50 protein-coding genes, 1 tRNA gene and 1 pseudogene (1 of these 52 only partly in view) are annotated in these 56,193 nt (G+C 72.9%); 30 read left to right on the top strand and 22 right to left on the bottom strand.

The annotated features are described in order from the left end of the window. The 10 genes from ACPOLA_RS15110 to ACPOLA_RS15065 form a co-directional block, all read left to right on the top strand. On the top strand, nucleotides 1–1,283 hold the 3' portion of the coding sequence (locus ACPOLA_RS15110) for a serine/threonine-protein kinase (protein ID WP_435771263.1). 178 nt of this gene lie to the left of the window's left edge; only the last 1,283 of its 1,461 coding nucleotides appear in the window; the start codon falls outside the window, past its left edge; its stop codon occupies nucleotides 1,281–1,283. Continuing rightward, nucleotides 1,280–7,426, top strand: a complete 6,147-nt coding sequence (locus tag ACPOLA_RS15105) for an Ig-like domain-containing protein (RefSeq protein WP_435771262.1) — start codon at nucleotides 1,280–1,282, stop codon at nucleotides 7,424–7,426. The genes ACPOLA_RS15110 and ACPOLA_RS15105 overlap by 4 nt, the downstream gene beginning before the upstream one ends. A 14-nt stretch (nucleotides 7,427–7,440) precedes the next feature. Next, complete coding sequence (locus ACPOLA_RS15100) at nucleotides 7,441–8,412, top strand: AAA family ATPase (RefSeq protein WP_435771261.1); 972 nt, start codon at nucleotides 7,441–7,443, stop codon at nucleotides 8,410–8,412. Next, nucleotides 8,409–9,692 (top strand): DUF58 domain-containing protein, encoded by a 1,284-nt coding sequence (locus ACPOLA_RS15095; protein ID WP_435771260.1) that lies wholly within the window; start codon nucleotides 8,409–8,411, stop codon nucleotides 9,690–9,692. Before ACPOLA_RS15100 ends, ACPOLA_RS15095 begins: the two co-directional genes overlap by 4 nt. Next, nucleotides 9,689–12,067 carry a transglutaminase domain-containing protein gene (locus tag ACPOLA_RS15090; protein WP_435771259.1) on the top strand — a complete coding sequence of 793 codons (2,379 nt, stop codon included), beginning with the start codon at nucleotides 9,689–9,691 and terminating at the stop codon, nucleotides 12,065–12,067. Before ACPOLA_RS15095 ends, ACPOLA_RS15090 begins: the two co-directional genes overlap by 4 nt. Nucleotides 12,068–12,138: 71 nt before the next feature. Next, entirely contained in the window at nucleotides 12,139–12,951 is an 813-nt protein-coding gene (locus ACPOLA_RS15085; RefSeq protein ID WP_435771258.1) for an alpha/beta fold hydrolase, read from the top strand. Beyond that, nucleotides 12,948–13,733, top strand: a complete 786-nt coding sequence (locus ACPOLA_RS15080) for a lysophospholipid acyltransferase family protein (protein ID WP_435771257.1) — start codon at nucleotides 12,948–12,950, stop codon at nucleotides 13,731–13,733. The genes ACPOLA_RS15085 and ACPOLA_RS15080 overlap by 4 nt, the downstream gene beginning before the upstream one ends. Before the next feature lie 5 nt (nucleotides 13,734–13,738). Continuing rightward, nucleotides 13,739–15,406 (top strand): AMP-binding protein, encoded by a 1,668-nt coding sequence (locus tag ACPOLA_RS15075; RefSeq protein WP_435771256.1) that lies wholly within the window; start codon nucleotides 13,739–13,741, stop codon nucleotides 15,404–15,406. Continuing rightward, nucleotides 15,403–16,884, top strand: coding sequence for a WS/DGAT/MGAT family O-acyltransferase (locus ACPOLA_RS15070; RefSeq protein WP_435771255.1), 1,482 nt, complete (start codon nucleotides 15,403–15,405; stop codon nucleotides 16,882–16,884). Before ACPOLA_RS15075 ends, ACPOLA_RS15070 begins: the two co-directional genes overlap by 4 nt. Beyond that, nucleotides 16,881–17,852, top strand: coding sequence for an alpha/beta fold hydrolase (locus ACPOLA_RS15065; protein WP_435771254.1), 972 nt, complete (start codon nucleotides 16,881–16,883; stop codon nucleotides 17,850–17,852). Before ACPOLA_RS15070 ends, ACPOLA_RS15065 begins: the two co-directional genes overlap by 4 nt. A gap of 18 nt (nucleotides 17,853–17,870) precedes the next feature. On the opposite strand, the gene ACPOLA_RS15060 is transcribed toward ACPOLA_RS15065, so the two are convergent. Together ACPOLA_RS15060 and ACPOLA_RS15055 are read right to left on the bottom strand one after the other, a co-directional pair. Next, on the bottom strand, nucleotides 17,871–18,305 hold the full coding sequence (locus tag ACPOLA_RS15060; protein WP_435771253.1) for a CBS domain-containing protein: 435 nt from the start codon (nucleotides 18,303–18,305) through the stop codon (nucleotides 17,871–17,873). A gap of 10 nt (nucleotides 18,306–18,315) precedes the next feature. Then, nucleotides 18,316–19,206, bottom strand: a complete 891-nt coding sequence (locus tag ACPOLA_RS15055) for an inositol monophosphatase family protein (RefSeq protein WP_435771252.1) — start codon at nucleotides 19,204–19,206, stop codon at nucleotides 18,316–18,318. A 133-nt stretch (nucleotides 19,207–19,339) separates the two neighbouring features. Between ACPOLA_RS15055 and ACPOLA_RS15050 the strand changes: the two genes are divergently transcribed. After that, entirely contained in the window at nucleotides 19,340–19,801 is a 462-nt protein-coding gene (locus ACPOLA_RS15050; RefSeq protein ID WP_435771251.1) for a DUF2231 domain-containing protein, read from the top strand. Between the two features lie 234 nt (nucleotides 19,802–20,035). On the opposite strand, the gene rsgA is transcribed toward ACPOLA_RS15050, so the two are convergent. From rsgA to ACPOLA_RS15035, 3 genes are all read right to left on the bottom strand, one after another. Then, nucleotides 20,036–21,040, bottom strand: coding sequence for a ribosome small subunit-dependent GTPase A (rsgA, locus tag ACPOLA_RS15045; protein ID WP_435771250.1), 1,005 nt, complete (start codon nucleotides 21,038–21,040; stop codon nucleotides 20,036–20,038). A 6-nt stretch (nucleotides 21,041–21,046) separates the two neighbouring features. Continuing rightward, a complete protein-coding gene (gene aroA / locus ACPOLA_RS15040; protein WP_435771249.1) occupies nucleotides 21,047–22,366 on the bottom strand; it encodes a 3-phosphoshikimate 1-carboxyvinyltransferase in 1,320 nt (439 codons plus the stop codon). A 97-nt stretch (nucleotides 22,367–22,463) separates the two neighbouring features. After that, the gene (locus tag ACPOLA_RS15035; protein WP_435771248.1) at nucleotides 22,464–22,997 is read right to left on the bottom strand and encodes a DoxX family membrane protein; all 534 of its coding nucleotides are present in this window, start codon (nucleotides 22,995–22,997) and stop codon (nucleotides 22,464–22,466) included. Nucleotides 22,998–23,047: 50 nt separating this feature from the next. Here ACPOLA_RS15035 and ACPOLA_RS15030 point away from each other — a divergent pair, with 50 nt between their 5' ends. From ACPOLA_RS15030 to ACPOLA_RS15010, 5 genes are read left to right on the top strand one after another with little or no spacing between them, the layout of a single operon-like run. After that, a complete protein-coding gene (locus ACPOLA_RS15030; protein ID WP_435771247.1) occupies nucleotides 23,048–23,887 on the top strand; it encodes an SOS response-associated peptidase in 840 nt (279 codons plus the stop codon). After that, complete coding sequence (locus tag ACPOLA_RS15025) at nucleotides 23,884–24,543, top strand: alpha/beta hydrolase family protein (RefSeq protein WP_435771246.1); 660 nt, start codon at nucleotides 23,884–23,886, stop codon at nucleotides 24,541–24,543. The genes ACPOLA_RS15030 and ACPOLA_RS15025 overlap by 4 nt, the downstream gene beginning before the upstream one ends. 14 nt (nucleotides 24,544–24,557) lie before the next feature. Beyond that, a complete protein-coding gene (locus ACPOLA_RS15020) occupies nucleotides 24,558–25,283 on the top strand; it encodes a sigma-70 family RNA polymerase sigma factor (protein WP_435771245.1) in 726 nt (241 codons plus the stop codon). After that, a complete protein-coding gene (gene rsrA / locus ACPOLA_RS15015) occupies nucleotides 25,283–25,564 on the top strand; it encodes a mycothiol system anti-sigma-R factor (protein WP_435771244.1) in 282 nt (93 codons plus the stop codon). Before ACPOLA_RS15020 ends, rsrA begins: the two co-directional genes overlap by 1 nt. 37 nt (nucleotides 25,565–25,601) lie before the next feature. After that, a complete protein-coding gene (locus ACPOLA_RS15010) occupies nucleotides 25,602–26,432 on the top strand; it encodes an SDR family NAD(P)-dependent oxidoreductase (protein WP_435771243.1) in 831 nt (276 codons plus the stop codon). 66 nt (nucleotides 26,433–26,498) lie between these two features. Here ACPOLA_RS15010 and ACPOLA_RS15005 read toward each other — a convergent pair whose 3' ends face one another. From ACPOLA_RS15005 to ACPOLA_RS14990, 4 genes are all read right to left on the bottom strand, one after another. Further along, a complete protein-coding gene (locus tag ACPOLA_RS15005; protein ID WP_370249596.1) occupies nucleotides 26,499–26,573 on the bottom strand; it encodes a 50S ribosomal protein bL37 in 75 nt (24 codons plus the stop codon). Between the two features lie 86 nt (nucleotides 26,574–26,659). After that, nucleotides 26,660–27,043, bottom strand: coding sequence for a thioesterase family protein (locus ACPOLA_RS15000; protein WP_435771242.1), 384 nt, complete (start codon nucleotides 27,041–27,043; stop codon nucleotides 26,660–26,662). An 8-nt stretch (nucleotides 27,044–27,051) separates the two neighbouring features. Then, a complete protein-coding gene (locus tag ACPOLA_RS14995; protein WP_435771241.1) occupies nucleotides 27,052–28,749 on the bottom strand; it encodes an acetolactate synthase in 1,698 nt (565 codons plus the stop codon). Nucleotides 28,750–28,854: 105 nt separating this feature from the next. Then, nucleotides 28,855–29,700 carry a DUF2785 domain-containing protein gene (locus tag ACPOLA_RS14990; RefSeq protein ID WP_435771240.1) on the bottom strand — a complete coding sequence of 282 codons (846 nt, stop codon included), beginning with the start codon at nucleotides 29,698–29,700 and terminating at the stop codon, nucleotides 28,855–28,857. A gap of 128 nt (nucleotides 29,701–29,828) precedes the next feature. Here ACPOLA_RS14990 and ACPOLA_RS14985 point away from each other — a divergent pair, with 128 nt between their 5' ends. Continuing rightward, nucleotides 29,829–31,307: a sensor histidine kinase gene (locus ACPOLA_RS14985; RefSeq protein ID WP_435771239.1), complete on the top strand. Its 1,479-nt coding sequence runs from the start codon at nucleotides 29,829–29,831 to the stop codon at nucleotides 31,305–31,307. 24 nt (nucleotides 31,308–31,331) lie between these two features. Here ACPOLA_RS14985 and ACPOLA_RS14980 read toward each other — a convergent pair whose 3' ends face one another. Next, on the bottom strand, nucleotides 31,332–31,586 hold the full coding sequence (locus ACPOLA_RS14980; protein WP_435771238.1) for a WhiB family transcriptional regulator: 255 nt from the start codon (nucleotides 31,584–31,586) through the stop codon (nucleotides 31,332–31,334). 231 nt (nucleotides 31,587–31,817) lie between these two features. On the opposite strand from ACPOLA_RS14980, the gene ACPOLA_RS14975 reads away from it, so the two are divergent. After that, on the top strand, nucleotides 31,818–32,228 hold the full coding sequence (locus ACPOLA_RS14975; RefSeq protein ID WP_435771237.1) for a hypothetical protein: 411 nt from the start codon (nucleotides 31,818–31,820) through the stop codon (nucleotides 32,226–32,228). Here the strand turns inward: ACPOLA_RS14975 and ACPOLA_RS14970 are convergent. The 4 genes from ACPOLA_RS14970 to sodN form a co-directional block, all read right to left on the bottom strand. Beyond that, on the bottom strand, nucleotides 32,204–33,010 hold the full coding sequence (locus ACPOLA_RS14970; RefSeq protein WP_435771236.1) for an RNA polymerase sigma factor SigF: 807 nt from the start codon (nucleotides 33,008–33,010) through the stop codon (nucleotides 32,204–32,206). The genes ACPOLA_RS14975 and ACPOLA_RS14970 overlap by 25 nt on opposite strands. Beyond that, on the bottom strand, nucleotides 33,007–33,438 hold the full coding sequence (locus ACPOLA_RS14965) for an ATP-binding protein (RefSeq protein WP_435771235.1): 432 nt from the start codon (nucleotides 33,436–33,438) through the stop codon (nucleotides 33,007–33,009). The genes ACPOLA_RS14970 and ACPOLA_RS14965 overlap by 4 nt, the downstream gene beginning before the upstream one ends. A 111-nt stretch (nucleotides 33,439–33,549) precedes the next feature. Further along, a complete protein-coding gene (locus ACPOLA_RS14960) occupies nucleotides 33,550–34,287 on the bottom strand; it encodes a hypothetical protein (RefSeq protein WP_435771234.1) in 738 nt (245 codons plus the stop codon). 225 nt (nucleotides 34,288–34,512) lie between these two features. Then, nucleotides 34,513–34,926 (bottom strand): superoxide dismutase, Ni, encoded by a 414-nt coding sequence (gene sodN / locus ACPOLA_RS14955; protein WP_435771233.1) that lies wholly within the window; start codon nucleotides 34,924–34,926, stop codon nucleotides 34,513–34,515. 70 nt (nucleotides 34,927–34,996) lie between these two features. On the opposite strand from sodN, the gene sodX reads away from it, so the two are divergent. The 4 genes from sodX (at nucleotide 34,997) to ACPOLA_RS14935 (ending at nucleotide 39,332) form a co-directional block, all read left to right on the top strand. Next, entirely contained in the window at nucleotides 34,997–35,344 is a 348-nt protein-coding gene (gene sodX, locus ACPOLA_RS14950; protein ID WP_435771232.1) for a nickel-type superoxide dismutase maturation protease, read from the top strand. Between the two features lie 49 nt (nucleotides 35,345–35,393). Continuing rightward, nucleotides 35,394–36,590 (top strand): NAD(P)-dependent malic enzyme, encoded by a 1,197-nt coding sequence (locus tag ACPOLA_RS14945; protein ID WP_435771231.1) that lies wholly within the window; start codon nucleotides 35,394–35,396, stop codon nucleotides 36,588–36,590. Nucleotides 36,591–36,658: 68 nt separating this feature from the next. Next, nucleotides 36,659–37,627, top strand: a complete 969-nt coding sequence (locus ACPOLA_RS14940) for a zinc-binding dehydrogenase (protein WP_435771230.1) — start codon at nucleotides 36,659–36,661, stop codon at nucleotides 37,625–37,627. Between the two features lie 232 nt (nucleotides 37,628–37,859). Further along, nucleotides 37,860–39,332: an MDR family MFS transporter gene (locus ACPOLA_RS14935; RefSeq protein WP_435771229.1), complete on the top strand. Its 1,473-nt coding sequence runs from the start codon at nucleotides 37,860–37,862 to the stop codon at nucleotides 39,330–39,332. Nucleotides 39,333–39,369: 37 nt separating this feature from the next. On the opposite strand, the gene ACPOLA_RS14930 is transcribed toward ACPOLA_RS14935, so the two are convergent. After that, entirely contained in the window at nucleotides 39,370–39,993 is a 624-nt protein-coding gene (locus ACPOLA_RS14930) for a TetR family transcriptional regulator (RefSeq protein ID WP_435771228.1), read from the bottom strand. A 130-nt stretch (nucleotides 39,994–40,123) separates the two neighbouring features. On the opposite strand from ACPOLA_RS14930, the gene ACPOLA_RS14925 reads away from it, so the two are divergent. The 3 genes from ACPOLA_RS14925 (at nucleotide 40,124) to ACPOLA_RS14915 (ending at nucleotide 42,865) form a co-directional block, all read left to right on the top strand. After that, nucleotides 40,124–41,287, top strand: a complete 1,164-nt coding sequence (locus ACPOLA_RS14925; protein WP_435771227.1) for a flavin reductase family protein — start codon at nucleotides 40,124–40,126, stop codon at nucleotides 41,285–41,287. Nucleotides 41,288–41,353: 66 nt separating this feature from the next. Beyond that, complete coding sequence (locus ACPOLA_RS14920) at nucleotides 41,354–42,523, top strand: fatty acid desaturase family protein (protein ID WP_435771226.1); 1,170 nt, start codon at nucleotides 41,354–41,356, stop codon at nucleotides 42,521–42,523. Between the two features lie 24 nt (nucleotides 42,524–42,547). Continuing rightward, nucleotides 42,548–42,865, top strand: coding sequence for a hypothetical protein (locus ACPOLA_RS14915; protein ID WP_435771225.1), 318 nt, complete (start codon nucleotides 42,548–42,550; stop codon nucleotides 42,863–42,865). 25 nt (nucleotides 42,866–42,890) lie between these two features. On the opposite strand, the gene ACPOLA_RS14910 is transcribed toward ACPOLA_RS14915, so the two are convergent. Together ACPOLA_RS14910 and ACPOLA_RS14905 are read right to left on the bottom strand one after the other, a co-directional pair. Beyond that, nucleotides 42,891–43,541, bottom strand: coding sequence for an acetoacetate decarboxylase family protein (locus ACPOLA_RS14910; RefSeq protein ID WP_435771224.1), 651 nt, complete (start codon nucleotides 43,539–43,541; stop codon nucleotides 42,891–42,893). 10 nt (nucleotides 43,542–43,551) lie between these two features. Next, nucleotides 43,552–44,214, bottom strand: coding sequence for a TetR/AcrR family transcriptional regulator (locus tag ACPOLA_RS14905; protein WP_435771223.1), 663 nt, complete (start codon nucleotides 44,212–44,214; stop codon nucleotides 43,552–43,554). An 81-nt stretch (nucleotides 44,215–44,295) separates the two neighbouring features. On the opposite strand from ACPOLA_RS14905, the gene ACPOLA_RS14900 reads away from it, so the two are divergent. Continuing rightward, nucleotides 44,296–46,500: an MMPL family transporter gene (locus tag ACPOLA_RS14900; RefSeq protein ID WP_435771222.1), complete on the top strand. Its 2,205-nt coding sequence runs from the start codon at nucleotides 44,296–44,298 to the stop codon at nucleotides 46,498–46,500. 35 nt (nucleotides 46,501–46,535) lie between these two features. On the opposite strand, the gene ACPOLA_RS14895 is transcribed toward ACPOLA_RS14900, so the two are convergent. Together ACPOLA_RS14895 and ACPOLA_RS14890 are read right to left on the bottom strand one after the other, a co-directional pair. Beyond that, nucleotides 46,536–46,712 carry a DUF6104 family protein gene (locus tag ACPOLA_RS14895; RefSeq protein WP_435771221.1) on the bottom strand — a complete coding sequence of 59 codons (177 nt, stop codon included), beginning with the start codon at nucleotides 46,710–46,712 and terminating at the stop codon, nucleotides 46,536–46,538. Between the two features lie 53 nt (nucleotides 46,713–46,765). Then, entirely contained in the window at nucleotides 46,766–50,491 is a 3,726-nt protein-coding gene (locus tag ACPOLA_RS14890; protein ID WP_435771279.1) for a multifunctional oxoglutarate decarboxylase/oxoglutarate dehydrogenase thiamine pyrophosphate-binding subunit/dihydrolipoyllysine-residue succinyltransferase subunit, read from the bottom strand. Between the two features lie 259 nt (nucleotides 50,492–50,750). Between ACPOLA_RS14890 and ACPOLA_RS14885 the strand changes: the two genes are divergently transcribed. Then, nucleotides 50,751–51,371: a hypothetical protein gene (locus ACPOLA_RS14885; RefSeq protein WP_435771220.1), complete on the top strand. Its 621-nt coding sequence runs from the start codon at nucleotides 50,751–50,753 to the stop codon at nucleotides 51,369–51,371. Further along, nucleotides 51,368–52,270: an LCP family protein gene (locus ACPOLA_RS14880; RefSeq protein ID WP_435771219.1), complete on the top strand. Its 903-nt coding sequence runs from the start codon at nucleotides 51,368–51,370 to the stop codon at nucleotides 52,268–52,270. The genes ACPOLA_RS14885 and ACPOLA_RS14880 overlap by 4 nt, the downstream gene beginning before the upstream one ends. Here ACPOLA_RS14880 and rnhA read toward each other — a convergent pair. Together rnhA and ACPOLA_RS14870 are read right to left on the bottom strand one after the other, a co-directional pair. Further along, entirely contained in the window at nucleotides 52,257–52,799 is a 543-nt protein-coding gene (gene rnhA, locus ACPOLA_RS14875; protein ID WP_435771218.1) for a ribonuclease HI, read from the bottom strand. The genes ACPOLA_RS14880 and rnhA overlap by 14 nt on opposite strands. A 40-nt stretch (nucleotides 52,800–52,839) precedes the next feature. Further along, nucleotides 52,840–52,912 (bottom strand) — tRNA-Arg (locus ACPOLA_RS14870). A gap of 85 nt (nucleotides 52,913–52,997) precedes the next feature. Between ACPOLA_RS14870 and argS the strand changes: the two genes are divergently transcribed. Both argS and lysA read left to right on the top strand, forming a co-directional pair. Further along, a complete protein-coding gene (gene argS, locus ACPOLA_RS14865; RefSeq protein ID WP_435771217.1) occupies nucleotides 52,998–54,665 on the top strand; it encodes an arginine--tRNA ligase in 1,668 nt (555 codons plus the stop codon). A 10-nt stretch (nucleotides 54,666–54,675) separates the two neighbouring features. After that, nucleotides 54,676–56,070, top strand: a complete 1,395-nt coding sequence (lysA, locus tag ACPOLA_RS14860; protein WP_435771216.1) for a diaminopimelate decarboxylase — start codon at nucleotides 54,676–54,678, stop codon at nucleotides 56,068–56,070. Here lysA and ACPOLA_RS14855 read toward each other — a convergent pair. Beyond that, nucleotides 56,067–56,193: pseudogene (locus ACPOLA_RS14855) on the bottom strand (IS481 family transposase); the annotation flags it as partial. The gene lysA and the pseudogene ACPOLA_RS14855 sit on opposite strands and share 4 nt — an antisense overlap.

Below are 56,193 nucleotides of genomic sequence, written 5' to 3'. Positions count from 1 at the left end.
CCCAGCTGTCCAACCATCCCTCGATCGTGCCGATCTACCAGGCCGGCGTCAGCTCCGACGGGCGGGCGTTCCTGGTCATGGAGTTCTGCCCGCCGCCCCACGTGGCCCAGCGCTACCGGCACCGGCCGCTCCCCGTCGCGGAGGTGCTGGACATCGGGGTCCGGATCGCCAGCGCGGTCGAGACCGCGCACCGGGCCGGCGTGCTGCACCGCGACATCAAGCCGCACAACATCCTCACCAGCACCTTCGGGGTGCCGCTCCTCACCGACTTCGGGATCGCCTCGGTGGTCAGCGACGCGGGCGCCGGCGGGCAGGGCCTGTCCATCCCGTGGTCACCGCCCGAGGCGCTCGCCAGCGACAGCCACGACGTGCGCAGCGACGTCTACTCGCTGGCGGCGACCCTCTACTCCCTGCTGCTGGGACACTCTCCGTGCGAGCGACGCGACGCCCCCAACGACAACGCGACGCTGATGTCGCGGATCGAGCGGGGCGAGCTGACACCCCTGCGCCGTCCCGACGTGCCGGCATCGCTGGTGTCGGTGCTGCGCCGCGCCCTGTCGGTGCCGGTGGACAAGCGGCCGAGCTCCGCGATGGCACTCGGTCGGCAGCTGCAGGACGTGCAGATCGAGCTGCGGCAGTCGCCGACCAGGCTGGAGGTGATGGACGCGTCGCCGTCGGCCCTCGGCGAGGAGCAGCCCAACGACGCGCGCACCCTGATCCGGCCCGTCTCGGTGGTGATCCCCGCCGGCGACCTCGGGCCGGTGGCGCTGCGGGCACCGGCTGCGGGCGAGGCCGACCCGCCGGCCGCGACGCCCGCCGGCTCCGCCGGCCGCACACCACAGCGTGCCGAGCCGCGCGGACCGGGGCGGCTGGGCCGCGTGCTGGCCGGGACCGCCCTCGTCGCGCTGGTCGCCGCCGTGGCGCTGGCCCTGCTCCTCGGCGACGACGGCGGCGAGGGGCCCGGTGCCGGACCGGTGCGGGGCGAGGGGCCCGCGGACCCGGTGGAGCTGATCGACATCCCGGCGGCCCCGGTCGTGACGTCGTCCGGCGGCGGCACTCGCTGGACGTTCCGGTGGAAGCAGGACCAGCCCCGGGAGGGCGACGAGTTCAAGGTCGTGCTCACCGGTGACGGCGCACAGCAGCAGGCGCCGGAGTACACCACCGCCCGGCGCAAGGCGGTGACGGTCGCGCGCGGCCGCACCGTCTGCGTCCGCGTCTCCCTGTCCCGCCAGGGCGCGCCGCCGTCCGCGCCGTCCGAGCAGGTCTGCGTGGTGGGCCAGTGACGGCGGCGCGGCGCCGGACGGCCTCCTGGACCGCGCTGGCGGTGCTGATGGGCACCCTCGTCGTGCTGGCGCTCCGCCACGACGGCAAGCCGTTCACCGAGGTGGAGCTCAACGACGGCGGCGTGTGGGTCACCAACCGGGAGGACGGCCTCGTCGCCCGGCTCAACCCCCAGATCAAGGAGCTGGACCTCGGCGTCGACTCCGGCAGCGCCGAGTTCGACATCTTCCAGCGCGCCACGAGCCTCTACCTCGACGACGCGTCCTCGGATCGCGCCGTCAAGGCGGTCGACATCCCGCGCGCGGCGGTGCTCGACCCCACCGCGCTCCCCACCGGTGCGCGGGTGTCCCACGGTGGCGACACGTTCGCCATCGTCGACGCCGTCTCCGGGAAGGCGTGGGTACGACGCGCCGACCGCCTCGACGGGTTCTCGCCGAAGACCACGCAGCCGGACGCGACGGAGGCCCTGGCCGCGGCGGTGGGCACCGACGGCCGGGCCTACGTGCTGGGCCGGCGGGGCACGGTCACGCCGTACACCTTCGACGCCGACGGCATCGCCGTCGCCGGCGACGCTCTCGACCTCGGTGACGACCTCGGCACGGACCCGGCCATGGTCGCGCTCACCGTGGTCGGCGAGACGCCGGTCCTCTTCGACCGCACGACCGGCGAGCTCGCCCGCCCCGGAGCGGACCCGGTCGTCGTCGACGCGGCCGACCCCTCCGCCGTCCAGCTCCAGGTGCCGTCCGACGGGGGCGAGGAGGTCTACGTCGCCACCTTCGACGGGCTGTACCGGACGCCTCTGGGCGGTGGCGACCTCGCCAAGGTCAGCCGCGGGCCGGTCGGGGGTGCACCCGCCGCCCCGGTCGCGATGACCGACAGCCGGTGCGTGTACGCCGCGTGGGCGGATCCCGGCTCGCCCCACAACTACCTGCGCGACTGCGCCGACGACTCCTTCGACGACACCGCCCCGATCCCCGCGATGCAGCCCGGGGCGGAGCTGCAGTTCCGGGTCAACCGCGACGTCGTGGTGCTCAACGACACCTTCACCGGCGACACCTGGCTCGTCCAGGACCCCGGCAAGGCGAAGGTCGACAACTGGCCCTCGGTGGACCCGCGCAACGAGAACCGCTCCAAGCTCAAGGAGGTCACCGAGGAGGTCCCCGACCAGGAGAACCGCCCGCCCGAGCCCGAGGACGACGAGCTGGGCGCCCGGCCCGGCCGCTCCACGGTGCTTCCCGTCGTGGCCCTCAACGACCACGACCCCGACGGCGACATCCTCAGCATCTCCAAGACGCAGCACGTCAGCGGTCCCGAGCTCGAGGTGAAGATCGTCGGCGGCGGCACCCAGCTGCAGGTCAGCGTCCCGGCCGACGCCCGGGGCACCTCGAGGTTCCGCTACTACGTCACCGACGGGCGCGTCAACGAGGAGCGCTGGGCGGAGGTGTCGCTGCAGATCCGGGAGGACTCGCAGCACGCGAAGCCGCAGCTGATGCCCGAGCGGGAGCCGCGGCTCGCGGTCGCCCGCGGCGCCACCGCCAGCCACTACCTGCTCGCCGACTTCTACGACTTCGACGGGGACGACCTCACCCTGACCGACGCCACCGCCCGCGGCGGGGAGGTGGAGTTCCGTCCCGACGGGACCATCACCTTCAGCGACACCGGAGCCGGCGGCGGGGTCACCGAGATCCAGTACACCATCGAGGACGGCCACGACCGGCTCGTCGGCAAGCTCCCCGTGCAGGTGCTGGGCGACACCGCTCCGCCGGAGCTGGTGCCCGACCTCGCCTCCGGGGTCGCCGGAACCGCGATCGTGGTCCAGCCGCTCACCAACGACCGGAACCCCGAGGGCCGCGAGCTGACCCTCAAGAGCGTCAAGGTGATCGGCAACGACGCCGGCACCGAGGTCACCCGGGACCTGGAGTCCGGCACGTTCACCTTCCGCTCCGACAAGGCGAGGAGCTACTACCTCTCCTACAGCGCCCACAACTCCTCCGCCACCCGCTCCTCCGTCGTCCGGCTGGACATCGAGTCGCCGCCGAAGGACAACCGGCCTCCCGTGGCCGTGGGCGACAAGGCCGTGATCTCCCCGGGCGGCACGGCCCAGGTCGACCTGCTGCTCAACGACCTCGACCCCGACGGCGACGTCCTCGTCGTCAAGCGGATCGGCCGTCCCTCGATCCCGGGTGTCAAGGTCTCGGTCGTCGACAAGCGCCTCGCCGTGATCAGCTCCGCGGCCGACTTCGCCGGCCAGCAGGCGACCGTCGACTACGTCGTCTCCGACGGGCGCAGCTCGGTGGTGGGACACCTGGTGGTCGCCCAGCGCCAGTCGACGCAGGTCAACCGGCGTCCGGTCGCCAACAAGGACCAGGTGACGGTGCGTGCCGGGTCGGTGACGTCGGTCCCGGTCCTCGCCAACGACTCCGACCCCGACGGCGGCAAGCCGCGGCTGTTCCAGTCCGACCTGATCAACGAGCAGGAGCTCGACGTCTGGGTCGCGGGCGACTCCCTGCGCCTGCGCGCGCCGGAGAGGCCGGGGAGCTACTCGGTGATCTACGGCGTCCGGGACACCGACGGGTTCAAGGCCACCGCCGAGGTGGCCATCTTCGTCGTGGCCGACTCGGCGAAGAACAACCACGCCCCGGTGCCCCAGCCGATCATCGAGCGCGTCATCAGCGGGCGCCCGAAGGTGATCCCGGTCGACACGACGGGCGCCGACCCCGACGGCGACGCGGTGGCCTTCCGCGGCGTCCTCACCGCGCCGTCGTTCGGCCGGATCGTGGACACCGGCGTGGACTGGATCCGCTACGAGGCCTTCGACGGCAGGACCGGCACCGACTTCTTCCAGATCCTCGTGCAGGACAAGTACGGCGCCACGGGCGTCGCCGAGGTGCGGCTGGGCGTGGTGCCGCAGGAGGAGGAGAACCAGCGACCCGTCGCGCTCGACGACAGCGTGCTGGTCCAGCCGGGGCGGACCATCTCCTACAACGTGCTGACCAACGACGTCGATCCCGACGACGACCCGCTCCGCATCGAGGGACTCAACTCCACCGTCGACACCCGTCACGAGAACGGGTTCGTCGAGGTGGCCGTCGGCGAGGCCCCGGAGGAGGGTGTCGCCGCCACCAACATCGGCTACACCATCCGCGACGGGGCCGGTGCGGAGGACAACGCCGTGCTGAAGGTGTCCGCCAGCCGCAGTGCGCCCTTCTACGCGCCGATCGCGCACGACGACGTCGCGGAGCTCGGCGACATCATCGGCCGGGAGCCCGGCGCCGAGGTCGAGGTGGAGGTGCTCGGCAACGACGTCGACTTCGACGGCGCCAAGGCCGACCTCCGGGTCGTCGACTGCGACGCCGGCAGCAAGGCCGACTGCGAGGTCGTCGGCGGCTCGACGGTGCAGGTCGAGCTGACCGCCGAGGACCAGGTGGTGCTGTACCGCCTCGACGACGCCGACGAGGAGTCGCCGGCCACCTTCGGCGTCGTCTTCGTCACCGGCACCGACAACGTGCCGCCGCAGCTGACGACCGACGCCGACCGGATCCCGGTCGAGACGGTCGCCGGCGAGCCGGTCGTCCTCGATCTCGCGGAGCTCGTCGTCACCCGGGCCGGCCGCGAGCCGCGGATCGTGCCGGACTCCACACCCACGGCGGTGAACGGCGTCGTCCGCCCGGTCGAGGACGCGCCGACGTCGCTCGAGTTCACGCCCACCCGCGGCCACGTCGGCACCGCATCGGTCACCGTCGAGGTGACCGACGGACGGAGCGCGGCGGAGGACGCGGCGCTGAGCTCGCTGCTGACCATCCCGGTCGACGTCGAGCCGGCGGGCAACGTGGCTCCCACCATGCGCGACGCGGCGGTCGAGGTGACGACCTCGGGCGATCCCGCGGAGGTCGACCTGGCCGGCCTGACCCGGGACGCGAACGACGGCGACCTGGCCGCGATGACCTACCGCGTCGCGGCCGCGGCGGACGGCCTCGAGGCGGACATCGACGCGGGGACGAGCATCCTGGCCGTCGAGGCGGCCAGTGGCGCCGAGGACGGCCAGACCCTCGAGGTCGACGTCGTCGCCGACGACGGGAAGGGGGGCCGGGCCGAGGGCACGGTCACCGTCGAGGTGGTCGACAGCGACCGACCGCTGCTCCAGGTCCCGGTCATCAACGTCACCGCCGAGCGCGACCGGCGGATGGAGGTCGACGTCGCGGACCACGCCGTCAACCCGTATCCCGGCGAGCCGATCGAGGTCCGCGACCCCCGGGTGGAGGGCGGCGGACGGCTCACCGGCCTCGAGGCGGACGGGTCCACCGTCGCCTTCACACCGACCTCGTCGGGGACGTCGACGATCAAGCTGACCGTGGCCGACGCGTCGGGCGACCGCAGCCGGGAGGTGGTCGGCCGGATCAACGTCACCGTGGTGGCCGAGCCGGACGCGCCGTCGCGGCCGACGGTGTCGTCGGTCGAGGCGTCCTCGGCCGTGCTGTCGTGGCGCGAGCCGGCGGACAACGGCGCCGCCATCACCGGCTACGAGGTGTCCGGCTCCGACGGCTTCGAGCAGACCTGCCAGGCGACCACCTGCCGGCTGCTGGACCTCACCCCGGGCCGGACCTACACCTTCACCGTGCGCGCGGTGAACGCCGAGGGTCGCAGCGAGCCGAGCCCGCCCTCGGAGCCGGTCGAGCCCAACAAGGCACCCGACCTGATGGCGCCGCCCACGATCGTGGTCGCGGCCAAGCCCACCGGCACCAGCATGGACCGCAGGCTCACCGTGCGCTGGACGCCACCGGCCAACGAGGGCTCCGAGATCACGGCGTACGAGATCAAGGAGGCGGGCAGCGCCAAGACCTGGCAGGCGCCCGGCAACGCGACGTCGATGACGATCCCGGGGCTGACCAACGGCACGCCGTACGCCTTCGAGATCCGCGCGGTCAACGAGGTCGAGCCGCGGCGGCAGTTCTCCGGCGCCTCCCGGGCCGTGGCTCCGTTCGGCGTCCCCCTGCGGTCCGGCGTCGCTCCGCGCCTCACGGCCAGCGAGGCCGACAGCTACACCCAGCGCCCCTGGGTGCGGATCGAGTGGCCGAGGTGGACGGAGTCGCAGAGCAACGGCAACCCGGTGTCCGGCTACACCATCACCTGCGACGGGTGCGCGCGCTCCACCTACGTCGTGGACGGCTCCACCACGTCGAAGACCTTCGACGAGACCGACGGGATCCAGAAGGGGCGGACCGTCACCTTCACCGTCGCCGCGACCAACGACGCGGGCACCAGCGACCGCAGTCCGAGCGCGTCCGGCCGGCCGTGGACCAGGGCGGGACCGGTCCGCAACCTGCGCGAGGTGGGGGAGTCCCCGGCCGACCGCACCGCGCGCATCGCCTGGGACCCGCCCGCGGACGACGGCGGCCTCCCCGTCCGCCACTACGTGCTCGAGTCCAGCACCGGCTGGCGCACCACGGTGGGGTCGGCACCCGGCGACCGGGGCGCCGCGATCACCTTCCCCAGCAACGGCACCCACGCGATCAGCGTGTGGGCGGTCACCTACAACGGCGACCGTGCGATCACCGGCGACTCCGCGCCGTTGGGCGACATCCAGACGTGGGGGAGGCCCGACCCGCCGAGGACGGGGGACACCAGCAGCAACAGCTTCTACAACATCCACCTCCAGCTCTACGCCGGCGCCGGGAACGGCATGGACGTCTCGGGGCTGCAGGTCAGCGACGACGGCGGACAGACGTGGGTCGACATGGGCTCGGGCCAGGCCTACCAGGGCGAGGTCGCCGAGGGCGGCTCCTCCCGCGCGATCAAGGCCCGGACCGTCTCGGAGGCCGACGACGAGCGGAGGTACAGCGAGGTGGTCACCCTGACCGGGACCTCGAAGCAGAAGGAGCTCAGCATCCGGTTCGCGAACTGCCAGCTCCACGGTGCCTGCGCCATCGCCGTCCACGGCGACGGGTTCATTCGTGAGGACCGCCCCGCGCACGCCAACCTCGACGGGCTGACGGCCTTCAAGCCCGACAACTGCGGCAGCCTCACCCAGACGGTGAACGGCAGGTTCGACTACTGGGTCGGCGGCAGCAACCGGTGCTGGTTCACCGGGAGCGGCAGCGCGTTCGTCGTCTCGAGCCAGTTCCGCTCCAACACCCTCACGCGGTAGCCGACAGGACCCCCATGTCACTAACCCCGGAGCAGTCCGAGTGGTTCTCCCAGACCTTCGCCCGGCTCGTGGCCAACGTCGAGCAGGCGATCCTCGGCAAGACCGAGGTCGTCCAGCTCGCCTTCGTGGCGCTGCTCGCCGAGGGCCACCTGCTGCTCGAGGACTACCCCGGCACGGGCAAGACGTCGCTGGCGCGGGCGATGGCGCAGACCATCGAGGGCAACCACAACCGGATCCAGTTCACGCCGGACCTGCTCCCCAGCGACGTGACCGGAGTGACGATCTACGACCAGCGCAGCCAGGAGTTCGAGTTCCACCGGGGGCCGATCTTCGCCAACGTGGTGCTGGCCGACGAGATCAACCGGGCGTCGCCCAAGACGCAGTCGGCGCTGCTGGAGGTGATGGAGGAGAGCCAGGTCACCGTCGACGGCGTCACCCACCCCGTCGACCAGCCGTTCATGGTGATCGCGACCCAGAACCCGATCGAGCAGGCCGGGACCTACCGCCTGCCGGAGGCGCAGCTGGACCGCTTCCTGGTCAAGGCCTCGCTGGGATACCCCGACCACGAGAGCACGGTGCGGATCCTCGCCAACGCGCCGAAGGGCAAGGCCGCCGCCGTGCTCCGCCCGATCATCAGCGGCGACAACGTGCTGCACATGATCCGGCTCGCGCAGCAGGTCCACGTGGAGCCGGCGATCCTCGACTACGTCTCGACCCTCACCGAGGCCACCCGCACGGCACCGGAGGTGGTCCTCGGCACCAGCGTCCGCGCCGGCCTCGCCCTGGTGCGCGCGGCCCGCGCCTGGGCGGCGGCGTTCGGCCGTGGCTACGTCGTGCCCGACGACGTCAAGACCCTCGCCGTGCCGGTCCTGGCGCACCGGATGGTGCTCGACCCCGAGGAGGACTTCCGGGGCACGACCGCCGAGGACGTCGTACGACGGGTCCTCGACCGGGTCGCGGTGCCCCAGGAGCCGGTCGCCCGATGAGGTCCCGCTCCGCGGCGGGCGCGTTGCGCCGGCGCCTGACAGATCTCGCCCGGCGCCGCCGGGCGGTGACCGGCGGGCTGCGCGACCGACTCGTCCAGCGGTCAGCCCGGCTGCGGCGGGTGCTCGGCCCGGTCGTCGGGGCGGTGACACCGGCGGGCTGGGCGGTCGCGGTCCTGGCGCTCGCCCAGCTGGTGGCGGGTCCGCTGCTGCACTGGCGCGAGCTCGTCGTGGGCGGGGTCTTCCTCGCGTTCGTGCTGGCCATCGCCGTGCTCTTCGTGGTCGGGCGCCAGCCGCTGGCGGCACGGCTCGACCTCGCCCGCGACCGGGTCATCGTGGGCGAGCGCGCCAACGGCTACCTCACGGTGTCGAACCCGACGCAGCGGCGGTCGAGGCCGCTGGTGGTCGAGTTCCCGGTCGGCGCCGGGCGGGCCGTCTTCGAGCTCCCTGGTCTGGCCCCGGGCGCCGAGCACGAGGAGCTGTTCGCCATCCCCACCGCGCACCGCGCCGTGCTCGAGGTCGGGCCGGTGACCGCCGTGCGTGCCGACCCGCTGGCCCTGCTCCGCCGCGAGCGGCACCTGAGCCGCGTCGACACGCTCTACGTGCACCCCAAGACGCTGCGTGTCGAGGGCTCCGCGGCCGGCCTGGTGCGCGACCTCGAGGGCCGCACCGTGCCGAAGATCTCCGACAACGACGTGTCGTTCCACGCGCTCCGCGGCTACGTTCCAGGCGACGACCGGCGTCACATCCACTGGCGGTCCAGCGCCAAGACCGGCTCGTTGATGGTCCGACAGTTCGAGGAGACCCGGCGCTCGCACCTGCTCACCGTCGTCAGCTCGCGCCTGGAGGACTACGCCAGCGACGACGAGTTCGAGCTCGCGATCTCCATCGCCGGCTCCCTGGGCACGCAGGCGCTGCTCGACGGGCAGCAGCTGAGCGCGGCCTGCTCCCACGCCTCGCTCCCCGCCGGCGGGCTGCAGCGGTTCCTGGACGGGCTCTCCGGGCTGGCCTACGGGTGGCAGGCGCGCCGCCTGGTCGACGTCGCGCGCCGGCTCAGCGGCGACGAGCTCACGGCCAGCGTGATCGCGCTGTGCGTCGGCTCCGGAGTCAGCGTCACCGAGCTGCGCCGGGCCCGCCAGCAGCTCGCCGTCGACACCCGGGTGATCGCGGTGCGCTGCATCGTGGGGGAGCAGCCCTCGGTGCGGTGGCTCGGCGACCTCGCCGTGGCCACGGTCGGGCGGCTGGAGGAGCTCGCGGTCGCCGTACGACGGGTCGCGGCGTGAGCAGCGTTCCCGGCGGCCGTCCGGTCACCGTCGTCCCGCAGCGGGTCCGGCGCGCCGGGTCCGCGCCGTCGTGGCGGCTGGCGACGGTCGACGCGGTGCTCGTGGTGGTGCTGGGTGTCGCGTGCTGCTGGCCGCTCGGAGCCGCCTACGCCGGCCAGCGGTGGCTGGTCGCGGTCGTGGTGGGCCTGGTGCTCGGCGTCGGCGTGGGGTGGCTGGGTGCGCGGTGGCGCTGGGGGCCGTGGCTCACCCTCCTGGCCGCCGCCGCGGCGTACCTCGCCGTCGGCTCCGCCGTCGTGGCTCCCGCGCGGGCGCGCGGGGGCCTCGTGCCCACGCCCGACTCGCTGCGCGACCTGGTGGTCGGTCTGGTGCGCGCCTGGCGGGAGGCGCTCACCCTCCCGGCGCCGCTCGGCGAGACCGGGGTGGTGCTGGTGGTGCCGCTGGCGACGGCGCTGACGTCCGGCCTCCTGGCGACGGTGCTCCTGTGGCGGTCGCCCTGGCCGGGCCTCGCGGCGGGCGTCCTGGGGGCGGCGCTGGTGACGGCCTCCGCGTTCGGCGACATCGAGGCCGGCGCGGTGGTCCCGCGCGGTCTCGGTCTGGCGGCGGTCGGGATCGTGTGGCTGCGCTGGCGGGCGCTCGGGCAGATCCGCGCGCGCTGGGTGCGGCGGGTCGGCGCGACCGTCGGCGTGGTCGTCGTCGCGGGCGCCGCCGCGGTGGGCGTCGGCTCGCTCGGCGACCCGGCGGTGCCGCGGGTGGTGCTGCGCGACCACGTCGAGCCGCCGTTCGACCCCCGCGACTATCCCAGCCCGCTGGCGAAGTTCCGCGCCTACAAGAAGGAGCCGGTGCGGACCGGCACCACGCTGTTCACCGTGGACGGGCTGGAGAGCGGGACGCTGGTCCGGTTCGCGACGATGGACACCTACGACGGGATCGTCTGGAACGTCTCCGGGGCGCCCGGGACGCCGCACGACTCCGGCACGTTCCGCCGGCTGCGCAACGACCCCGACGCCAACGTCGAGGCGACCGTGCGTGGCCGGATCACCATCGGCGACTACACCGGGGTGTGGGTCCCGACGGTCGGCGAGACGCTGTCGCTGACGCCGCTGCGGGACGGGCGCACCGACGACCGGGCGGCGGCCGAGCTCGTGGTCAACCGCCAGACCGGCACCGTGGCCCAGATCGGCGGCGTCCAGCAGGGCACGACGTTCGAGATCGAGGCCGTCGTCCCGCGGCCGCTGGTCGACGAGGAGATCGCGGTGCTCGAGGCGGATGCCTCGGTCTCGCTCCCGCCGCCGGCGATCGTGCCGGAGGAACTGATGGACCGCATCCAGCGCTGGCAGGCGGAGGCCGGCTTCAGCGGCGGCACGGGCGGCCGGCTCGCCCAGTTCCTGCGCGACTCCTTCCGCGAGCGCGGCTTCTACTCCGACGGCATCGACGACTACGTCCCGGCCGGGCACGGCGCCAGCCGGCTGGCGGTGCTCACCAAGACCGCCCACCCGGTGGGCAACGCCGAGCAGTACGCCGCCGCGATGGCGCTGGCCGGCCAGCGGCTCGGCCTGCCGATCCGGGTCGTCATCGGCTTCAAGGTGCCGCCTGGGGGCGGACCGGTCCGCGGGGAGGACGTCACCGCCTGGACCGAGGTCAAGCTGGAGGGTGCCGGGTGGGTGCCCTTCGAGCCCACCCCTCCCGAGGACCAGAAGCTGCGCCGGCCCAACGACGACCCCGACGAGGAGCCGCAGCCGCAGGTGCTGCAGCCGCCGCGGGTCCCGGGGGAGCCCAAGGAGGCGACGGACAACCTGCAGCAGGGCGACGGGCGCCGCCGGGGCCTCGACATCCTGGAGGTCCTCGGCACCGTCCTCGGGGTGGTGCTCGACGTCGCCAAGGTCGCGCTGCTCCTCTCGCCGCTGTGGGGAGTGCTGCTGTTCAAGGCGGTGCGCCGTCGTCGCCGCAGGAGGGCGGCCGACGCGACCCTCCGGCTCACCGGCGCGTGGCGGGAGCTGGCCGACCGGATGCGCGACCTGGGCGTCCGTCCGGCGCCGGGCGCCACCCGGCGGGAGAGCGCCTACGCCACCGCGGTGCGCTACGACGCGGTGCCGGTCGTCGCGCTGGCGCACGCCGCCGACCGCCACGTCTACGGTCCGGTCCGGCCCACGCTCGACGAGGCCCGGGCCTACTGGGCCGACGTGGACACCGCGCTCGCGCGGATCCGCCGGGCCACCCCGTGGTGGCGCCGGGTGGCCGCCCGCTTCTCGCTGGCGTCGGTGCCGTGGCGGGCGGCGGTCGAGCGGACCCGGGCTCGGGTGCGTCGTCTCGGGGTACGCCTGTGGCGGCGGGTTCCCGGGCGTCGCGGTCGCGGGGGGCGGCGCCGCGGCACGTGATCTGGCTCCGTCGGCTTGCCCGGACGGCGGTCCCAGGGTGATACTCGACGGGAAACTAGAACGTGTTCTACATGGGGGCTCCGGTGTACGACTTCGAGGGTGAGCGCCACGCTGCCCGGGACGGGAGCGGCGGACCGTCGCGCGCGCTGACGCTCGCGGAGGTCCCGCGCTTCGCCGTCGAGTACGGCGCCTCGCGGCTGCTCGACCTCGCGACCCCCGCCCGGGACCTCGGCCAGGGGCGACCGGTGCTGGTGCTGCCGGGCTTCTCGGCGCAGGACGCGATGACCGGACGCCTGCGTGGACATCTCCGCCGGCGCGGGTGGCGGGTCCACGGCTGGGGCCTGGGCAGCAACCACGGGCTGACCGAGCGGATCGTGAGCGGCCTGCCCGAGCGCTTCGCGGCGCTCGCCGACCGCTACGGCGAGCCGGTGAGCGTCGTGGGCTGGAGCTTCGGCGGCCTGCTCGCCCGCTGGCTCGCCCACGAGCACACCGACCGCGTGCGTCAGGTGGTCTGCCTCGGCTCCCCGTGGCGCGCCGAGGGGGAGCGCACCCGGGCCACCGCGCTCTTCGAGCGCTCCCGCGTCCGGCACGGGATCGTCGACAACGCCCGCGAGATCGTGGCTGCCCTCCGCGAGCCGCTGCCGGTGCCGGTGACCGCGGTGTGGTCCCGGACCGACGGGATCGTGCCCTGGCACGGCTGCACGGTCGACGAGCGCTCCGACCCGCCGGCCGAGAACGTGGAGGTCGTCAGCAGCCACATCGGCATGGTCGCCAACCCGCTCGTCCTGGGCGTGGTGGTCGACCGGCTCCAGCAGGATCCCGCGTCGTGGGAGCCGTTCGGCTGGGGGCGGGTCCTGCCGGGCCGCGAGGCGGTGCTCCGGTGAGCGCCCTGGCCGGCCGCGACCCGGCGTACGTGGCGACGGTGCTGCCGGCGCTGAAGCTGGCGATGCGGACCTACTTCCGCTCCACCGTCCGCGGCATGGAGAAGGTGCCCGACGGCGGCGCGCTGATGGTCGGCAACCACTCCGGCGGCCTGCTCGCCATGGACGTGCCGATCATCGCGGTGGCCTTCGCCGACACCTTCGGCGCCCGGCGCCCGCTCTACTGCCTGGCGCACGACATGCTCTTCACGGGTGCGGCGGGTCCGGTCTTCCGCAAGTTCGGTTTCCTGCCGGCCACCCGCGAGAACGCCCACGAGGCGCTGGTCAGCGGCGGCGTCACGATCGTCTTCCCCGGAGGCGACTACGACACCTTCCGTCCGACCCGCAAGGCCAACGTGGTCGACTTCAACGGCCGCACCGGCTACGTCCGCACCGCGCTCGAGGCGGGAGTGCCGATCGTGCCCGTCGTGTCCATCGGCGGCCAGGAGGCCCAGCTCTTCCTGACCAGGGGCGAGTGGATCGGTCGCCGGTCCCCGCTGCGCAGGCTGATGCGCAGCGACCTCTTCCCCCTCGCGGTCGGCTTCCCCTTCGGGCTGGTGCCCGCCTTCCCGCCGAACCTCCCGCTCCCGACGAAGATCACCACCCGGGTGCTCGACCCGATCGACGTCGCCGCCGAGTTCGGTCCCGAGCCCGAGATCGCGGAGGTGGACCGCGTCGTCCGGCAGCGGATGCAGGACGCGCTCTCCGAGCTCGCTCGTGAGCGCCGGTTCCCGGTGCTGGGGTGAGCGCGATGACCCGACTGTTCCGCGTCCCGCTCGGCCTGCTCCACGCCCTGCGCACCCAGCTGTGGGTGTTCCGGGTCCTGGTGCGGAGCCGGATGCTGGTGCCGATGAGCCCGGCGAAGTACGCCGGGCTGGTGCGGGTGATCCGCGAGCAGGGCACCAGCGCCACCGCCAGCTTCGCCCTCGCCGCCGTACGACGCCCGGACGGCACCGCGCTGGTCGACGAGCGCGGCTCGTTGACCTGGCGCCAGCTGCAGGAGCGGGCTGCGGCCCTCGCCGCGGGGCTGGTCGACGTCAACGGCGCGCCCGTCGACGTGGTGGCGGTGCTGTGCCGCAACCACCGTGGGTTCGTCGACGCGCTGCTGGCCAGCGCCCGGCTCGGCGCCGACGCGCTGCTGCTCAACACCGGCTTCTCCGGCCCGCAGCTCGCCGACGTGATGGAGCGCGAGGGCGCGCGGGTGATCCTCTACGACGAGGAGTTCGCCGGGGTGGTCGCCGCGGCCAGGGAGCGGCTGCCCGGGCTGGTGGAGGTGCTCGGCTGGACCGAGGCCGACCGGCCGGCCGACTCTCCTGCGGGCAGCACGAGGCTCACCATGGAGGAGCTGATCGCCATCCACGCCGGTGAGGCGCCGCCGCGGCCCTCGGGGCGGGGCCGCGTCGTCCTGCTGACCTCCGGGACGACCGGCACGCCGAAGGGCGCCCGCCGCAGCGGCGGAGGCGCCGACGAGCTCGCCGGCATGCTCGAGATGATCCCGTGGCGCGGTGAGGAGACCGTCGTGGTCGCGGCTCCGATGTTCCACGCCTGGGGCTTCGGGCAGCTCGTGATCGCGGCCACGATGACCTGCACGGTCGTCACCCGCCGGAGGTTCGACCCGGAGCGGACCCTGGCGCTGGTCGACGACCACCGGGCGACCGGGTTGAGCGTGGTGCCGGTGATGCTGGAGCGGATCATGGACCTCCCGGCCGAGGTCCTCGACCGCTACTCCCTGCGCTCGCTGCGCTTCGTCTCGGCCAGCGGCTCGCGGATGCGGCCCCAGTCGGTGACGGCGTTCATGGACCGCTTCGGCGACATCGTGCACAACAGCTACAACGCGACCGAGGCGGGGCAGATCAGCGTGGCCCGGCCCGGCGACCTCAGGCAGGCTCCCGACACCGCCGGGCGCCCGGTCCGCGGCACGCTGGTCAAGGTGGTGGACGAGGACGGCCGCGACGTGCCGCCCGGCGAGGTCGGCCGCATCCTGGTGCGGGGCGCCTCGCCGTTCGACGGCTACACCGCGGGCGCCGAGAAGGAGTTCGTCGGCGACCACATGGTGACCGGCGACGTCGGCAAGCTCGACGAGTCCGGCCGGCTCTACGTCGTGGGCCGCGACGACGACATGATCGTCTCCGGCGGCGAGAACGTCTACCCGCTCGAGGTGGAGAAGGTGCTCGGGCTCCACGAGGCGGTGCGCGAGGTGGCGGTGGTCGGCGTCGACGACGAGGCCTTCGGGCAGCGGCTGGCCGCCTACGTCGTGGTCAAGGACGGCGCAGACGTCGCGGTGGAGGACCTCAAGGCCCACGTGCGCTCGGAGCTGGCCGGCTACAAGGTCCCGCGCGACGTCGTCTTCCTCGACGCGCTGCCCCGCAACGCCTCCGGCAAGGTCGTGCCCCGTGACCTCCCCGGAGCCGTGCGGTGAGCGGGCGGCGCAGGCGCCCGGCCATCGAGCGGATGGCCGGCATCGACGCCGGGTTCCTCTACATGGAGACGCCGTCGGTGCACATGCACACCCTCAAGATCGCGATCCTCGAGGCCGACCAGCAGGTCACCTACGACGCGTTCGTCTCCGGCCTGCTCGCCCGGCTCAAGCGGTTGCCGCCGCTGCGCCGCCGGGTGGTCGAGGTGCCCTTCGGGCTCAACCACCCGGTGTGGGTGACGCTGCCCCGGGTCGACGTCGCCCACCACATCCGCCGCCACCGGCTCGGCGGCGACGGGTCGATGCGCGAGCTCGAGCAGCTGGTCGGGATGATCGCGAGCACCCCGCTGAGCCGCCGGCACCCGCTCTGGGAGCTGCACTACTGCGAGGGCCTCGAGGGCGGCCGGGTCGCGGTGGTCGGCAAGATGCACCACGCCCTGGCCGACGGCGCCGCGGCCAACGCCCTGCTGGCGAACGTGACCGACGTGCGGTCCGCGGCCGCGCCCGAGGCGGTCCAGGAGGAGTACGACGTCACCGAGCGGCTGCCGGGCCGCGCGCTGCTGGTGCGCCACGCGCTGCACGACGCCACCACGCAGATCCGGACCATCCCCGGCCTGCTGGCGCGCACGGTCCGGGGCGTGCTCGCGGCCCTGCGCGAGCGCCGCGGGGGCGTGCGGACGCCGCTGCCGGTGCTGCACGCGCCGCGGGTGTCGTTCAACGGCTCGCTCACCCCGATGCGCTCCTTCGCCACGGTGACGCTGCCGTTGGCCGACCTCAAGCGGGTCCGCGCGCAGCATCCCGGCACCACGCTCAACGACGTCGTGCTCGGCGTCACCTCGGGCGCGCTCCGCCGCTGGCTGGCCGCCCACGGCGAGACGCCGTCGTCGTCGCTCCTCGCCGGCGTGCCGATCAGCGCCGACGAGCGCGACGCGGTCCCGCGGCTGGGCGGCAACCGGGTCTCCAACCTGTTCACCACGCTCGCCACCGACGTCGACGACCCGGTCGCTCGGCTGCGCCGGATCGCCGAGACGACGGCGCAGGCCAAGCGGATCCAGGCCCGGCTCGGCACCTCGATCCTCGCCGACTGGACCCAGTTCACCCCGCCGCGCCCGTTCGCGCTCGCCGTGCGGGCCTACTCGCGGCTGCGGGCGGCGTCGTGGCACCCGGCCCCGTTCTCGGTCATCGTGTCCAACGTGCCGGGCCCGCGCGAGCCCGCGACCGTCGGGGGTGCGCGGCTGGTCGACCTGTTCAGCGTCGGCCCGCTGGTCGACGGCATCGGCCTCAACGTGACCGTCTGGTCCTACGTCGACCGGATGAACTTCTCCCTCCTGGCCTGCCCCGACCTGCTCCCCGACGTGGCCGCCCTGGCGTCGTACTTCCCGGCAGCGCTGGCGGAGCTGGACGTCGAGCGACCGGCCGAGCAGGTGTCCGGGCGGGCGCGGGGGGCGGCGTCGGGCGGCGCCCACCAGGCGAGCGCATGACGGGACCGCTGATCAGGGCCGTCGGACGCAGGGCGCTGGGCGCCGCTGCTCTCGCCGGTCGAGCGAGTGGCCGGGCCGCGGTGCACGGGGTCCGCGTCGGGATCCGCCGCACCCAGCGCTTCCCGGACCTGCCCGACCTGCCGGAGGGGGCGCTGGTCGACCTTCCCGGCCGCGGCAAGGTGTTCGCGATCGACACCGGCGCCCCGCGCCCCGGCGCACCGACCCTGCTGCTCTTCCACGGGCTCGCCACGACGTCGTACCTCACCTGGTTCAGCACCATCGACGAGCTGCGGCGCGACTACCGGCTGGTGATGCTCGACCAGCGCTGGCACGGGCGCGGCATCCTCTCCGACCGGTTCGACATCGACGAGTGCGTCGACGACGCCGCGGCGCTGCTCGACGTGCTCGGGATCGACGAGGTCGTCGCCGTCGGCTACTCCATGGGCGGCGCGCTCGCCCAGGTGTTCTGGCGCCGGCACCCCGACCGCACCGGCGGCCTGGTGCTGGCGTCCACCGCCGGCTGCTGGCGGGGGAGCCTGGGCGACGCGGTCTTCTATCCCGTGCTCGGCCTGGCGAACGCGGCGCTGCGCAGCCACTACCGCACGCGGGTCGGCCTGGTGCACGGCGCGCTGCCCGAGGTGCCGCCACGCGGGACGGACCTCTCGGCGTGGGCGTGGGCCGAGCTCCGGAGCACCAGTGCGTGGGCGCTCCCGGAGGTGCTCGGGGCGCTGGGCTCGTTCGACGCCCGGCCCTGGCTGGGCGAGGTCGACGTGCCCGTGGCCGTGGTGGTCACCGCGCGCGACCGGGCCATCCCGACGGTCCGTCAGCGCGCGCTCGCCGCGGCCATCCCCGGGGCGACCGTGCACGAGGCGCCCGGTGGGCACGCCTCGGTGGTGCTGGACGTCCAACGCTGGCGGCCGGTCTTCCTGGCGGCCGTGGCGGAGGTCGCGCGCCGCGCCGCCACGTAGCGGGCGGAGCCCGGAGCCCTACGTCTGGTGCACGTAGTGGTCGAGCTGGTCGCGCTCGAACTGCAGCTGGTCGATCTTGTGCTTGACGATGTCGCCGATGCTCACGATGCCGACCAGGTTGCGCTCGTCGTCGCAGACCGGGATGTGCCGGAACCGGGCCTGGGTCATCAGCTGCATGACGTCGTCGAGCTCGTCGTCGGGGGAGCAGGTCCGCACGTCCTCGGTCATGATCGCACCGACGGTGTTGTTGACGACCGTGCCGTCCTGGTGGAGGCGGCGCACCACGTCGCGCTCGCTGACGATGCCGTCGAGCGAGGAGCCGTCGGCGCTGACCACGAGCGCACCGATGTTGTGCTGGGCGAGGGTGGCGATCAGCTCCTTGACCCCCGCGTCGGGGCTGATCGAGACCACGTCCTTGCTCGGCTTGGCGTTGAGCACGTCGGTGATGCGCATGTGAGGCAGGTTACTGGTCGGCGTCGTCCTCGGCTACACGCTGCCGGTGGGCGCGGAGGTCGGAGACGGTGCCCGGGCCGGTGCGGGGCCAGTCCGGGTCGTCGCCGCCGGTGACGCTGCCGAGGTAGGAGAGCGCGGCCTCGTGCAGGTGGCCGTTGCTGGCGAGCGCGTTGCCGCCCCACGGCCCGTCGCGGCCGTCGAGGGAGGTGAACCGGCCGCCGGCCTCGCGCACGATGATGTCGAGCGCGGCCATGTCGTAGACCTCCAGCTCCGGCTCCGCGGCGAGGTCGACGGCACCCTCCGCGAGGAGCATGTAGGACCAGAAGTCGCCGTAGGCCCGGGTGCGCCACACGCGCCGCATCAGCCCGAGCACGTCGTCCCCCAGGCCGCGCTCCTCCCAGCCGCCGAGCGAGGAATAGGACAGCGAGGCGTCCTCCAGGCGTCGTACGTCGGAGACGCGGCACTCGGTGGCCTTCATCAGCGACTTGCCGGTCCAGGCGCCGCCGCCGGCCGACGCCCACCACCGGCGCTGCAGTGCGGGGGCGGAGACCACCCCGACGACCACCTCGTCGTCGACGACCAACGAGATCAGGGTGGCCCAGACGGGCACGCCGCGGACGAAGTTCTTGGTGCCGTCGATCGGGTCGATCACCCAGCGCCGTTGCGAGTGGCCGGACGTGCCCTGCTCCTCCCCGGTGACCGCGTCGCGGCTGCGGGCCTTGCGGAGCGTACGGCGGATGGACTCCTCGACGGCCTCGTCGGCGTCCGTCACCGGCGTGAGGTCGGGCTTGCTCATCACGTGGAGGTCCAGCGCCCGGAACCGCGCCTGGGTCAGCGAGTCCGCGTCGTCGGCGAGAAGGTGCGCCAGTCGGAGGTCGTCGGTGTAGTCGGGGACAGCCACAGGGGCACCCTACGGCCCGCGCCCGCCCGCGGGCCGCCACGGTGAGGCGCACACCCCCCCGTTTGCTGTGGGGAGGCTGTGGGTCGGCGGCCGGGGCTGGTTGACGTGGCCGCTACTGGTGCAGGCTTCAACCATGGAGATCAACGGGCTCCCCCTGCATCCGCTCGCCGTGCACGGTGCCGTCGTGCTCACCCCCCTCGCCGCGCTGATCGGCCTGGCCTACCTCGTGCCCCGGTGGCGCGACCGCCTCCGCTGGCCCCTCGTCGTCGGCGCCGTGGTCGCGGTCGGGGCGATCGTGCTCGCCTATCTCTCCGGCGAGAGCTTCCGCGACGCCAACCCCTTCTTCACCGATCCCGCCAACCCGGTGAAGGAGCGGATCGACGACCACCGCGACCTCGGCGTGATCCTGTTGTGGTGGGGCGTCGCCTTCGGTGTGATGGCGTTGCTCAACGGGCTCCTCCATCCCCGGGCGACCTGGGCGAGGTGGGTGCTCGGCGTGCTCCTCGCCGTCGACGCCGTCGCCGTGATCGTCCTCGTCGTGCTGGTCGGCGACTCCGGCGCCCAGGCGGTCTGGGGTGAGGGCTTCGAGGGCTGACTGCCCCACCCCCTCCGCCGAGTTGGGGTTTCCGCCCGCCGAGTTGGGGTTTCCGCCCGCCGAGTTGGGGTTTCCGCCCGCCGAGTTCGGGTTTCCGTCCCCCGAGTCGGTGTTTCCGTCCGCCGACCCGAGAGTCGGGCCCGACTCTCGAACCGGAAGCCACAAGTCGCGGGGCCGAGGCCACAAAGTCGCGGGGCCGAAGCCACACGTCGCGGGGCGGAGACCCCAAGTCGGTCAATAGTCGGTGACGGAGCGGGCGGCCAGCAGGCGTCGGAAGGACGCGACCCGGTCGGGGTCGGCCTCGCCGCGGGCGAGGGCCTCGTCGAGGCCGCACTCCGGCTCGTCGTCGCCGTGAGTGCAGCCGCGCGGGCAGTCCTCGGTCATCTCGTCCAGGTCGGGGAACGCCTCGATCAGGTGCTCGGGCTCGACGTGCGCGAGACCGAACGACCGGATGCCGGGGGTGTCGACGATCCAGGAGTCGGGTGCGCCCGGCAGCGGCAGCATCACCGCGGACGTCGAGGTGTGCCGGCCCTGGCCGGTGACGGCGTTCACCACCCCGGTCTCGCGTCCCGCGCCGGGGATCAGGGCGTTGACCAGCGTCGACTTGCCGACGCCGCTGTGCCCGATCAGCACCGTGGTCTCACCCTGCAGCCGCTCGCGGAGCGCCTCCAGCCCGACGATCCCGCGGTCATCGCCGCGCGAGGTGACCAGCCACGGCACGCCCAGGGACCGGTAGGTCTCCAGCAGGGTCTCGGGGTCGGCGAGGTCGGCCTTGGTGAGGCACAGCAGCGGCGCGATGCCGCCGTCGTACGCCGCCACCAGCGCCCGGTCGATCCACCTCGGCCGCGGCTCCGGGTCGGCGAGGGCGGTGACGACCACGAGCTGGGTGACGTTGGCGACGATCACCCGCTCGACCGGGTCGTCGTCGTCGGCGGTACGACGCAGGGTGGTGCGCCGCTCCTGGACCTCCACGATGCGGGCCAGCGAGCCGTCGGCGCCGGACACGTCGCCGACCACGCGGACCCGGTCGCCGACCACGACGCCCTTGCGACCGAGCGGGCGGGCCTTCATCGCGGTCACCGTGCGGCCGTCGACGAGCAGCGTGAACCGGCCCCGGTCGACGGTGATGACCAGCCCGCCCACCGCGTCGTCGTAGGTCGGCCGGTCCTTGGTGCGGGGCCGCGTGCGCCGGCGGGGACGTTCGTAGTGCTCGACGTCGTGCTCGGTGTAGCGCGGCATCCGGGCTCAGGCCTCCGGGAACAGCCCGGACCAGAACCCCGCGAAGTCGGGGAAGGTCTTGCCGGTGGTGGCGACGTCCTCGACGAGGACGCCCGGCACGACCGCGCCGATGACCACCCCGGCGTGCGCCATCCGGTGGTCGGCGTAGGTGTGGAAGACGCCGCCGGTCAGCTGCGCGGGACGGATCGCGAGCCCGTCGGGGTGCTCGACGACGTCGCTGCCCAGGGAGCCGAGCTCCTTGGCGAGGGCGGCGATCCGGTCGGTCTCGTGGCCGCGGATGTGGGCGATGCCGGTCAGGTGGGACGGGGTGGACGCCACCGCGCAGAGTGCGGCGACCGCCGGCGCGAGCTCGCCGACGTCGTGGAGGTCGGCCTGCAGCCCGAGCAGCCCGCGGTGTCCACCGTCGGGCCCGGTGACGCGCAGGCCGTCCGTCACCCGCTCGACGCGGCAGCCCATCCGGGCGAGGAGGTCACGCAGCGCGTCGCCGGCCTGCGTCGTGGCACCGGGCCAGTCGCGGACCACGACGGAGCCGCCGGTGACCGCGGCGAGCGCCAGGAACGGTGCTGCGTTGGAGAGGTCCGGCTCGACGTCCTCGTCCCGCGCCGCGATCGGGCCCGGCGCGACCGTCCAGCGGTCGGCGTCGGAGTCGTCCACCTCCACGCCACGGTCGCGCAGCATGGCGATCGTCATCTCGATGTGGGGGAGGGACGGGATCGGCTTGCCGTCGTGGCGGACGTCGACCCCGGCGTCGAACCGGGCACCGGCCAGCAGCAGCGCGGAGACGAACTGCGACGAGGCGGACGCGTCGATCACCACCGTCCCGCCCGGCACGCTGCCCCGGCCGTGCACGGTGAACGGAAGGGCGTCCGCCGCGCCACCGGCGTCACCGGTGATGTCGAGCCCGAGGGCGGCGAGGGCACGCAGCACCTCGCCGACCGGGCGGTTGCGCATGTGGGGGTCGCCGTCGAAGCGGACGTCGCCCTGCACGAGCCCGGCGGCGGGCGGCACGAACCGCATCACCGTGCCCGCCAGGCCGCAGTCGACGTCGGCCCGGTCGCCGGGGACCGCACCGTCCAGCGGAGTGACCCGCCAGTCCGGTCCGGTCGTGTCCACGACCGCGCCCACGGAGCCCAGCGCGGCGGCCATCAGCAGCGTGTCACGCGACCGCAGCGCGCGTCGTACGACGGAGGGCCCGTCGGCCAGCGCCGCGAGCACCAGTGCCCGGTTGGTGAGCGACTTGCTGCCCGGCAGCGTGACCGTGGCCTCGACCGGCCCGCGGGCGGTGGGCGCAGGCCAGGGGTCGGGGTGGGGCGACGCGCTGCTCATGGTCACGGCAGTCTAGTGACGCGCCCGCCGGTGGAGCCGAGCCGGAGACGCGCTCGCGCTTCGAGGCGCGACGCGCGGCTCCGTCGGGGTGGGTGCCTCAGCCGAGCTCGGCCTTCATCAGCTTCGCCTCGCGCCGGGCGCTCCTGGCCAGGTGCTTGGCCTCGCGCCGGGCGTCCTTGCCAGCCCGGGCCGCACGCCACGCGAGCCCCGGCTTGCCCTCGGTGTCGAGAGCGGCGATCAGCAGGCCGCCGCCGAGCGCGGCGTTCTTCACGAAGTGGTTCATCTGCTCGGCGCGCTCGGTCTTGTCCGAGGCCTCCCAGAACCGGTAGCGCGCGGCCGTGGAGGGGATCAGGGTCGCGCCGAGGACCGCGGCGGAGAGCCGCGGCATCTTCCCGAGGGCCAGCGCCAGGCCGGCGGCGACCTGCACGGCGCCCGCGGCACGGACCCACAGCACCGGGTCCTGCGGCACGGAGACGCTTCCGGGTGCGGCGTTCTCGACCATCGGAGCGATCTTCCCGGTCACCGGTGCGGCCTGCGCCGCGAGTGCCGGGGCGTTGGTGATGTCGTTCGCGCCGTTGGCGACGAAGTACGTCGCCAGCAGCGGCCGGGCGATCAGTCTGCTCAGAGCCATGACGTTGTGGTACCCGCACCTTTCCGGGGCATCCGGCTAGGTTTGACGCCATGTGCGGGCGCTATGCCTCCAGTCGGAGCCCCGAGGACCTCGCCGAGGAGTTCGAGGTGCTCGACCCGCGCCTGGACCGGGTCGTGCCTCCGTCCTACAACGTCGCCCCGACCGACGACGTCTACGCCGTGCTGGAGCGGTCCCGGAAGGACGCCGAGGGCCGGCCCCTCGACGAGTCGGTGCGGCAGCTGCGCGTGCTGCGGTGGGGGCTGGTGCCCTCCTGGGCCAAGGACCAGAAGATCGGCAGCCGGATGATCAACGCGCGGATGGAGACCGTCGCCGAGAAGCCGGCCTTCCGCAGGGCGTTCGCCGCCCGGCGGTGCATCCTCCCCGCCGACGGCTACTTCGAGTGGTACGAGACCCAGCAGCGCGATGCGCGGGGGAAGCGGAGGAAGCAGCCGTTCTTCATCCGGCCCGAGGACGGCTCCGTGCTCGCGATGGCCGGCCTCTACGAGATCTGGCGCAACCCTGCGGCACCCCCCGAGCACGACCACGACGGGACGGGCGGGACGGCAGGGACGGCAGCGACGGGCGGCACCGGCGGGCTGCTGTGGACCTGCACGGTGATCACGACCCAGGCCACCGACCAGCTGGGCCGGATCCACGACCGGATGCCGCTCGTGGTGGACCGCGAGGCGCGCGACCGCTGGCTCGATCCCCGCAGCGGCACCGACGACCTGCTCGCGCTGCTGCGGCCGGCCCAGCAGGCGGGCCTGACGGCCTACCCCGTCTCGACCGCGGTCGGCAACGTCGCCAACGACGGACCCGAGCTGGTCGAGCCGATCCCGCTCGACGACCCCGACGGCCTGGACGGAGATTCGCAGGAGACGTTGCTGTGAGCGAGGAGCGGCTGATCCCGACCGCGTACGGCGAGGGCCGGCTCGTGATGCACCGCGCCCGTCGCCCGATCGCGACCCTGCTGCTCAGCCACGGCGCCGGCGGCGGCATCGACGCCCGCGACCTGGTGGCGCTGGCGCGGCACCTGCCGGGCCAGGGGATCAACGTCGCCCGCTTCGAGCAGCCCTGGCGCCGCGCGGGGCGCAAGGTCGCCACCCCGCCGGCCACCCTGGACGTCGGGCTGCGCGCCGCCGCGGACGCGCTGCGGGTCCGCACGCCGCTGGTGGTGGGTGGGCGCTCGGCGGGCGCCCGCTCGGCGGCCCGCTCCGCGTCCCGGCTCGGGGCCACCGGCTGCCTCGCGCTGTCGTTCCCCCTGCACCCTCCCGGGAGGCCCGAGAGGTCGCGGCTCGAGGAGCTCGCCGGCGCGGGCGTCCCCACGCTCGTCGTCCAGGGGGAGCGCGACCCGATGGGGCGCCCGGAGGAGTTCCCCGACCCGCTGCCGCCGCAGACGGACCTCGCGGTGGTGCCCGGCGCCGACCACGGCCTGGCGGTTCCCAAGCAGGGACCGGTGACCGAGGCGGACGCGATGAGCATCGTGGTCGAGTGCACCCTGGAGTGGGTCGTCCGCGAGATCGTCGGGAATGCCGGGGCCGGCTGAGGCGTTCGGCCCTCATGATCGCGACGCTGGAGCGCCCCCGCGCGAGCAGCCCCGTAGGCTGGGAAGCGATGACCGAGACCTCCGCCGACCTGCCGTCCCTCGACGCCGACGAGACGGGTGGCGCCGACGCAGCGCCGGTCGACCTCGCGACCGAGACGCCCGAGGAGCGCGCCGCCCGCTTCGAGCGCGAGGCGCTGCCGTTCCTCGACCAGCTCTACGGTGCCGCGATGCGGATGACCCGCAACCCCACCGACGCCGAGGACCTGGTGCAGGAGACCTTCGCGAAGGCGTTCTCCGCGTTCCACCAGTTCAGGCCCGGCACCAACCTCAAGGCCTGGCTCTACCGGATCCTCACCAACACCTTCATCAACAACTACCGGAAGAAGCAGCGACAGCCGCAGCAGGCCCTCGCCGGCGACACCGGAGACGTGGAGGACTGGCAGCTCGCCCGCGCCGAGTCGCACACCTCCAGCGGGCTGAAGTCCGCGGAGATGGAAGCCTTGGAGCACCTCCCGGACAGCCAGGTCAAGGACGCCCTCCAGCGGCTGCCGGAGGAGTTCCGGCTCGCGGTCTACCTCGCCGACGTCGAGGGCTTCGCCTACAAGGAGATCGCCGAGATCATGGACACGCCGATCGGGACGGTGATGTCCCGTCTCCATCGCGGCCGCCGCCAGCTGCGCGACATGCTCTCCGACTACGTCCGGACCGGCGGCGACGCCCCGCTCGAGGGAGGCCGCTGATGTCGCAGCAGCACGAGCACCTCCACGGCGACGACCCGACCAACGCCGAGTGTGCCGACTTCCTGGAGCGGATCGTCCGGCTCATCGACAACGAGCTCGAAGAGGGCGACTGCGCCATCGTGCGCGCGCACATCGACTCCTGCAGTCCCTGCCTCGAGCGCTACGACCTCCAGCGCACGGTGAAGGCGGTCGTCGCCCGGTCCTGCGGCGAGAAGGCCCCGGCGGAGCTGCGCGACCGGGTGCGCGTCCAGATCCAGCAGATCCAGATCCGACTCCAGTAGGTCGCGGACGCCGCCGGTCGGCGCGAGAATCGTCGCCATGACGAGGACCGTGCTCATCACCGGCTGCTCCAGCGGCATCGGGAAGGCGACCGCCGAACGGCTGGCCGCGTCCGGCTGGGACGTGTGGGCCAGCGCCCGCCGCCCCGAGACGCTCGGTGGGCTGGAGGCCGCCGGCTGCCGGGCCCTGGCGCTCGACGTCACCGACGAGGCGTCGATGAGCGCCGCCGTCCGCGAGGTGCTCGACGGTGCCGGTCGGATCGACGCCCTGGTCAACAACGCCGGCTACTCCCAGTCGGGTGCGTTGGAGACGCTCGACCTCGATGACGTACGGCGACAGTTCGAGACCAACGTGTTCGGGCTGCTCCGGCTCACCCAGCTGGTGCTCCCCAGCATGCGGGCCCAGCGCTCCGGACGCATCGTCAACATCGGCTCGATGGGAGGCCGGCTGACCTTCCCCGGCGGCGGCGCCTACCACGCCAGCAAGTACGCCGTCGAGGCGCTCTCCGACGCGCTCCGCTTCGAGGTCTCCGGCTTCGGCGTCCGGGTCGTGCTGGTGGAGCCGGGGCTGATCACCACCAACTTCGACGCGGCGGTCGCGGCCGGGATGCCCACCGGCGAGGGCCCGTACGCGGAGTTCAACGCGGCCGTCCAGGCCTCCACGCACGAGGCGTACGACGGCCCGATGGCCAGGTTCGGCGGCCCGCCGGAGGCGGTCGCCGCGGTGGTCGAGAAGGCCCTCACCAGGAGCCGCCCGAGGCCGCGCTACACCGTGACGGTGTCCGCTCCGGCCGCGATGCTCACCCGCCGGGTGCTGGGCGACCGCGGCTGGGACCTGGCCATGCGGGCGCAGTTCCCCCGACCGCGCTAGCAGGTCCAGGGAGCACGAAGACCCCCGGACGGCGTCGCGAGGGTCTTGTGCGTCAGCGAGCAGTGCTCAGCTGTTGGGGCGCTTGCCGTGGTTCGCGCCCTTCTTGCGGCGCGCGCGGCGCTTGCGGCCGGTCTTGCCCATGGTTCCTCCTGGAGTCGTGATCGACCCAGTCTCTCAGGTCGCCGTGGCGAGCCCGAAATCCGGGTCCACCGGCACGCGCCGCCGGCTCAGCCGCGCAGGCGTGCGAGGAACCGCTCGGCGTCCACCACGACCCGGGTGACCTCCCCCGATCCCACGAGCCTGCCGGCGGTCCCGTCCGCACCGACGTCGCGCGCCGAGACCGCGAACCGCCGCAGCCGCCCGTCGGCGTGCACCACGCGCGCGGTCACCTCGACGGAGCCGGCCACCGGCGTCGGCGCCAGGTGCTCGAGCTCGACCCGGGTGCCCACGCTGGTCTGCCCCTCGGCGAGCTCCGGCTCGAGCGCCGCGCAGGTCGCCGCCTCGCACCACGCGAGCAGCCGGGGTGTGCCCAGCACCGCCAGGCTGCCGGAGCCGAGCGCGGCGGCGGTGTCGGCCTCGTCGACGGTGAAGGTCAGGGTCGCCTCGGTCACGGCGACTCCTAGATGCCGAAGGTGGCGCGCGGGTAGGCGGCGTCCACGTCGGTGATCACGTTGAGCAGGTACGGCACAGTCGCGTCGAAAGCCCGGTCCAGCGCGGGGCCGATCTGCCGGGGGTCGGTGATCGTCTCGCCCGCCCCACCGAGCGCCTCGACCACGCCGTCGTAGGAGGTGCGCGGGGCGAGGTCGGCGGCGACGTCGTAGCCGTAGAGCATCTGCATCGGGCCCTTCTCCAGGCCCCACGCGGAGTTGTTCCCCATCACCATCACGACCGGCAGGTCGTGCCGGACCAGCGTGTCGACGTCCATCAGGGAGAAGCCGGCCGCGCCGTCGCCGAGCAGCAGCACCACCTGGGAGGAGGGGCGTGCGATCCGCGCGGCGATCGCGGCGCCCAGACCGGCGCCGAGGCAGCCGTAGGGGCCGGGGTCCAGCCAGCACCCCGGTCGCTTCGGCTCGACGTACTTGCCCGCGAAGGAGACGAAGTCTCCGCCGTCGCCGATCACGACCGCGTCGTCGGCGAGCCGGGGGACCAGCTCGCCGTAGATCCGCGCGGGGTGCACCGGGTCGGCCTCGGCGCCGAGCAGCTCGGCGTCGCGGGCGTTGGCCTTCGCGACCGTGTCCTGCAGCATGCCGGTCCATCCGGACCGGTCGGGCTGCTGGGCCCGGTCCAGCTCGGCCAGGAGGCCGTCGAGCACCGCGGTGAGGTCGCCCGCCACGGAGTCGGCGAGGCTCGCGTGCGAGGACAGCTGGTCGGCCGAGTCCGCGATGTGGACGACGGCGGCCGGGTCGGCGCCGTCCTTGCCGCCGAACACGCCGTACCCGAGGCGGAAGTCCAGCGGCGTGCCGACCACCACGACGAGGTCGGCGCCGCCGAGTGCGGCTCCGCGGGCCTTGGTGACGAGCATCGGGTGCCCCCCGGGCACGACGCCGCGTCCCATGCCGTTGGTGATGGCGGGCAGCCGCATGTCCTCGACCAGCCGCAGCGCCGCCTGCTCGGCGCCGTCGGCCCACACGTCGGTGCCGAGCACCAGCACCGGCCGCTCGGCCCGGGCGATCAGGGCGGCGATCCGCGCGATCGCGTCGGTGTCGGGGTCGGCGCCGCGGAACGTGCCGGGCGTCGGCAACGACCCCGAGCCCGCGTTGAAGAACTCGTCCATCGGCACGTCGACGTAGGCGGGGCCGCGGTGGGAGGACCGGGCGGCGGCGAACGCCTCGTCGAACCCGGCGGCGACGTCGTCGGCGGTCATCAGCGTCCGGGCGTGCTTGGTGACCGGGTCGACGATCGGGAGGTGGTCGATCTCCTGCAGCGCCCCGGTGCCCCAGCGGTTGTTGGGAGCCCGGCCGCCGACCACGACCATGGGGGAGCCGGCGAACTTCGCCTGGGCCATCGCGCTCACCCCGTTGGTGACGCCCGGGCCGGCGGTCAGCACGGCGAGGCCCGGCACCCGGGTGAGCTTGCCCGTCGCCTCGGCGGCGAACGCCGCGGTCTGCTCGTGGCGGACGTCGAGCAGCCGGACCGGGTTCGGCGTCTCGGCGGACTTCACCGCGCCGTCGTACATCGGGAACACGTGGGCGCCCGACAGGGTGAACATCGTCTCCACGCCGTGGGCCTGCGCGACGGCGACCGCGAGCTCGCCGGCGTGGCCGGAGATCCCGCCGTCCGCGGGATCGGTGACGGTGGGGGATTCGTCAGTGGTCATGCACGCACGTTAGCGGCCGCCCGGGGACCGGGCGGCGTACGGCCCGCGCTCAGCCCGGCGTCACGCGCGGCGGTCGCGGCGGGTCAGCGGCGGGTCAGCGGCGGGTCAGCGGGGACGGCCCAGCAGCTCCGGGTGGAGCTCCCGCAGCAGCAGCACCAGGGTGAGCACGAGGTCGGCCCGCGTGGCGGGCGGCTCCGGGCCCAACGCGAGCTGGAGGTAGAGCGCCCGCAGGAAGGCGTCGGCGTTGAGCGCCGTCGGGTCCGGCTCGTGCCGCTCGTCGTCGGCGCCCAGCGCCCGGGCGCCGATCCGGGTCGCCCACTCCTCCACCTGCTCCAGGGGGATCAGGTCCCTCCGCAGCAGCTGGACCGTGGCCGCGGCGACCTGGTCGGCCTCGCCGGCCGACCAGACGGCGTCGACCGGCGTGGTCACCCGCTCGCCCAGGACGTCGAGCAGCACCGTGAGCTCCGGGCGGCCGCAGTGCGGCGACGCCGCGAAGGCACCGAGAGCGGTGGCGCCCCGCGCCACGGCCTTGGCCCAGCCCTTGCCCGGGACGTGGCCGCGCAGGTCCCGCTCGGCCAGCAGCCAGGTCGCCAGGCGGTCGACCCAGTCGACGGCCCGGTCCTTCGGCACCAGCGACTGGCGGATGTCGCGGACGATGCAGTCGGTGAGGACCACGGCGCAGCTGCTGCGCCGGAAGACCGAGTCGGTGTCCCGCTCGCCGAGGCCGCGGGAGAGGCCGGTCGCGATCCCGTCGCCCAGGCCGGTCAGCAGGTCGTCGTACACGCCGCGGGCGATCCAGGTGCTGAGCACGGGGACGGCCACGTCCTCGCGCAGTCGGGGATCGGGATGGCCCAGCAGCTCGGTCAGCTCCGCGGTGAGGTCCGACAGCGGCGCCACGTCGGGGACCCGGAAGTCGGTGTGGGGGATCGCCGCCCAGTCCACCTTCGCCATCGACCATCCTCCGCGGTCCAACCGTGACCGTGAATCCCCGCGGACGCCTCGAGACGTCCTGCGCACATCCTGCCAAACGACCCGAACTGCGCGGCACCCGGCCGGTGGGCGGGGACTACGGTTCCGTCATGGCCTCCCTGTCCGCGATCGCCCGGCGTCACACCGGGCTCGACGACGCCGACATCGCCTGGCTGCAGCTGCTCCAGGCCGACTGGCAGGTCATCGCCGACCTCTCCTTCGCCGACCTCGTGCTGTGGCTGCCCGACCGGCTCGGCAACGGGTTCTGGGCAGGCGGGCAGATGCGACCGACGACCGGTCCCACCGCATACGTCGACGACATCGTCGGCACCTTCGTCGCCCACGGCCGGCGGCCCCTGGTCGACGCGGCCCACGAGCTGGGCCGGATTGCGCGCGAGGGCGACCCCGAGTGGCACGACACCGTGCCCGTCCGCGTGGAGGCGATCCCGGTGCGGCGCGCGGGACGGGTGATCGCGGTGATCAGCCGCAACACCAACCTGCTGGGTGTCCGCACGCCGAGCATGCTCGAGATCAACTACCTGCAGACCGCCGCTGACCTGGCCACGATGATCGCCGAGGGGCTCTTCCCCAGTCCGGGCCAGCGCAGCGACCACGCCGACTCTCCTCGCGTGGGCGACGGGTTCCTGCGGGTCGACGCCGCCGGGCGGGTGGTCTACGCCAGTCCCAACGCCCTGTCGGTCTACCGCAAGCTGGGTCACGCCGGCGACCTCACCGGTCACCTCCTCGCCGACCTCACCCGCGACCTGGTCCCGCCGCGCCAGCGGCCGGACGAGGAGACGCTCAGTGCCGTGCTCGGCGGCCGCGCCCACCGCGACACCGAGCTCGGTGCCTCCGGGGGACCCGGCGACGGCATCGCGCTGATCGTGCGATCGATCCCGCTCCGGCCCAAGGGCGAGCACATCGGAGGCATGATCCTGGTTCGCGACGTCACCGACCTCCGTCGCCGCGACCGGGAGCTGGTCACCAAGGACGCGACGATCCGGGAGATCCACCACCGGGTGAAGAACAACCTGCAGACCGTGGCCGCGCTACTGCGGCTGCAGGCGCGCCGGATCGGGTCGCCCGATGCCGCAGCGGCGTTGGAGGAGGCGGTCCGCCGGGTCGGGTCGATCGCGATCGTCCACGAGACGCTGAGCCAGGCCGTGGACCCCGCGGTCGACTTCGACGACATCGCCGACCGCCTCGCCCGGCTCGTGACCGACGTCGGCTCCACCACGGCCCAGGTCGCCGTACGCCGGGAGGGCAGCTTCGGGGTGCTGGGGTCGGAGCTGGCGACCCCGTTGGCCATGGTCGTCATGGAGCTCATGCAGAACGCCGCGGAGCACGGCTACGGACCCGGTGCCTCGGGCGACATCGTGCTTCGCGCCGCGCGACGCGGGGCGACGCTCGACGTGGCGGTGGAGGACGACGGCGGGGGGCTGCCCGAGGGCTTCGACCTCGACACCTCGACCAGCCTGGGCCTGTCCATCGTGCGGACGCTCGTGGAGAGCGAGCTCGGCGGCCACCTGACGCTCGGTCAGACGCCGGGCGGCGGCACCCGGGCGGCGATCAGCATCCCCGTGGAGTGACCTCGCTCCGCCGCCTGCACACCGCTAGACGGGGGTGCGGACGCGGGCCCGGGCGTTGCGTCGCTTGAGCGCGCGCCGCTCGTCCTCGCTGAGCCCGCCCCAGACACCGTGGTCCTGTCCCGCCTCGAGCGCCCACGCGAGGCACTGCTCGCGCACCTCGCAGCGTCGGCAGACCGCCTTGGCCTCCTCGATCTGGAGGATGGCCGGACCGGTGTTGCCGATCGGGAAGAACAGCTCCGGATCCTCGTCGAGGCATGCGGAACGGTGTCGCCAATCCATGGGTGGGGATGCCCTCTTTCTAAGATGCAGGATGCCCGTGTGCGGGCACACGTGAAGCCGCAAAAGTGAACGGTTTCACGATCGCTCGTTCAAGGCTTCCAAGGAATCCTTCACGAATCAAGCAATTGGGCTGGTCTGTTGGGTCACAACGGCGGTCCGCGCCGGCCGCCATGCCCTTCGTCGACCATAGCCCGGCGGTGGTGAGCGGACGAGCGACCCTACGCTGGGCACGTGAGCGACCAGACTCCGCCGTACCCCGCGAAGAACCCGCCGCCGCTGACGGTGGCGGCGTCCCTCGTCGCCGTGCAGGGCATCGTGCTGATGCTGCTGGCCGTCCTGGAGCTGGCGAACGTGACGTCGGGGCGGCTCGCGATGGGGTTGTCGACGGCCGCGTTCTTCCTGGCGTACGGCGTGGTCCTGCTCCTCGCGGCCTGGGGCCTGTGGCAGCGGCGCGGCTGGTCACGCGGCCCGGTGCTGATCACCCAGCTGATCCTGCTCGGCATGGCGTGGACCCTCCGTGAGCACCTTGCGGTGACGCTCGCACTGGTGCTCGTGGCGGGCATCGTGCTCGCCGGGATGCTCAACCGCGACACCATCGAGGCGCTCGACGCCGACGGTCAGGCCTCGGACTCCAGCGACTGACGCAGCTGCTCCAGGGTGCGGCTGAGCAGCCGGGACACGTGCATCTGGGAGACGCCGATCTCCTCCGCGATCTGCGACTGGGTCATGTTCTTGAAGAACCGCAGCAGCAGGATCCGCTTCTCGCGCGAGGGCAGGCTCTCGAGGAGCGGCTTGAGCGACTCGCGGATCTCGACGTGCTCGAGCGCCTCGTCGTCGACGCCCATCGCGTCGAGCATGCTCTGGCCCCCGCCGTCGGAGTCGTCGTCGGTGGCGTCGAGGGAGAGCGTCGCGTAGGCGTTGCTGGACTCCATGCCCTCGACGATCTCCTCGACGGTGCACCCGATCGACTCCGCGAGCTCGCGCGGGGTGGGGGAGCGACCCAGCCGCTGGGTCAGCTCCGCAGTGGTGGCGCTGATCTGCATGCGCAGCTCCTGGAGCCGCCGAGGCACGCGGATCGCCCAGCCCTTGTCGCGGAAGTAGCGCTTGATCTCGCCGATGATCGTCGGCGTGGCGTAGGTGGAGAACTCCACGCCCCGCTCGGTGTCGAACCGGTCGACGGACTTGATCAAGCCGATCGTGCCGACCTGGACGAGGTCTTCCCACGGCTCGCCGCGGTTGCGGAACCGCCGTGCGCAGTGCTCGACCAGGGGAAGGTGCAGCTGGACCAGTGCGTCGCGCGCGGCGTCCCGCTCGGCGCCAGGGAGGCCCTCGTCGCGGAAGACCAGGAACAGCTCGGCGCTGCGCCGTCGGGTCTGCTCGACCGCCGTGGGGGGCGGATCGTCCCGAGAGGTCTCGGCGGTCATGGCTCGAGCGTCGACCGCACGGTCAGCCGCACCGCGTAGCTCCCGGGCGAGGCGTCGATCGCCGCCTCCGTCGCGAGCGTGGCGAGCACCTGCCAGCCGAAGCTCTCGTAGTCCGGCGAGGCGGGGTCCTGGGCGGTGGTGCTGATCGTGACGGAGAGCTCGGAGGGACCCAGCCGGAACCGGCAGTCGAGGGTCGCGTCCGCGTCCGCCTCGTCGAGCACCATCGCGGCCGCCTCGGACACCGCGATCCGCAGGTCCTCGATGTCGTCCATGGTGAGGTCGAGGCGGGCGGCCAGCCCGGCGGTGAGCGTGCGCAGCACGGAGGCGTAGGCACCGTCGGCGGGTAGGCGCAGCTCGACCTCGGCCGGGTAGCCGGTGCTCCCGGGCTTCCGTGCGCCACCGAAGGCGCGGCTGCTCGTCTCGGACATGCCGATCCTTCTGGGTGGGAGGGACTGGACGGGGCTGGAACAGGGGCGAGCCTACGACAACGGCCGCGTCCCCGGGCGGGGACGCGGCCGTCGCGGTGTGACGGACCGGACTCAGCCGAGCAGGCCGCCGAGACCGAGCAGGTCGAGCAGGTCCTGTAGGCCGGTGTCCTCGAGGACGTCACCGAGCCCGAGGCCGCCCAGCAGGCCGTCCAGGCCGAGTGCGGCCAGCACGGTGTCGAGCACGTCGAGCAGGCTCGCCGGGTCCGGCGTCGTGCCGCTGAGCAGCAGGTCGCACAGCGGCTGGGCCTCCGGCGCGGCCGTGCACAGCTGGCCGATCGTGGTGGTCAGCGGCTCGGCGAGCGGGTCGACCAGTCCGGCGAGCGCGTCGCAGACCGCCTGCGGGACGCCCGCGGTGCACAGGGTCTGGATCGGGCTCGCGGTGGGGTTGGTCGGCGACTGCGAGTTGCGGCAGCTGATGACCCGCGCCTTGTGCGCCTCCACGTACCGCTTCTGCGTGCGCATCTGGGACCGCTCGGTCTTCAGGCGCTTCTGCTTGCGGACCACGACCTTGTGCTTGGCCTTCTTCGCCTTGCGGGTCTTGGCCTTGCGCTCGTCGCGCTGGGCCTTGGTCAGCGCGTTCCTGGCGTGCCGCGCCTCGCGCACGGCCTGGCCGTACTTCGCGCGCGACTTGGCGAGCGCCGCCTCCTTGGCGGAGCAGTCCGGAGCGAGCGCGGCCGCTCGCTCCGGTGCGGCCGGCGCCGCGCTGGCCGCGGTGGTGCCGGCCGACGTCAGCGCCAGGCCGAGAGTGACGGCCAGGCCGACGAGGATCCTGATCAGGGCACGATGCATGTGGGTGTCTCCCTCCCCTTGACCGGTGGCCGGCTCCGTGTCCCCCCAGGCCGGACCTCCCGGTTGTGCGCCGGAGCGTCATGCGGGTCTCCGGCGCACCCAAAGTAGGGCGCGAGCGGCCTCCTCCGGCGGCAAATGACCAAGCCGCACGCCCCGAAGGGCGTGCGGCTTAGGAAATCAGGACCTTGGTCCCGACAATTCTGTCTGTCGGGTCTGTCTGTCGGGTCAGCCCTGCTTGGTCTCCCAGAAGATCTTCGCGATCTCGTCGATCTTCGCGAGGAGCTGGTCGGCGGTATCCGCGTCGAGCGCGCCCTTGGTGCCGGCCGCGCCGGCGAGCTTGGTCGCCTCGTTGACCAGCGTGTGGAGCTCGGGGTACTTCTCGAAGTGCGGGGGCTTGAAGTAGTCCGTCCACAGCACCCACAGGTGGTGCTTGACCAGCTCCGAGCGCTGCTCCTTGATGAGGATGGCGCGCGTGCGGAAGTCCGGGTCGTCGTTGTCGAGCGCCTTGGCGATGATCGCCTTGATCGACTCGGCCTCGATCCGGGCCTGAGCCGGGTCGTAGACGCCGCAGGGCAGGTCGCAGTGGGCGGAGACCTCGATGGTCGGGGCCAGAAGGGCAGAACGGAGACGCGAGAACATGTGGGTCCTCTCCTGAGTTCGACGGGTTGGGTCGACGGGAATCGATCCGCTGCCTGCGACACTACTCGCCGTGCGAGCGCGAGCAACGTCAGGTCCGCGGTCGTCCCACCTGCGCAGGCTGGGCGTCGCGGTCGTCAGGGGAGACTCGATGCGGCCGACGCTCGCGCCGGGGGACCGGCTGCTCGTCCGGTACGACGGCCGGGTGCGGCCCGGCGCGATCGTCGTCGCGCGGTTCCCCGACGGCACGGCAGTGGTCAAGCGCGCGACCGAGCGGCGTGCGGGGGGTTGGTGGCTGGCGAGCGACAACCCGACCGCCGGCGTCGACTCCCGGCACCGGGGGGTCGTGCCGGACGAGGACGTGACGGCCGTCGCGCTGGGTCGGCTGTGGCCACGCCCGCGGCCCCGTCGCCGGCTGTGAGCCTCGCCACCCGGACGGTGTGGGGGACCGGCCGGCAGGTGTGGGAGGATTGATCCCCGTGGCTGCCGACGTCCCTTCATCGCACCCGCGCGCAGGTGAGCCGGTCTTCGAGCTGCACCGCGGCGGGAAGATGGCGACCGTGCCCACCGCCGACGTCGGCACCAAGGACCAGCTCTCGCTGGCCTACACGCCGGGCGTCGCCGAGGTCTGCGAGGCGATCGCGGCCGACCCGACGCTGACCCGGCACTACACCTGGGTGCCCAACACGGTCGCGATCGTGACCGACGGCACCGCCGTGCTGGGCCTCGGCGACATCGGACCGGCGGCCGCGATGCCGGTGATGGAGGGCAAGGCCGTGCTCTTCAAGCAGTTCGGCGGCGTCGACGGCGTGCCCATCTGCCTCGCCACGACCGACGTCGAGGAGATCATCGAGACGGTCGTCCGCCTGGCCCCGAGCTTCGGCGGGATCAACCTCGAGGACATCTCGGCCCCGCGCTGCTTCGAGATCGAGGACCGCCTGAAGGCGGCGCTCGACATCCCGGTCTTCCACGACGACCAGCACGGCACGGCGGTCGTCACGCTCGCCGCGCTCCACAACGCCCTGCGGCTGACCGGACGCAACGTGGAGTCGACCCGGGTGGTCATCTCCGGTGCCGGTGCGGCCGGCGTGGCGATCGCCAAGATCCTGCTCGCGGCCGGCGTGAAGGACATCGCGGTGACCGACCGCAAGGGCGTGGTCAGCTCCGACCGCCACGACCTGACCGCTTCCAAGAAGGCGCTGGCGGAGCTGACGGCCGACCGCATCGGCCGCCGGGGAAGCCTCGCCGACGCGTTCGCGGGAGCCGACGTCTACATCGGGGTCTCGGGCGGCACGGTCCCCGAGGAGGTGGTCGCCACCATGGCCGACGACGCGATCATCTTCGCGATGGCGAACCCGAACCCCGAGGTGCACCCGGAGGTGGCGCACCGTCACGCCCGCGTGGTGGCGACCGGACGCTCGGACTTCCCCAACCAGATCAACAACGTGCTCGCGTTCCCCGGCATCTTCCGCGGTGCGTTCGACGTGCACGCGACCGCGATCACCGAGAACATGAAGGTGGCCGCCGCCGACGCGCTGGCCGCCCTCGTCGGCGACGACCTCGCCGCCGACCTGGTGATCCCCTCGCCCTTCGACCCGCGGGTCGGGCCGGCGGTGGCGGCAGCGGTGGCCGAGGCGGCCCGCCGCGACGGCGTCGCCCGCGGCTGAGGCCCGACCAGCCTGACCGGCCCGACCGGCGCATCGGTGGGCGGTGCGGCCTCGATAGGGTTGACCGCATGTTCGCCGTCTACGCCGAGTCCTTCAGCTCCGACGACCCGCTGGCCGGCCTGGTGGTCGGCGAACGTCCCGACCCCGTCGCTCCGGAGGGCTGGACCACCGTCACGGTCAAGGCGGCCTCGCTCAACCACCACGACATCTGGTCGCTGCGGGGCGTGGGGCTGAAGTCGGAGGCGCTGCCGATGATCCTGGGGTGCGACGCGGCGGGGTACGACGAGGACGGCAACGAGGTCGTCGTGCATGCCGTCATCTCCGACCCGGCCTGGCGCGGGGACGAGACGCTCGACCCCCGTCGCTCCCTGCTCTCCGAGCGTCATCAGGGCACCTTCGCCGACAAGGTGGTCGTGCCCCGGGGCAACGTCGTGCCCAAGCCGGCGTCGCTCTCCTTCGAGGAGGCCGCCTGCCTCCCGACGGCGTGGCTGACCGCCTACCGGATGCTGTTCACGCAGGGCGCGCTCAAGGCGGGCGACACCGTGCTGGTCCAGGGCGCGGGCGGCGGCGTCGCGACCGCTCTGATTGCGCTCGCCCGGGCCGGCGGGCTCCGCGTGCTGGCCACCAGCCGTGACGAGGCCAAGCGCGCGAAGGCGCTCGAGCTCGGCGCGCACGAGGTCTTCGAGTCCGGCGCGCGCCTCCCGGTCAAGGCGGACGCGGTGATGGAGACCGTCGGCAGGGCCACCTGGTCCCACTCCATCCGGTCCCTGCGGCCCGGCGGCAAGGTCGTCATCTCCGGCACCACGTCGGGGCCGAAGGTCGACGACGCCGAGCTGACCAGGATCTTCTTCCTCCAGCTGAGCGTCATCGGGTCCACGATGGGCAGCAGTGCCGAGCTCGGTGCGCTCGCGACCATGCTCGACAGCACCGGCGTCCGGCCGGTGATCGACCGCGTGCTCCCGATGACCGAGGCGCGGGAGGGGTTCGCCGCCATGGCGGACGGCGACGTCTTCGGCAAGATCGTCTTCACCCGCTGACCGACCCCGCGCTCGGGGAGCGGGGCAGAGAAACTCGCTGGCGGGAATCGCTGAGGTTGGCGGAGCATTGTGTCCTGTCGGGGTCCGCGGCCCTGCCGATGAATTCTCCGCGCGTCCGCTGTCGTAACGGTGGGCGTCCGTTCGTGGAGACGGTGAAGACGGCGGATCCCCGCGTCACCAGTTGCGTGGCCGGCCACCGCCTGCCCGAGGCTCCCTACCGATAGGACCCCCCATGACTGCGCCCATCGAAGCCGGCGAACTCGCCGAGTTCGAGAAGGACCTGGCGGCCCCGGCGACCCCGGGTCGCACTCCGCTGGTGATCAAGCTGCTGGTGGCAGCGACGTTCGTGGTGATCCTCAACGAGACCATCATGATCAACGCGATCCCGCGCCTGATGGACGACTTCGAGATCAGCAAGCGCACGGCACAGTGGCTCACCACCGTGTTCATGCTGACGATGGCGGCCGTGATCCCGGTGACGGGCTGGTTCCTGCAGCGGGTCTCGACCCGCACGGCGTACGCGACGGCGATGGGGACGTTCTGTGCCGGCACCCTCCTCGCCGCGGTCGCCCCGGTCTTCGAGGTGCTGCTCGTCGCCCGCGTCATCCAGGCGGGTGGCACCGCGGTGATGATGCCGCTGCTGATGACCACGCTGATGACGGTGGTCGCGGTGGAGGACCGGGGCCGGGTGATGGGCCAGGTGACGCTCGCGATGTCGTGCGCGCCGGCGCTCGGGCCCGCGGTCTCCGGCGTGCTGCTGCAGGCCGGGTCCTGGCGGCTCATCTTCGTCGTCGTGCTCCCCATCGCGGCACTGGTCGCCGTGGCCGGCATGCGGCAGCTCGAGAACGTCGGCGAGCCGCTGGTCAGCTCCGTGAGCTGGCTCAGCGTCGCGCTCGCCGCCGCGGGGTTCTCCACCTTCGTCTACGGCCTGACCAAGGTCGGGACGGGCAGCTGGGTGGAGCCCACCCTGTGGATCGGCGGCGGCGTCGTGCTGATCGCCGCGTTCGCCGGCTACCAGCTCCGCCTCCAGCGCTCCGACGCCCCGCTCCTCGACCTGCGCACCCTCAACCACCGCACGTTCGCGATCTCGCTGGTGCTCATGTCGGCCGGCTTCATGGCGTTCCTGGGCTCGATGATCCTGCTGCCGCTCTACCTGCAGGACTTGCGCGGCCTGACCGCGCTGCAGACCGGCCTCCTGGTGATGCCCGGTGGCCTGGCCATGGGACTGCTCGGGCCGCAGGTCGGCAAGCTCTACGACCGGTTCGGCTCTCGACCGCTGGTGATCCCCGGATCCGTCGGCATGGTGGCGATGATGTACCTGCTCAGCCGGATCGGCACGGACACGCCGTACGCGCTGATCCTGGGACTGCACGTGGTGTTGATGGCCACCCTGGCGATGGTCTTCACCCCGGTGTTCACGCTCGGGCTCGGTGACCTCCCGCAGCAGCTGTACTCCCACGGCAGCTCGCTGCTGGGAACGCTCCAGCAGGTCGCCGGAGCGATCGGGACCGCGCTCCTGGTCGTGGTTCTCGACAGTCGGCAGGACCACCTCGCCGAGGCGGGCCGGACACCGGTCGACGCCTTCATGGGCGGCCTCCAGTGGGCCTTCGCCGTCGGCGCGATCATCGGGATCGTCGTCGTCGCGATGGCACTGCTCCTGCCGTCGAAGGTCGAGGCGCCGGAGGGCCACGCCGTCGGTCACTGACCGTGGAGGTCTCCCGTCGCTGACCGGCTGGTCCCGGTCAGCGACGGGACTTCCAGTTCAGGGCCCCGATCAGCATCATCCGCAGCTGCATCCGGGCCGTGTGCGCGATCCGGTGCTCCTCCGGCGAGCCTGGCTCCACGGCCACCAGCCGCTCCGCCGCGACGACCATCGCGCCCACGATGAGCGAGGAGACGATCCGCAGGTCGTCCGCGGACCACTGGTCGGTGCCGGGCAGGTGCGAGAGGTCGACCGCGAGCTCCCGCTCGCAGAGCTCGATGCCGCGGTCGATCGCCTGCCGGACCGCCGGCGGCCCGGCGAACCGCTCACGGGCGATGAACCCGAAGTGGGCGTGGTGCATCCGGACCTGGTCGACCAGCACGTCGACGGAGCCGTCGATGATGTCGCGGAAGTCCTGCCCGGCGCTCCGCCGGATCTCGCGCAGGAGCACGCGAAGAGTGTCCAGCGACTCCTCCACCAGGGCGAGCCCGAGCTCCTCGATCGAGGCGAAGTGGCGGTAGAACGCCGTCGGCACGATGCCGACCTCCTTGGCGACCTGTCGCAGCGAGAGCGCCACCAGGGTGCTCTCCTCGGACAGCGCGAGCGCCGCGTCCAGGATCGAGCGGCGCGTGCGCTCCTTGCGCTCCCCGCGGCTCTCGGTCACTCCAGCAGCCTAGCGTGAGTGCACATGTGTGCACTCTCACGTGCGTCCTCCGTTGACCGGCTCCGCCGGACCGGGGAGAGTTTGGGTGTACAGACGTACACCCAAACTTCCGTCCAGGAAGGAGGCGCGCATGTCCGCGCTCATCTCCGACCCCGCCCCGCGCGGTGCCGTCGGCCCCGTGGGGCGGCTCCTGCGTTCGCGACTCGCCGCGGCCCTGACCACGCCCCACGGCGTCGACCGCTATCTCGAGCGGTTCAACCCGATGTGGGCGGCCCACGAGGTGCGCGCCCGGGTCGTCTCGGTCCGGCGGGAGACCGCCGGCGTCGCGACCGCACCGGTCGCCACCCTGACGCTCCAGCCCACGAGCACCTGGCGGGGGCACCGCGCCGGGCAGCACGTCCTGGTCGGCGTCGAGCTGCCGGGCACCGCCCGCCGGCTCACCCGGGCGTTCTCGATCTCCTCGGCCGCCTCGGGGCCCGGGGAGCAGATCACCCTCACCATCCGCGCCCACGACGAGGGCCAGGTGTCGAAGTACCTCGTCAACCACGCCGAGCCCGGCCAGATCCTCCACCTCAGCCAGGCGCAGGGTGACTTCACCCTGGTCGAGAGCCCGGCGACGCCCACGAACAGCCACCTGCTCTTCATCACCGGTGGCTCCGGCATCACGCCGGCGATGTCGATGCTCCGAACCCTGCTGCGCGACGGGTACGACGGGCATGCCGGACGGAAGGTGACGTTCCTGCACTTCGCGCAGAGCCCCCAGGACCAGATCTTCGCCGACGAGCTCGCTGCCGTCGCCGCGGCCGACAACGGGGTCGATGTGCACCTGCGCTACGCCGACCAGCTCTTCTCCGAGTTCGAGCTGCGCCGGCTGGTTCCCGACTACCGGGACACCGACACCTGGCTGTGCGGGCCCGCCGGTCTGGTCGAGCTGGTGACCGCGGCGTACACCGGTCCGGACGGTGCGGTCTCCGACCGGCTGCGGATGGAGTTCTTCAAGCCTGCGGTGGCGCGGGCGTCGGCCGCGGCCCCGGAGAGCGTGGACGCGGAGATCTCGTTCACCCGCTCGGGCAGGACGGCCGCCGGCACCGGCGCCAGCCTGCTGGAGCAGGCGGAGGACCTGGGCCTGCAGCCGGAGTTCGGCTGCCGGATGGGCATCTGCTTCTCCTGCACCCGCACCAAGACCGCCGGCACGGTCCGCAACCTCCTCACCGGTGAGGAGTCCTCGCTCCCCGACGAGGAGATCCGCATCTGCGTGACCGCCGCTGCCGGCGACTGCCACATCGACCTCTGACCACGGGCGCGGGCCTGGGCCCGCCCCACCCCGACCTCGATCCCGACCCCGACAAGGAGTCCACCGATGAGCGAGACCTCGATCCAGACCGAGACCGCCGCCGATCGCGCGACCGCGACAGCGGGCGACGAGAGGTACCACGGCCTGACCGCCGAGCAGATCGACCGGCTGGGGGCCGAGCTCGACGCCATCCGCCAGCGGATCATCGCCGACCTCGGCGAGGCCGACGCCGACTACCTGCGCAAGGTCGTCAAGACCCAGCGCAGCCTGGAGGTCGCCGGGCGTGCCCTGTTCTACCTGCCGCCCGCGTGGCCCCTGGCCGTCGCCGCGCTGAGCGTGTCGAAGATCCTCGACAACATGGAGATCGGCCACAACGTCATGCACGGCCAGTACGACTTCCTGGGCGACCCGGCGTTCAACTCCCGGATGTTCGACTGGGACACCGTCTGCCCCGGCGAGCAGTGGAAGTACTCCCACAACTACATCCACCACACGTTCACCAACATCATCGGCAAGGACCGTGACATCGGCTACGGCATCCTGCGGATGGACCCCGACCAGAAGTGGCACCCCTACTACCTGGGCAACCCGCTGTACGCCTTCCTCCTGATGGTGTTCTTCGAGTGGGGCGTGGCGCTCCACGACCTAGAGGTGGAGAACATCGTCGCCGGCAAGCGCTCCCACGAGGACAACAAGCCCCTCTACCCGGGCCTGATGCGCAAGATCCGCAAGCAGGCGGTCAAGGACTACGTCCTGTTCCCGGCGTTGACCGGGCCGCTGTTCCCGCTCACCCTCGCGGGGAACGCGACCGCCAACCTGGTCCGCAACATCTGGGCCTTCAACATCATCTTCTGCGGCCACTTCCCGGCAGGCGTCGCGTCCTTCTCGACCGAGGAGACCGAGAACGAGACCCGCGGTCACTGGTACCTCCGTCAGATGCTGGGCTCGGCGAACATCACCGGCGGCAGGCTGATGCACGTGCTGAGCGGGAACCTTTCTCACCAGATCGAGCACCACCTCTTCCCCGACCTGCCGGCCCGGCGCTATCCCGAGGTGGCGGCGGAGGTGCGCGAGATCTGCGAGCGCTACGGCCTGCCCTACAACACCGGGCCGCTGCACAAGCAGCTGTTCAGCGTCGCGAAGAAGATCGTCCGCTACGCGCTGCCCGGCGGTACGGCGGAGGTCGCTCCCGTGCGCGGCGAGCAGTCCGTGACCGACGACGCGTTGGCGGCGTGACGGCGGGCGCGGGAGACTGAGCCCATGAGCGACGGACGGGACCACCTGACGAGGGCCGAGATCGCGAAGGACGCCATCCAGGCCGGCGCCGAGGCGGCCGCCCAGGCCGTCGGCGAGGTGGCGACCATCCTCACCCGCGCCGTCGGCGACGTCGCGGCGGCGGTCGGCGGCTTCGCCACCGAGGTGTTCGAGATCCGCGACGCCTCGCGCCGGGCTCTCGCCGAGCACACGGAGGACACTGGGCTCCCAGGGCACACCGGGCAGGTCGGCGGGGGAGCGCCGCCCGCTGCGGGCGGCGTCGACGAGGCCGCGGTCGAGACCGTGGACGACGACCTGCGCTGAGGCCGCGCCCGCCCGACGGCGGGCGCTACGCGAACGCCAGCCGGAACGACGCCATCCGGAAGGAGCCGAGCTGGCGCGCCGTGCGCAGGAAGCCGAGCGGCCCGTCGGCTGCGAAGCTCCAGTGGGCGCGGCAGGGCAGGGCCTTCGCGGTGCCCTTCATCACCACGTCGGCGGTCTCCGGGTGCTCGGGGATGCCCGGCTGCTCGACGAGACCCTTCACCGGCAGTCGCGGCGCGAGCCGGGAGACGTCGGTGAACCGCGCCTCGACGATCGGCCTGCGCTCCACGGTCGCCGTCCACTCGCTCCGGGTGACCGGGCCGCGGTAGGTCGACTCGCGGTCGAAGTCGCACAGCTCCTTGGGGATCGCCCAAAGCTCGCGACCGCCCGCCTGGGACGCGGCCGAGTCGACCCAGATGTCGGTGATCGTCACCGCACCCCTGCTGTCGGCGTTCTTGACGGTCCGGGCGACGAGCAGCTCGCCGTAGGTCAGCGGGCTGGGCTCCTCGTAGCCGACCAGCGCGACGCCGTACTGCCCGGCGGGGTGGCGGTCGTCGACGTCCTCGGCGAGCCGGAACACCGAGAGCCAGAGCGAGCCGTGCATGTGCCACGGAGCGGGCGGATAGGAGGGCCCGTCGAGGCGGCCACCGCGAGCGGCAGCGGTGCTGTCGTCGGTCACCCGGGTCACCCTAGCGGTGACCGGCCGCCGCCGGGCCGGTCGCGAGCCCACGCACCGTCATCTCCAGGGTGCGATCGATCGCCGCCTCCCTCTCCTCCGCGCTCATCCGGCGCAGCGGGCCGTCGACGAGGAGCAGGGCGAGCCCGTGGACGGCTGCCCACGGGCCGGCCTCGGCGCCGGGCCGGTCGGCGGGATGGAGGTAGCCGACCTCGACGAGGCGGTCGAGCATCTCGCCCAGCAGGGCGTACGGCGCCCGGTCGGCCAGCCCCTGCGCCGGGTCGGGCGCGTCGCCGGCGAGCCGCTGGCCGGTGAAGCAGGTGCTGAAGATCCCCGGCTCGTCCTGCGCGAACCGGATGTAGCCGCGGCCCGTCGAGACGAGCCGCTGGACGGCCAGGGTCACCGGGTCGCCCTCGCTCGGAACCTCCGCGAGGAACCCCGCCATCGCCTCGGCCATGCCGGCCATGGCGAGCTCCTTCGCCGCGTTCAGCAGCTCGGCCTGGCTCGCGAAGTGGCGGTAGGCCGCCGTCGGCGTCACGCCCACCGCGCGCGCGGCGCCGCGGATCGTCACTGCGTCCGGCCCTCCGGTGGCCGCGAGCTCGGCCGCCGCGCGCACCAGCGCGTTGCGGAGGTCGCCGTGGTGATAGCTGCTGCGCGCCGTGCTCGAAGTCGCCACGGGAAGAATGTTGACACCCGACCACATCCTATGCCAAGTTTACGGCTGTAAAGTTTACGGCGTACACATTGGAGTGGTGTCATGTTCGATGCGATCGGCCGGTTGGTGACCACCCGGGCCCGCTCGGTGCTGGGTCTCGGTCTCGTCGCGGTCCTGGTGTCAGGGTTCCTCGGCGTCAGCGCGTTCGGAAAGCTCCAGACCGACGGCTTCGCGGACCCGGACTCCGAGAGCAGCCGGGCCGCCGCGGTGCTCGCGGACCGGTTCGAGGCGTCGGCCGACTACCTGTTCGTGGTCTCGGCCGACACCGGTGGCCCCGGTGGAGTGGACGACCCGGCGGCGTCGGCGGCCGGTCGCGAGCTCACCGAGCGGCTCCGCGCCGACGACCGGCTGGCCGACGTGACGTCGTACTTCGACTCCGGCGCGCCGCCGCTCCGCTCCGCCGACGGCCGGCACGCGCTGGTCACCGCCTCGATCGCGCCGGGGGAGGAGGCCGACGCGGCGGGGATCCTGGACGACTACCGCTCCGACGAGGGCGCCGTCTCGGTCCAGGTGGGCGGGAGCGAGGTGGTCGGCGAGGAGATCGGCGCCCAGATCGGCTCCGACCTCGCCCTCGCGGAGAGCATCGCCATCCCGCTGATCCTGGTGCTGCTGGTGCTGGCGTTCGGCAACGTCGTCGGTGCCCTCGTCACGCTGGGCGTCGGTCTGCTGGCGATCCTGGGGACCTTCGCCGAGCTGTCGGTGCTGGGCTCGGTGACCGATGTGTCGGTCTACTCGGTGAACCTGACCACCGGTCTGGGCCTGGGCCTCGCCGTCGACTACGGACTGCTGATGGTCGCGCGGGTGCGGGAGGAGCGCGCGGCACGACGCGGCCACGAGGCGGCCGTCGCCCGAGCCGTGGCGACGGCCGGGCGGACCATCGTCTTCAGCGCCACCACGGTGGCCGTCGCGCTGGCGTCGCTGCTCGTCTTCCCGATGTACTTCCTGCGCTCGTTCGCCTACGCCGGCGTCGGCGTCATGCTGATCACCGCCTTCAGCGCCGTCGTCGTGCTTCCCGCCGGCCTTACCCTGCTGGGGGATCGGATCGACGCCTGGCGGGTCCCCGGCGTGCGCGGCATCCGCGGAGAGGAGGCACCCGCCTGGGCGCGCCTGGCCCGGTACGTCGCCCGCCGCCCGGTGCTCAGCGCGCTCCCCGTCGTGGCGGGCCTCGCCGTGATGGCCGTGCCGTTGGCGGGCATCGAGTTCGGCTCGCCGGACGACCGGGTGCTGCCGACCAGTGCGTCGAGCCGGCAGGCGGGTGACCTGCTCCGCGACGAGTTCGCCGGAGACGGCGCGACGCCGATCGAGGTGGTGACGACCTCGCGGGTCCGCGACGCCGAGCTTGCGGACTACGCCGCGGACCTCTCACGGCTGCCCGGCGCCGAGCGGGTGGACACCCGCGTCGGCAGCTTCGTCGACGGCAGCCTGGTCGCGGACCTCCCCGCCACCGTCGGTCCCGGCGAGGGCGCGGACCGGCTCGCGGTGGTCACCGACCTCGACACGCGCTCGGAGGAGGCGTGGGCGCTGGTCCGTGACGTCCGGGAGACGCCGGGCCCGGCGGGCGCCGAGGCACTCGTGGGCGGCTCGACGGCCGAGCTGCACGACCAGATGGAGGCGATCGGCGACCGGCTGCCGCTGGTGCTCGGCTGGCTCGTGCTGAGCACGGTCGTCATCCTGTTCCTGTTCACCGGGAGCGTCGTCCAGCCGGTCCGGGCGCTGCTGCTCAACGCCGTCGGGCTGGCCGCGACGCTGGGAGCGATGGTGTGGGTCTTCCAGGAGGGACACCTCGCGGACGTGCTCGGGTTCACGCCGCAGCCGATGGACAGCAGCATGATGGTGCTGCTCTTCTGCGTCGCCTTCGGGCTGTCGATGGACTACGAGGTGTTCGTCCTCGGCCGGATCAAGGAGATGCGCGACTCCGGGCTCGACAACGAGCAGGCGATGGTCCACGGGCTGGCCCACACCGGCCGGATCGTCAGCACCGCCGCCGCCCTGATCGCGATCAGCTTCTTCGCCTTCCTGGTGAGCTCGGTGAGCTTCATCCAGTTCTTCGGGCTGGGCACCGGCCTGGCGATCCTGATCGACGCCACCCTGGTCCGCGGCGTGCTGCTCCCCGCCGGCGTCCGCCTCCTGGGCGACGCGGCCTGGTGGGCGCCGCAAAGCCTGCGCCGGCTGCACAGGCGGATCGGCCTCTCCGACTCCCCGGCGGCTCCCCTCCCGGCCGCCGAGGCGCCGACCGCGGTCGGCTGAGGCGACGGCCCGGCCCGGCGCTCCGCCGGGCCGGGTCAGTCGTCGGGGTCGTCGAGCCGGGCGAGCCAGGTCGCGAACCGCTCGACGGGTACCTCGAACTCCGGTTGGACGTCTACGAACTCCCGGAGCCGCTCGGCGAGCCAGGCCAGGGTGACCTCCTCGTCACCGCGCCGCTGCTCGAGCTCCTCGATTCCTCGATCGGTGAAGTACATGCCGTCGCTCTCCGTTCGCCCTCCGTCGGTCGAGAGTCCGCAGGAGCGCCCGCTCAGGCGAACGCGCGAGCGACGAGGTCCTTCTGCTCCTCCAGGTGCCGCTTGGCGACGCCCACGGAGGGGGAGGAGGACGCCGGGCGGCTGACCAGCTCGATCGAGGCGTCCAGTCCCGGGAAGACGCCCAGGCCGTAGTGGGGCCAGGGACCCATGTTGGCCGGCTCGTCCTGCACCCACCTCACGCTCTTGAGGTTGGGGTACCGCTCGATCTCCGCGCGGAGCTCGTCGATCGGCTCCGGGTAGAGCTGCTCGATGCGGGCGATCGCGTAGCGGCCACCGTCCTCACGCTTGCCCCGCTCGACCATCAGGTCCCAGGTCACCCGGCCCGAGCAGAGGAGCAGGGTGTCCACGGCGCCCGGGTCCGACGTCGCGTCGGCGACCAGCGGCTGGAAGGTGCCCTCGGTGAAGTCGCGAGGCTGTGACGCCGCCTCCTTGCGCTTCAGCATCGACTTGGGCGTGAAGATGATCAGCGGCTTGTGGTCCCCGCCCAGCGCGTGCCGGCGCAGCAGGTGGAAGTGCGAGGCCGGCGTCGAGGGCTGGGCGACGACCATCGCCTCGTCCGCGCAGAGCTGCAGGAAGCGCTCGATCCGAGCCGAGGAGTGGTCGGGCCCCTGGCCCTCGTAGCCGTGGGGAAGCAGCAGCACCACGCCGGAGTCCTGCCCCCACTTCGTCTTGCCCGCCGAGATGTACTCGTCGATCACGGTCTGGGCGCCGTTGACGAAGTCGCCGAACTGCGCCTCCCAGAGCACCAGCGCCTCCGGCCGCGCGACCGAGTAGCCGTACTCGAAGCCCAGCGCGGCGTACTCCGACAGCAGGCTGTCGTAGGCGTGGAACTTGGCCTGGTTCTCGGTCAGGTTGGCCAGCGGCGTCCACTCGTCGGAGTTGACCCGGTCGATGATCGTGGCGAAGCGCTGGACGAACGTGCCGCGACGGGAGTCCTGCCCGGCCAGGCGCACCGGCCGGCCGTCCATCAGCAGCGCGCCGAAGGCCAGGATCTCGCCGGTGCCCCAGTCGATCGGCCCGTCGGTGATCGCCGCGGCCCGCCGCTGGAGCTGCGGCATGACCTTCGGGTGGACGGTGAACCCCTCGGGCGGGGTGACGTAGGCGTCCGCGATGCGCTTCAGCACCTCGAAGGACACCGACGTCTGGGTCTCGCCGACCGGCTTGTCGGGGTAGTCCGGGACGGTCGTCCACTCCGACGGAGCCGCCGTCGCCTCCCGCACCTCGGTGAACACCCGCTCGAGCTGCTGCTGGTAGTCCTTGAGGACCTGCTCGGCCTCCTCGATCGTGATGTCGCCGCGGCCGATCAGCGACTCGGTGTAGAGCTTGCGCACCGAGCGCTTCTGCTCGATCAGGTCGTACATGAGCGGCTGGGTGTACGACGGGTCGTCGCCCTCGTTGTGGCCGCGGCGGCGGTAGCAGACGAGGTCGATCACCACGTCGCTGTGGAAGGCCTGGCGGTACTCGAACGCCAGCCGCGCGACGCGGATGCACGCCTCGGGGTCGTCGCCGTTCACGTGGAAGATCGGGGCCTGGACCATCCGGGCGACGTCGGTGCAGTAGAGCGTGGACCGCGAGGACCCGGGGGAGGTGGTGAAGCCGACCTGGTTGTTGATGACCACGTGGATGGTGCCGCCGGTACGGTAGCCGCGCAGCTGGGAGAGGTTCAGCGTCTCCGCGACCACGCCCTGGCCGGCGAACGCCGCGTCCCCGTGCAGCAGCAGGGGCAGGACCGGGAACTTCTCGCCCTGGTCGAGGACGTCCTGCTTGGCGCGGGCGATGCCCTCGAGGACCGGGTCGACCGTCTCCAGATGCGACGGGTTGGCCGCCACCGACACCTTGATCGTCTCCCCGGTGTCGGCGACGAACTCGCCCTCCGCGCCGAGGTGGTACTTCACGTCGCCGGAGCCCTGGACGGTGCGCGGGTCGATGTTGCCCTCGAACTCGCGGAAGATCTGGTTGTAGGACTTGCCCACGATGTTGGCCAGCACGTTGAGCCGCCCGCGGTGGGCCATGCCGATGCAGACCTCGTCGAGGCCGGCCTGCGCGGCCGCCTCGGCGATCTCGTCGATCACCGGGATCGTGGTCTCGCCGCCCTCGAGGCTGAACCGCTTCTGGCCGACGAACTTCGTCTGGAGGAACGTCTCGAACGCCTCGGCCTGGTTGAGCTTGAGCAGGATCCGCAGCTGCTCCTCGCGGGGCAGCTTGGTGTGCGGCTGCTCCACCCGCTCCTGGATCCACCGGCGCTGCTCGGGATCCATGATGTGCATGTACTCGATGCCGGTGGTGCGGCAGTAGGAGTCCCGCAGGATGCCGAGGATGTGCCGCAGCTTCATGAAGCGGCGGTGACCGCCGCCGAAGGAGCCGGTGGGGAACTCCCGGTCGAGGTCCCACAGGGTCAGCCCGTGCGACTCGATCCGCAGGTCGGGGTGGCTGCGCTGCTTGTACTCCAGCGGGTCGGTGTCGGCCATCAGGTGCCCGCGCACCCGGTAGGCGTGGATCAGCTCGAGGATCCGGGCCTGCTTGTCGATCTCGTCGTCGTGCGACGTGGCGATGTCGCTGTTCCACCGGATCGGCTCGTAGGGGATCCGCAGGGCCCGAAAGATCTCGTCGTAGAACCCGTGCTCGCCGAGCAGCAGCTGGTGGACCCGCTTGAGGAACTCGCCCGACTGGGCGCCCTGGATGACGCGGTGGTCGTAGGTGGAGGTCATCGACATCACCTTGCTGATGCCGTTGCGGGCGATCGCCTCCTCGGAGGCGCCCTGCCACGCGGCGGGGTACTCCATCGCGCCGACGCCGATGATGGCGGCCTGGCCCTTCATCAGCCGCGGCACCGAGTGGACGGTGCCCAGGCCGCCGACGTTCGTCAGGCTCACGGTGGTGCCGGAGTAGTCCTCCATGGTGAGCTTGTTGTCGCGGGCCTTGCGGATGATGTCCTCGTAGGCGGTCCAGAAGCCGGCGAAGTCCATCGTCTCGCAGGCCTTGATCGACGGCGCGACGAGCTGGCGGGTGCCGTCGGGCTTCTGCTGGTCGATCGCCAGGCCGAGGTTGATGTGCGGCGGCGTCACCATCGCGGGCTTGCCGTCGGCCTCGTCGTAGGAGTTGTTCATCGCCGGCATCGCCTTGAGCGCCTGGACGATCGCGTAGCCGATGATGTGGGTGAAGGACACCTTGCCGCCGCGGGCGCGGGCGAGGTGGGAGTTGATGACGATCCGGTTGTCCCACAGCAGCTTGACCGGGATGTCCCGCACCGAGGTCGCGGTCGGCACGGTCAGCGAGACGTCCATGTTGCGCGCCGTGACCGCCGGGATGCCGCGCAGCACGGTCACCTTGGGCTCGTCGTTGACGGCCGGTGCGACGGGCTTGGGAGCGTCCTTCGGCGTCGGCTTGGGGGCGTCCTTCGCAGGGCTCGGCGTCGTGGCGGAGGCGGGGCTCACCTGCGGAGCCGGCGTGGCTCGGGGCGTGGGCGTCCCACCGGCGGCCTGGCCGGAGGGCTTGTCGGCGGACTGTGCGGCGGGCTTGGCGGGGGCGGTGCGCTTCGCCTCGGCGGCGGGCTCGGACGCGGCCGGGCGCTGCTGGGCCGACGGAGCCTTCTCGCCGCTGGCGGCCTTCGCCGCGGACGACGTCCGGCCGTTGCCACCGGTGGCGCCACGGTCACCCTTGAAGTAGGCGGCCCACTCCGGATCGACGCTGCCGGGGTCGGCCTCGAACCGCTCCTTCATCTCCTCCACGAGCCATTCGTTGGCCCCGAAGTCCGCGGGGACGGGAGATCCGGTGGACTGGTCTGACGACTGCGTCACGACGTGCTTCGCCTCTTCCGATGAGCTGGACCGCCCCGCCGCCGATAGCGGGCGGTTGTCGACCGCCAAGGCTAGTCGCATGGCAATGCAAATACCGACCTCCGGACCCGCTTTGGGCCACGCTGTAACCGAAGAGACACTTGGCCGACGACCGAAGTCGATCCGAACGGAGGCGCACCCGGTGCGCAGCACACCTCACCGCACCCGCCCGGCGCCCCCCGGGGAAGCCCCGGGCCGGCCCCGTCTGCTCGCCGTGGCGGCGGTCCTGCTCCTCGCCCTGACCGGTTGCACCGGTGACGGGGAGGGCTCCGGCGGAGGCGGGGGCGGACCCGCCGCCGGCGCCGACACCTCCGTCCGCACCAACGCCAAGCTGGGCGAGGTCCGGGGGCCGCTCACCAAGGGACGGGCGAGGAAGGTGACGGCCGAGGTCACCGCCGTGGTCGAGCGCTGGTCGGACGCGGCGTACGGCGGCGACTACCCGCGCGACGACTTCGGCGCTGCCTACGAGGAGTTCACCAAGGAGGCCCGGGCGCTCGCGCGCAAGCAGCCCGGCATCATGAGCAACGCCCGCATCGGCAGCGACGTGGAGAGCGTGGAGATGGTGCAGCGGGTGGTCCGCGTCGACCTGGTGGCTCCGCGGGGGCGGCCGGCGGGCGCGACCGCGCGGTTCCGTCTCGAGCTGGCCACGTCCGGCGGTGCGGAGCGCACCGACGTGGTCTCCGGCCGGCTGCTGCTGACCCCCGCCCGGGGCGGCTGGCGGGTCTTCGGGTTCGACGTCCAGCGGGAAGAGGGTGCGAAGTGATCCGCACGGTGATCCGTACGACGGTGCTCGGCCTGGTGCTCGGGCTGGTGGCGCTCGTGGTGCCCGACAGCGCCCCGGCGCCCCAGGAGCTCACCCTCGTCAAGGTGGAGCGGGCCAAGGGGGTCGACGTCGAGCCGGACATGATCTGGATCCTCGCCGTGGGCTCCGACGCCCGCCCGCGCGAGAACCCGCTCCGGGTCCGCGGCGACGCCCTCCAGATGGTGGGCATCAACACGCGCACCGGGGCCGCCACGGCGATCGGCATCCCCCGGGACAGCTGGGTGCCCATCCCGGGGTCGGGGTCGAACCGGGTGAACGCCGCGCTCACCTTCGGGGGGCCGCAGCTCCTCGGCCGCACCGTCGGCAACCTGCTCGGCGTCCAGCCCGACTACGTGATGGTCGCCACCTTCGGGGGACTGGCCCGGATGGTCCGGGCGATCGGCGGGATCACCGTCGACAACCCGCGGCGGTTCTCCGACCAGTACCTCCAGCCGCGGGGCTACCCCCAGGGCAAGGTCCGGCTCAACGGGATGGAGGCGGTGGAGTTCGGGCGGATCCGCAAGACCCTCCCGGGCGGTGACTTCGACCGCTCCGCCAACCAGCAGCGGGTGCTGCGTGGCATCCACCGCCGGATCGCGGCCGCGGCCGACGAGCCGGGGTTCATCGAGGGCGGGCTGCTGAGCGTGATGCGCAACCTGCACACCGAGGGCGTCTCGCCGGCCGAGCTGTACCGGATCGCGCAGGCGGTGGCGCAGGTCGACCCGCGGAAGGTCACCGCGTGCGTGCTGCCCGGGGCCATCGGGAACGTCGGCGGCGCGTCGGTCGTGCTGCCCAACACCGCGGCCGCCAAGCGGTACGGCGACGACGCGCGCCGCGACGCCACGATCAAGCGCTGCTAGGAGTCGGCCTGCCGGGCGCACCCGGTGGGGCGCCGTCGACCGCGTTGGCTACGTCGGTGCCGTCGCGCGCCTCCCGGGCACCCTGGCCCGCGAGGGCGTCGGCCCGCTCGTTGCCGGGGTCGCCGGCGTGGCCCTTCACCCAGTGCCAGCGGACCGTGTGCCGGCCGGTCGCGGCGTCGAGCCGGCGCCACAGGTCCTCGTTCTTGACCGGTGCCCGCGCCGAGGTCCGCCAGCCGTTGGCCTTCCACCTGGCGACCCACGACATGATCCCTTTGCGGACGTAGCTGCTGTCGGTGTGCAGGTCGACGTCGGACGGGTGCTTGAGCGCCTCCAGCGCCCGGATGGCCGCCATCAGCTCCATCCGGTTGTTCGTGGTGGCCGGCTCGCCGCCGTACAGCTCCTTCTCGTGCCGACCGGACCGCAGCAGCGCGCCCCAGCCGCCGGGACCGGGGTTGCCGAGGCAGGCGCCGTCGGTGTGGATGGTGACCGCCGGTCGCTCGGGCGGCGGAGTGGCGGCGGCGGGAGGCACGCGACGCATCGTAGGGCCGTCGGGCGGCCGCCCTCATGGGCGCCTCCGGCAGGATTCGAACCTGCGACACCTGGTACCGGAAACCAGTGCTCTATCCCCTGAGCTACGGAGGCCTGCTCCGTGCGGAGCGCGCGGTGAGGAACCTTACCGGTCCCTCTCGGTGCGGGAGAAACCGGTGGCCGCCGATAGGCTTGTCCGGTGACTCCGGCCCAGCTCTCGACCACCATCGTCGACGCCCTCGCGGCGCTCGTCGACCAGGGCGCGCTCGCCCTGCCCGACGGCGTCCCGGCCACGGTGACGGTCGAGCGTCCGCGTCAGAAGGGGCACGGCGACTACGCCACCAACGCCGCCCTCCAGCTCGCGAAGCGGGCCGGGACCAACCCCCGCGCGCTGGGGGAGCTGCTGGCCGAGCGGCTGCGTGCCAGCGAGGGGATCGGCGCCGTCGAGGTCGCCGGGCCCGGGTTCCTCAACATCACCGTCGAGGCGGGCGCCCAGGGCCGGGTCGCGGCCGAGATCGTCGCCGCCGGGCCGGCGTACGGCCACACGCAGACGCTCGCCGGCGAGCGGATCAACGTGGAGTTCATCTCCGCGAACCCGACCGGCCCGCTGCACCTGGGCCACACCCGCTGGGCGGTCCTGGGCGACGCGATCGGGCGGGTGCTCGGCGCCGCGGGCGCCGAGGTGACCCGCGAGTTCTACATCAACGACCGCGGCGTGCAGATGAACCACTTCGCCGACTCGATCATCGCGGCCGCGCTCGGGCAGCCGGCGCCGGAGGGCGGCTACCTCGGCGCCTACGTCGACGACCTCGCGAAGGCCGTCGAGGCCGCCAGCCCGGGCATCTTCGACCTGCCCGAGGACGAGCGCCGCGCAGCGGTGCGCGAGAAGGGCTACGAGATCCAGCTCCGGGAGCAGCAGCAGCAGCTCGCCTCCTTCAACACCCACTTCGACGTCTGGTTCTCCGAGCGCTCGCTGCACGAGTCGGGCTCCGTCCCGGAGACGCTGGCGCGGCTCAAGTCGCTCGGGCACGTCTACGAGGAGGGCGGCGCGCTGTGGATGCGCACGACCGACTTCGGCGACGACAAGGACCGGGTGCTGATCAAGTCCGACGGCGAGCTGACCTACTTCGCCTCCGACACGGCCTACTACCTCGACAAGCGGGCGCGCGGCTTCGACCGGTGCGTCTACCTGCTCGGCGCCGACCACCACGGGTACGTCGGCCGGCTGCGCGCGATGGCGGCCTGCGTCGGGGACGACCCCGACCGGACGCTCGAGGTGCTGATCGGGCAGCTGGTCAAGATCCTCAAGGACGGCGAGGAGCTCAAGCTCTCCAAGCGCGCCGGGACGATCGTGACCCTCGAGGAGCTCACGGAGGAGATCGGCGTCGACGCGCTGCGCTACTCCCTGGCCCGCTATCCCGCCGACTCGCCGCTCGTCCTGGACGTCGCCGAGATCACCAAGGCGTCCAACGACAACCCGGTGTACTACGTGCAGTACGCCCACGCCCGCACCTGCCGGATGCGGGAGAACGCCGCCGACCTCGGGATGGCGGCGCCGGCGGACTTCGACGCCGCGCTGCTGTCCCACCCCCGCGACGGCGAGCTGCTGCGCGCCCTGGCCGAGTTCCCCAGGGTCGTGGCCAGCGCGGCCGAGCTGCGTGAGCCGCACCGGATCGCGCGCTACCTCGAGAGCCTCGCCTCGGTGTTCAACAAGTGGTACGACACCAAGGAGTGCCGGATGCTGCCCCAGGGCGACGAGCCGGTGACGCCCGCCAACGAGGCCCGCCTGGTGCTGGTGATCGCGGCGCAGACGGTGCTCGCCAACGGCCTCGGGCTGCTCGGCGTCTCCGCGCCCGAGCGGATGTGAGCGAGGGACGATGACCCACGAAGCCGGCTGGGCGCACGCGCCCGGCGCCCTCCGCGGGCCTGCCTGGCTGCAGCCACCCCGCGACGTCAACGAGCTCGTGCCGCTGCTGTGGTCGGGCACCGCCCGCAAGGACGCGGCCGGTGACCTCGTCGTCGGCGGGCTGGCCGTCGCCGACCTCGTCGCCGAGCACAACACCCCTGCCTACGTGCTCGACGAGGACGACTTCCGCGCCCGCGCACGGGCCTTCCGGGACGCCTTTCGCGACTTCGACGTCTACTACGCGGGCAAGGCGTTCCTCTGCACCGCGGTCGCCCGGTGGATCCAGGAGGAGGGGCTCCACCTCGACGTCTGCTCGCCCGGCGAGCTGAGCGTCGCGCTGCGGGCCGGCTTCGACACCGCGCGGATCGGCTACCACGGCAACAACAAGTCCGTCGCCGAGCTGAGGCGCGCCGTGACCGCGGGTGTCGGCCGGATCATCGTCGACTCGTTCCAGGAGATCGAGCGGCTCGCGGCCGTGGTTCGGGACACCGGGACCACCGCCCGGGCGATGGTGCGCGTCACGGCCGGGGTGGAGGCGCACACCCACGAGTACATCGCCACGGCCCACGAGGACCAGAAGTTCGGCTTCTCGATCACCTCCGGCGACGCGTACGAGGCGGTACGACGGATCGAGGGCACACCGGGTCTGGAGCTGCTCGGCCTCCACTCCCACATCGGCAGCCAGATCTTCGACAGCTCCGGCTTCGAGGTCGCCGCCCGCAGGGTGCTGGCACTGCATGCCCGGGTCTCCGAGGAGCTCGGGGTGACGATGCCGGAGATGGACCTCGGCGGCGGCTTCGGCATCGCCTACACGACCCAGGACGACCCGAGCGACCCCGCGCAGCTGGCCACGGAGATGGCCAAGATCGTCGAGCACGAGTGCCGCGCCCTCGGCGTCGAGGAGCCCCGGCTGTCCATCGAGCCGGGCCGGGCGATCGTCGGCCCCTCCATGTGCACGGTCTACACCGTCGGGACGGTGAAGCCGGTCGCCCTCGACGCCGGGGCGGTGCGCACCTACGTCAGCGTCGACGGCGGCATGAGCGACAACATCCGGACCGCCCTGTACGACGCCGACTACTCCTGCACCCTGGCCAACCGCCGGACCGACGCCGAGCCCGTGCTGGCCCGGGTGGTCGGCAAGCACTGCGAGGCGGGCGACATCGTCGTGCGCGACGAGTTCCTGCCCGGCGACGTGGCTCCGGGCGACCTGCTGGCCGTCCCGGGCACCGGGGCCTACTGCCGGTCGATGGCGTCCAACTACAACCACGCCCTGCGCCCGCCGGTCATCGCGGTCAGGGACGGCGAGGCCCGGGTGCTGGTGCGGCGCGAGACCGAGGACGACCTCTTCGCGACCGACCTCGGCTAGCTGTTCTGTCCACGCAGGTTGGGCACGAGGTCGGCTGGTGAGTTGCCGCCCAGTGCGGTGTGACCGCGGTGGTGATTGTAGGTGTGGAGCCACTCGGGGAACAGTGCTGCGCGTTCGGCCTCG

Source organism: Nocardioides proteolyticus (genome assembly GCF_051280635.3).
Taxonomy (GTDB): domain Bacteria; phylum Actinomycetota; class Actinomycetes; order Propionibacteriales; family Nocardioidaceae; genus Nocardioides.
The sequence above is the reverse complement of the archived record's forward strand: the minus strand, read 5'-3'. Positions and strand labels throughout refer to the sequence as shown.

What these genes read in the sequence shown, in the direction of transcription:
- ACPOLA_RS14965 (WP_435771235.1), bottom strand. Translation starts at nt 33,438, where the DNA reads ATGTCCGAGACGAGCAGCCGCGCCTTCGGTGGCGCACGGAAGCCCGGG.
- ACPOLA_RS15065 (WP_435771254.1), top strand. Translation starts at nt 16,881, where the DNA reads ATGACGGGACCGCTGATCAGGGCCGTCGGACGCAGGGCGCTGGGCGCC.
- ACPOLA_RS14915 (WP_435771225.1), top strand. Translation starts at nt 42,548, where the DNA reads ATGAGCGACGGACGGGACCACCTGACGAGGGCCGAGATCGCGAAGGAC.
- ACPOLA_RS15095 (WP_435771260.1), top strand. Translation starts at nt 8,409, where the DNA reads ATGAGGTCCCGCTCCGCGGCGGGCGCGTTGCGCCGGCGCCTGACAGAT.
- ACPOLA_RS14990 (WP_435771240.1), bottom strand. Translation starts at nt 29,700, where the DNA reads ATGGCGAAGGTGGACTGGGCGGCGATCCCCCACACCGACTTCCGGGTC.
- ACPOLA_RS14970 (WP_435771236.1), bottom strand. Translation starts at nt 33,010, where the DNA reads ATGACCGCCGAGACCTCTCGGGACGATCCGCCCCCCACGGCGGTCGAG.
- ACPOLA_RS14920 (WP_435771226.1), top strand. Translation starts at nt 41,354, where the DNA reads ATGAGCGAGACCTCGATCCAGACCGAGACCGCCGCCGATCGCGCGACC.
- aroA (WP_435771249.1), bottom strand. Translation starts at nt 22,366, where the DNA reads ATGAGCAGCGCGTCGCCCCACCCCGACCCCTGGCCTGCGCCCACCGCC.
- ACPOLA_RS14935 (WP_435771229.1), top strand. Translation starts at nt 37,860, where the DNA reads ATGACTGCGCCCATCGAAGCCGGCGAACTCGCCGAGTTCGAGAAGGAC.
- rsrA (WP_435771244.1), top strand. Translation starts at nt 25,283, where the DNA reads ATGTCGCAGCAGCACGAGCACCTCCACGGCGACGACCCGACCAACGCC.
- rsgA (WP_435771250.1), bottom strand. Translation starts at nt 21,040, where the DNA reads ATGCCGCGCTACACCGAGCACGACGTCGAGCACTACGAACGTCCCCGC.
- ACPOLA_RS14940 (WP_435771230.1), top strand. Translation starts at nt 36,659, where the DNA reads ATGTTCGCCGTCTACGCCGAGTCCTTCAGCTCCGACGACCCGCTGGCC.
- ACPOLA_RS14985 (WP_435771239.1), top strand. Translation starts at nt 29,829, where the DNA reads ATGGCCTCCCTGTCCGCGATCGCCCGGCGTCACACCGGGCTCGACGAC.
- ACPOLA_RS15085 (WP_435771258.1), top strand. Translation starts at nt 12,139, where the DNA reads ATGGGGGCTCCGGTGTACGACTTCGAGGGTGAGCGCCACGCTGCCCGG.
- ACPOLA_RS15075 (WP_435771256.1), top strand. Translation starts at nt 13,739, where the DNA reads ATGACCCGACTGTTCCGCGTCCCGCTCGGCCTGCTCCACGCCCTGCGC.
- ACPOLA_RS15030 (WP_435771247.1), top strand. Translation starts at nt 23,048, where the DNA reads ATGTGCGGGCGCTATGCCTCCAGTCGGAGCCCCGAGGACCTCGCCGAG.
- ACPOLA_RS14890 (WP_435771279.1), bottom strand. Translation starts at nt 50,491, where the DNA reads ATGAAGGAGCGGTTCGAGGCCGACCCCGGCAGCGTCGATCCGGAGTGG.
- ACPOLA_RS14925 (WP_435771227.1), top strand. Translation starts at nt 40,124, where the DNA reads ATGTCCGCGCTCATCTCCGACCCCGCCCCGCGCGGTGCCGTCGGCCCC.
- ACPOLA_RS15010 (WP_435771243.1), top strand. Translation starts at nt 25,602, where the DNA reads ATGACGAGGACCGTGCTCATCACCGGCTGCTCCAGCGGCATCGGGAAG.
- ACPOLA_RS14960 (WP_435771234.1), bottom strand. Translation starts at nt 34,287, where the DNA reads ATGCATCGTGCCCTGATCAGGATCCTCGTCGGCCTGGCCGTCACTCTC.
- ACPOLA_RS14900 (WP_435771222.1), top strand. Translation starts at nt 44,296, where the DNA reads ATGTTCGATGCGATCGGCCGGTTGGTGACCACCCGGGCCCGCTCGGTG.
- ACPOLA_RS15035 (WP_435771248.1), bottom strand. Translation starts at nt 22,997, where the DNA reads ATGGCTCTGAGCAGACTGATCGCCCGGCCGCTGCTGGCGACGTACTTC.
- sodN (WP_435771233.1), bottom strand. Translation starts at nt 34,926, where the DNA reads ATGTTCTCGCGTCTCCGTTCTGCCCTTCTGGCCCCGACCATCGAGGTC.
- ACPOLA_RS14995 (WP_435771241.1), bottom strand. Translation starts at nt 28,749, where the DNA reads ATGACCACTGACGAATCCCCCACCGTCACCGATCCCGCGGACGGCGGG.
- lysA (WP_435771216.1), top strand. Translation starts at nt 54,676, where the DNA reads ATGACCCACGAAGCCGGCTGGGCGCACGCGCCCGGCGCCCTCCGCGGG.
- ACPOLA_RS14895 (WP_435771221.1), bottom strand. Translation starts at nt 46,712, where the DNA reads ATGTACTTCACCGATCGAGGAATCGAGGAGCTCGAGCAGCGGCGCGGT.
- ACPOLA_RS14980 (WP_435771238.1), bottom strand. Translation starts at nt 31,586, where the DNA reads ATGGATTGGCGACACCGTTCCGCATGCCTCGACGAGGATCCGGAGCTG.
- ACPOLA_RS15060 (WP_435771253.1), bottom strand. Translation starts at nt 18,305, where the DNA reads ATGCGCATCACCGACGTGCTCAACGCCAAGCCGAGCAAGGACGTGGTC.
- ACPOLA_RS15020 (WP_435771245.1), top strand. Translation starts at nt 24,558, where the DNA reads ATGATCGCGACGCTGGAGCGCCCCCGCGCGAGCAGCCCCGTAGGCTGG.
- ACPOLA_RS15100 (WP_435771261.1), top strand. Translation starts at nt 7,441, where the DNA reads ATGTCACTAACCCCGGAGCAGTCCGAGTGGTTCTCCCAGACCTTCGCC.
- ACPOLA_RS15050 (WP_435771251.1), top strand. Translation starts at nt 19,340, where the DNA reads ATGGAGATCAACGGGCTCCCCCTGCATCCGCTCGCCGTGCACGGTGCC.